The organism is Nocardia sp. NPDC049737 (assembly GCF_040674755.1).
Taxonomy (GTDB): Bacteria; Actinomycetota; Actinomycetes; order Mycobacteriales; family Mycobacteriaceae; genus Nocardia.
Genome location: NZ_JBFANH010000002.1, coordinates 170,366 through 213,211, shown reverse-complemented (window position 1 = coordinate 213,211; position 42,846 = coordinate 170,366). Strand labels below are relative to the sequence as shown.

The following is a 42,846-nucleotide window of genomic DNA, read 5'->3' as shown; positions in this document are numbered from 1 at the left end:
CTCGCTGACACTCGCTCCGGCGAGCCGGTTCACTGCGCTTCCTCCTGGTGCAAATAGACGCCGTCACGGCCGTCGTGTTCGGTGAGCAATACGGATATGTCCTCGCTGCGGGAGGTCGGCACGTTCTTGCCGACGAAATCCGCGCGGATCGGGAGTTCGCGATGGCCGCGGTCGATGAGCACCGCGAGTTGGACCGCGCGCGGACGGCCCAGATCGCGCAGACCGTCGAGGGCCGAGCGCACGGTGCGACCGGAGAAGAGCACGTCGTCGACCAAGACCACGAGTGCGTCCTCGATGCCGCCCTCGGGCACCGAGGTGCGCTCGAGTGGGCGGTGTGGGCGGCTGCGTAGATCGTCGCGATAGAGGGTGATGTCGAGCGAGCCGAGGGCCGGGCGGACGCCGGAGAATTCCTCGATCTTGTCGGTGAGTCGCGCGGCCAGCGTGGTGCCGCGGGTGGGAATACCGATCAGCACCACGCGCGGTGCGTCCGGCTCGCCCGCATCCAGGGCGGTTTTTTCGATGATCTGATGCGCGATGCGCGCGATGGTCCGGCCGACGTCGGAGGGAGACAGCAACTCGCGTCCCGCGCTCACCCACTCCGGGGTGTGTCGCTGCGACGTTTCGGCAGCGCCGGACTTGGCGGCCCGTTCCTCGGGCACAGCCATGCCGACCTCCTTCCCCGCCTCACCGGACGGTCCGTTAAAGGATGTCTTTACGGCATGCAGCCTAGCAGCGCCTTTTGCACTGTTTTAACCAGGCATATCCCGCTGTGAGCAGGGCCACGCGCGGTTCGGACACTCCGGACATTCCGGGAGATTCACGCTTCGCGGACCGCGATGACGACTCCGATGTCCGGATCGTTCAAAGCGACGGGGCGGTCCATGGCGGCGACCATATCGTCCCAGCTACGGAATTCGGTATGCCAGCCGTGTTCGTCCAGCCAGGTTCTGGCGTCGGCGCCGAGGCCGGTGCGTGGACGATCCGCGCCCTCGTCACCGCGGACCAGGCGTTTGAGTTCGGCGTACGGTCGAGCATTTTCGTCGACGGCGAAGCGGCTGACACCGAAACGGCTTCCCGGAGCGGATAATTCGGTCAATGTGGTGACCACGTGCAAAGCGTATTCGTGAGTCAGGTAGCCCAGGACGCCCTCGTCCACCCAGTGCGTGGGCAGATCCGGCCGAAATCCGTGCTCTGCGAGCAGCTTTGCCCAGTCGTCGCGCAGATCGATGGCCAGCACCTCGCGGTCACAGCGAGGTTGCGCATGTGCCGCGGCAAGCACCGGTTCCTTGAACGCGAACAGCTCCGGCAGATCGATCTCGAACACTCGAACATCGGCGGGTAGCGCCATGCGGAATGCCCTGGTGTCCAAGCCCGCACCGATCAGCACGATCTGGCGTATCCCCTGTTCCACCGCCTCGGCGACCCGGTCGTCGACGAGCCGGACGCCGGCCGTGCGGCCTTCGAAGAACATATCGGCGACCTCTTCCAGCCGCGCCCAGCGCTCGATTCCTCCGTCGACCTCGCGGTAGGCGTCGCGTGCCGCGTCGACGAACAGCTGCGCGAACGGGTCGTCGTACAGGCGGTCCGTGCGCACGGCTTCCTTCGCGCGGATGACCGCGACACCGATCGCGGTCAATGCGACACCTGCCATGGGCGCCTTCGGATGCGTTTCTGTCATTACTGCCTCCCCAATAGATAACTTGTCGCCCGGCTAGCAATTCGGGCTCAGCGCAGACGCTAGGCTTCCGCTAGCCGGTCGTCAAGCAAAAAGAGAAGGACGCCATGGACGGACGTCGCAGCGATACGCGTGAGCGGATTCGTACTGTCGCAATGGAATTGTTCTCCGAACGCGGCTACGAGAAGACCTCCCTGCGCGAGATCGCCGACCGCCTCGGTGTCACCAAGGCCGCGTTGTACTACCACTTCCGAACCAAAGAAGACATCGTCGCCAGCCTCTCCGACGACTTACGCCGCGGCATCGACGACATCGTGACCTGGGCCGAGAGCGCACCGCCCGGCCCGGACCGGGCCAACGAAATCCTCACCCGCTACGGCGCACTCCTGCACGGCATCGGCCGCAGCATGGTCCGCTTCTGGCACGAGAACCAGCCCGCCTTCCGCCAGCTCGACTTCGGCTCGAGCATGCGTTACCAGTTCCGCGTGCTCGCCGACCTGATGGCCGAACCGGACAACCCGCCGCTCGCTGTCTTCCGCGCACGTGAAGCCCTGCTTGCGATCAGCTGGAGCACCGCCATGATGGGCGATCTTCCGCTCACCGACGACGAGTGCTACGCCGCCGCCGTCGACATCGCGCGGGACATCCTCACCAAGAATTGATGACCGTTTTTCGCTAGCACATATGTTCGATGACGCGTAGATTCGGCGGCATGTCGACACCGCTGCAGGGATCGTTGCTCGCCGGGTTCGGGGACGTCGAGGTGGGCGGGCTCGATGGTGTGCAGCGGACGGACTTGCCCCATGGCGCCTGGGTGGATCTGCTGCCCGGGTGGATGTCGGGGGCGGACTTGCTGTTCGAACGGTTGGCGGACGGGGTGCCATGGCACGCGGAGCGGCGGTCGATGTACGACCGGGTGGTGGATGTGCCGCGACTGCTGTGTTTCTACGAGGAGGATGCACAGTTGCCGGATCCGGCACTGGACGAGGCACGGGAGGCGCTGACCGCACATTATCGCGAGGAACTCGGCGAACCGTTCCGCACAGCCGGGTTGTGCTACTACCGCGACGGACGCGACAGTGTGGCCTGGCACGGCGATACCATCGGGCGCGGGGCGACCCATGACACCATGGTCGCCATTGTTTCGATCGGTGCGCCGGGTGCGCTGCTGCTGCGACCGCACGGGGGCGGTGCGAGTCTTCGATTTCAGGTCGGACACGGGGATCTACTGGTCATGGGCGGCTCATGTCAGCGCACCTGGGAACACGCCGTACCGAAGACGCGCAGGCCGACAGGGCCGCGAATCAGCATTCAATTTCGGCCGCGGGGCGTGCGTTGATTCCGTGAGCTTGTTGACCTCAACCATGGTTGAGATAAGAAGCTGATTTCCATGAGCCCAACGACAATTCAACCGGTGGTCGCGGATACCACCGTTGACCACGCCGAAGACATTGCGGCTATCGAGCGCATCATCGCCAATGTCGAAACCGCATACAACACCAACGATGCCGAACTGATGACCGCCGACTTCACCGCGAATGCGGCGGTGGTCAACGCGGTCGGTGCGCTCATAGCCGGGAAAGACGCACTGCTGGAGGCGAATCGGCAGGGGCTGGCGGGATTCCTGAAGGACCAGTATGTCCGCTACGAGGTCGCCGACATCGTATTCCTGCGCCCCGATATCGCGATCGCGCACAAGCTCGCCCGGGCGACGACGGCCGAGGCCGAGCTGATCGATATCGATCACGCGATGATCGCGCTGTACGTCTTGGTCAAAGAGAACGGTCGGTGGTGGACCGCGGCGCGACAGAACACACCGATCCCGCAGGCGAAGTAGCCGTCAGTTCAGGGGCGCGGCGGGCCGTTCCTCGCGCGTCGGGAAACGACGGCGGCGAACGCTCGCACCGTGCGACCAGATGGCCTGCTGGACCTCCTGCTTCGAGGCATGACCGTCGAATCGCACGAGCACTTCGGCGCGGGCCTGACGTGCGATATTCACCTTCCTGCGGTACTGCCGGAAGATCTGCACCTCGCCATTGCGATCCTCGTCCAGGTACTCGTAGTCCATGCCGTAGTAGGCGTAGGTCCCGAGTGTCGCGAGCGAGGTTGCCCAGGATCGCAGCTGATCGCGAGCACCGAAAATCGTGACCATGCCGCCGATGCGGTCGATCCGTTCCCAGCCGGTCGGTACATCGGCGAAATTCCAGTCGCGCTCCCCCGGCCCCTTCGCCCGCCACCGCTGCAGCTCGTCCACCGCGGCATCCAGACCGAACGTCTGCCAGCGCACCGTGCCGTGTGAACCCTCGCGGAACGGCAGCCGCCGACGCAAGGCGACGACGGCGGCGCGGGTGAAGACGGTCAGGTCCGCGGGCACCAGCACGATCGGATCGGAGGGCGCGGCGTCGAACGGATTGGGATCCAGATGGGCCGGATCGATGACGACGATCGTGCCCGGCCGCCGCTGATAGGCCAGGCCCCACAGCAGTCGAGCCAGCATCCGCGCACCCCGCCAATCGGAGAGCACATGCCAGGTGTCGTGGAAATGGTTGGTGGCGAAGCGGAAATCGCTGCCGGGGCGCAGGCTCAGCACCGTATGCACCCGCCCGTCGAGCACCATGGTGCGTCGATGCAGTTTCGCCATATTGTCGGTGGCCGAACCGGGGCGCGGCCGTTTGATCTGCGCGGCCACATTCACCTCCAGTTCCGCCTCGCGTGCATTCCAGGAGACCACGGTCGCCACCGCGCGGCAACGGATTATTTTCGCGCAGTTGAACAGTTGTCCAGAGCACAGCGGAGAGCGGCCGGCCCCGATACATTGGCCATATGAGCGAGCGCAGCGAGCGATTCATCTGCCAGCGCGCGTTGCGCATGCCGGAGCCGAGCGCCAGCGAGTCGAAGGCATGAGCAATCCCGGCGCGGGGGTTTTGGCCGTGATGCCGCTGCATACGATCAGCGAGGTCTACGGCGAAAGCGGACTGCGCGAACGACTACTGCTGGAAATAGCCGAACTATCCGACACCGAACGGCTCAACGAGGCATTGGATCTGGCCACCGAATTGCACCGCGACGATCGTTACGGCCGCGAACCGTATCTGAGTCATCTACTGCGCGTTGCCATTCGGATCATCAGCCACTATGAAGTGCGGGACCCGGACGTCGTCGCGGCCGGGCTGTTGCACGATTCGGTCGAGGATCACCCGATCGACCTTGCCGGCGCGCGTCCCGGTTCGCCGACCGAGGCCGCCCTCGCCGAACTCTCGGCCCGGTTCGGCGCCCGAGTCGCCGAACTCGTCGCCGCCGTAACCAATCCGGAACCGGATCCGGATAGCGATCGGCATGCGCAATATCGCGAACACGTGGCGGCCAATCTCGATCACGCGCCGTGGGCCCGCATCGTCAAACTGTCCGACTTCACCGATAACGGCGTTGGCATCCTCTACGCCGACGGTCCCGCGATGCGCAAACTCGCCACCAAGTATCGCCCGCTCACCGATATCTACCGCGACCTCGTCACCCGCGCCGATACTCCGCTCGCCGAGCACGTCAAACGGCATATCCTGCACCAGCTCGACAGCGCCGACGAACGTTTCGACGCCATTCTCGCCAGGGACTAAGGCGCGCGCAGCACCGATTCGACGAGTTCGCGAACCGCCGCGAGCAGCCGTTCAGTCTCCCCCGCACGTGCGAGCGCCGGCACCTGTTCGCCACCCAATGCGCCGAGCAGCAGCCTGCCGACCACCTCGGCATCCAGGTCCGGGCGGGCCTCGCGCAGTAGCGCGGTGATATGGGTGTCCCAGAATTCGTGGATTTCGGCGGCGCGCGGGTGCGGCGGGCCCTGCAGGTAGGCGACCGTCACCTCGATGTTGTCGGTCATCATGCGCACGAAGGCATCGAAGAAGGCCAGCAGTCGCTCCCCGGCCGGTGCTCCGGGGCCCAGCGGCGGCGGACCGCCACGGACGGCATCCATCACGGCGAACGTGCTCTCGGCGATCATCTCGTGCAGTAACCCGGCGCGATTGCCGAAGCGATGGAAGATCGTGCCCTTGCCGACACCGGCGGCCGCCGCGACCCGGTCCATGGTGAGCGCGTCGGCGCCGTGTTCGGCGAGCAGCGCGGCAGTCGCGGTCAGGATCGCCTGCCGGTTACGCGCGGCATCCGCCCGTTCCCTCGGGCGTTCGTCGGTCATTCCACCACCTCGTTGACAACTTGACCGCCGGTCCATATTGTTCGAGACATCTGGACCGACAGTCAAGTTATGGAGTTATTTATGAAGGCAATCGTAATGACGAGGGTCGGCGGACCCGAGGTCCTGGTCCCCCAGGATGTCGCCGTACCGCATCCGGGCCCCGGCGAACTGGTGATCCGTGCCGAGGCGATTCCGGTGCTGTTCCCGGAGACCAAGCTGCGTTCGGGTGAGTTCCCGATGGCGGTGGAACCACCGGCGGTCTTCGGTTTTCAGGCCGCCGGAGTGGTCGTCGAGATCGGGGACGGAGTCGACGCGGCTTTGCTGGGCCGACGGGTCACGGTGGCAACCCTGGGCTTCGGCGCTTACGCCGAATTCGTCTGCGCACCAGCGGCTTCCGCGACCCCGATCCCGGATGGGCTCTCATCCGCCGACGCGGCCGCCGTCCTGATGGACGGATCGGTGGCACTGCCCCTGCTCGCGACCGCGGCGCTCACCGGCGGCGAAACGGTCCTGATCGAAGCCGCCGCAACAGGAATCGGCAGCGCGCTGACTCAACTCGCCAAGGAATTCGGTGCCGCGCGCGTCATCGCGACCGCTGGCGGTCCCGAAAAGGTAGCGCGGGCACTGGCATTGGGCGCGGATCAAGCCATCGACCACAACGCGCCGGACTGGCCGAACCGACTGCGCGAAACCCTCGACGGCACCACCCTGGACGTCGTCTTCGATTCCATCGGCGGCACCACTGCCCGAGATCTACTGGCGGCCATGACTCCGGTACGCGGCCGAATCCTCAGCTACGGCTGGCTCTCCGGAGCCCCAGCCCAGATCTCCACAACGGACCTACTCCCGCTCGGCCTCACACTCACCGCCTGCGCCGGACCAGCCTGGCTCGCAGAGGTGTCCCGCTCCGGCGCCGCCGTCCTCAATCGAGCTACTACCGGAACCCTCACTCCCCAAGTCGATTCCGTGCTTTCTCTCGACGAGGCCGCCAAAGCCCACCAACTCATCGAGCAGCGCTCCCCCATCGGCAAGATCGTTTTGCGTCCCTGACGAACCACAGCCGTCACAGAAAGTCACGCCCTTCCTCGGGATTCCCTTGCGCACTCATCAGAGGTGCGATTCCAAGGGGGGATCTCGTGCGGCGTATACACGGTCGGGCGGGATTGAAATGAACTGTGGCCGTTGATGTTTCCCGTGGAGCATTCGGTGCGTCGACTGCATTGTTGCACCGAGTGCATCCACCGGGTCAGGCGCGGCGGGCGAAAGTGGGGGCGTGTTCGGGGAGTATTCCTCGGGCGATCAGGAATGGGGGGACGGTGCGCAAGACGGGGATCCGGCGCAGGATGCGTAGCGGCAAGGGAGTCGTTGCCGCGTTGGCGATATTGATTCGGCCGGATAGGGCGGGGCGGATTACGGCGGTGTGCAGGATGCGTTGTAGGCCCTGGGTGACGGCGGTTGGGAGGGTGCGGCGACGCTGCACTCTCGCCAGGTCATGGGTGCTCAGGGTGCCCGAAGTCAGGGGTGGGGCAAGGATTCTCGCGGTGGCGACGGCATCCTGGATCGCGAGGTTGATTCCGACCCCACCGGCGGGTGACATGGCGTGGGCGGCGTCGCCGATGCAGAGCAGGCCGTCGGTGTACCACTTGGTCAGGCGATCCAATTTCACGTCGAGCAGTTTCACCTCGTCCCAGTCGCGCAACGCATCCTCCCGGTCACGCAGCCACGGTGCGGAATCGGCCATGCTGCGCACAATTTCGGCGACCGGACCGCGGCGGGCTGTCGCATCGCCACCCTTCGCGATGAGGGTCGCGACCTGCCAGTAGTCGCCGCGGTCGAACATGACCGCAGCGCGGTTGGCGCTGAGCAGTCCGATCAAACCGGCGGGGTCGATATCGGTGCGCGGCAGGCGGAACCACCACACATCCATCGGTGTCGGCCAACTGCGTGAGCCGAGACCGACTTCGGCCCGCAGCACCGAATCGCGGCCATCGCAGGCAACGGTCAGATCGGCGCGAATCTCGCCCGTTTCGCCGTTACTGGTGCGGTAGGCGACACCGGCGACCCGACCGTTCTCCCGAATCACCGCTGTCGCTTCGGTATTCATGCGCAACCGGAAGCTCGGCTCCCGGTCGGCCGCTCCGGCCAACAGGTCGAGCAGATCCCACTGCGGCACCATCGCGATGTATTTGTGCGGACCGGGCAGATGTTCCAGGGTGAACACCGTCTGTACCGACCCGCGGATCGGCAGCTGGATCTGCCGCAGTTTACGCGCGGGCAGTTTCGCGAATTCCTCGCCGAGGCCTAATTCGTCGAGCAGGTCGAGGGTCGTGGGATGTACTGTGTCGCCGCGGAAGTCGCGCAGGAAATCCTTATGTTTCTCCAGAACGGTGACATCGATACCGGCGCGTGCCAGCAGCAGCCCGAGCACCATGCCGGCCGGTCCAGCACCAACCACCAGACACGTCGTAGGTTCCATTGCCCGACCTCCCTCCGTGCGCACGCGCCGGACGGACATTCCGCGGGCGCGGATGTAGCGTTTCCCTTGGCCGACTTCAATGGTAGGCCGCAGCCGAGCCCAAGGCCCACAACCGCGGCAGCGATCAGATCAGCGACGCAGCACAAAAAAGTACGGCTCGGCCGTCCCGCGCATATCCATCACCCCGAGCAACGTTTCGGTATCCACCCGACGGAAGTGATCGATGATCGGCAGATCGTCGTAAACCATCGCGGCACTCACCGCACCGCGATATTCGATATCGCGCAAACGCGCTGCTGGCCTGCGAGTTCGGATTGCCGGACCGAGGACCGGCAGCAGCTTCCGTACCGTCTGCACGCCCGCGAGCGGCACCTTTCCGGCCAGACCGAGCGGCACCCGGCGCGGATCGACCGCGAAGATACTTCCCGATTCATCGGCGAACAACAGTGGATGTACCGACTCCGGATCATCGAACTGCTTGCCGTACCAACCCGAGGCCGCCAACACCCCCGCGAGCGGATGCCCGGTACCGAATTCCTCGCCCCGCCAGCGGCCGACGGTCACCTCCGCGACCCTGGCCGCGGGCAAGCTATCGAACAGCTCCCACGCCTGATCCACCGTGCACCCACCAACGAGCAGGTGCGCCAGATCGGATTGCGCGCTCTTATTCTCGACCACCAGCGGTCTCCTTACGGACAGCAACGTTGCGAGGACAAGGCTATCAATCTCTCATCGTCGACCGGCTCAGAAGGGTGCATCGGCCGCCAGCTGTCCCACTTCCGGCAGGTAGGGGTCGAGTTCGCCGGATTCGAATCGCGACATGCCGATGACATGCCAGAACTGCCCGGCAATATTGCCCTCGAATTTGTATCGACCGTCGGGAGCGAGCGCCGCCCATCCTTCGGGTAGACCGAGCAGGATCGCGCGGATCGACGGCGCGTCGTCCTCCGGCCGCGACCACAGCAGAATGTTGCCGTCATCGCCGCCGCTGGCCAGCAGCTTGCCGGACGGGTCGAAGCTCAGCGACCAGACTCGGCGCTTATGCCCTTCGAGGGTATGCAGATGACGTCCGGATGCCATGTCCCACAACCGAACAACCAGATCATCGCCCCCGGTCGCCAATGTACCCGTGCGCGGGTCGACCGAGGCGGTCCAGAGCCTGCCGGTATGCCTGGTCAGCGTATGCAACGCTACGCCGGATTCGATATCCCAGATGCGGGCGGTGGTATCCCAGGACACGCTGGCGAGGCGGTCCTCATGGAAGGCGACCGCGTACACCCGATCGCGATGTCCGGACAGTGCCCGCAGGAATCGTCCGGAGCGCACATCCCACAGCCGAACGACGGAATCGTCGCAGCCGGTGGCCATCAGCGCACCGTCGGCGCTGAATGCGATCGAGCGCACCCGCCCGCGATGTTCGGCGCAGACGGCGTGCAGTGCGCCGGTGGTGCGCACCCAGATGATCACCGTGTCGTCGTCGTTAGCGGTGGCCACATAGTCGCCGGTCGGGTCGAAGGCGGCGGCCCAGATCGGTGCGGATTCGACATTGATGTGGCGTTCGTACAGATCGGCGTCGAGGTTGAACAGGCTGAGCCGCCCGTCGTTGACGACGAGACCGAGCTGATGGCGGCCGAGTTTGCTGAATATCGCCGATTCGAAGGTGAGCAAGCGGTCGTCGCTGCCGATCAGTCGGCGAACCAACCGCCCGGTCACCGGATCCCACAGGCGAACCACGCCGTCGTTACCCACGCCCGAAAGCAGGGTGCCGTCCGCATTGAAGCTGACCGTACGGACCTGGCGGCCATGGCCGGTCAATGTGTTTTTGCAGGTACCGGTCACGGGATCCCACAGCCGAGTGGTGAATTGGTCGTCGGTAATGGCCAATTGGGAACCGTCTGGGCGAAAGGCGAACGGCCAAATCGAGCCGGTATGCGCGGTGAGCCGGTGCCGCAGTTCCCCGGTCTCGCTCTCGCGCAGACAGACAAGTCCGGCGCTGTCGCCCGAGGCGAGCAGATCACCCGCCGGATCGAAGGCAAGCCAATAGATGGCCGCGGTATGTTCGGCGAGCGACTGCCGTGGCACGCCGGTGTCCACATCCCACAGACGCAGTCCGCCATCGGTATCCGCGCTCGCCACGATAGGGAGGCGAGGATGGAAAGTCACTGTATAGACCCGCCCGGTGTGGCCCGATAGATCGCGAATCTTCCGGCAGCTCAACGGGTCCCACAGCGCCAGCGTGCCATCGACGCCACCGACTGCGAGAAGTTCACCGGTCGGATTGAACGCCACCCGAAACACAGATCCGGGCGCACCGCTGAATTCGCCACTCTCCCGGCCACTTTCGATATCCCACAGCCGCACGGTGCCATCCCGATACGAGGCGGCGACCAGCGGTCCGCGAATATCCAAGCTATAGATGAGTTCCCGAATCCCACCTCCGGCACGGCATTCGTGGCGGAGTTCACCGCTCGGCAACGCCCATAGCCGCAGCACACCGTCCGCGTCACCGGTGGCCAGCAAATCACCCGCCGGACTCAGCACCACCGGCCACGGCCAGTTCTGGTGCCCCAACAGGATTCGGCGCAGTTCGCCGGTGACGGCATCCCAGATGCCCACGGTGCCGTCGCCGGATCCGGTCACCAGCACCGTATCCGTGAACGCCACCGCGAACGTCCGGGCTCGGTGGGTCTGCAAGGTGCGCAGCGGTCTTCCGGTTTCGGCATCACAGATGAGCACGCCACCGTCATCACTGCCGATGGCGAGCGTGCCGCCGTCCGGGTTGTAGGCGACCGGCTGCGGCAGTCGGCCGTGCCTGGCATGGAAGCCGTGCCGGACTCCGATTGCGGCAGGAGCGAATTCGGTCTGTGCCGCAACTCCCGGCACCCACGCCGCACCACGCAGATCGGTGCCGGCCGGGGTGCCGGTAACCTCGATGAGTGCCGCGCGGGACCAGCGGCTACCGCTGGCCCGCGATCCGGTCAGATCGGTGCGCACCAGGCGAGCGCGGGTGAGATCGGCCTCGCCCAGATCCGCGCCGACCAGGCTGGCCTCATCGAGACGCGCGCCGACCAACCGCGCACCGTGCAGTACGGCGCGGTCGAGGTTCGTGCCGACCAGCCGGGCGCCGCTGAGATCGGCTCCGGTGAGATCGACATCGCGTAGATCCCGATATGACAGATCCTCACCCGCCAGGCTGGCACCGCGCAGATCCGCGGTCGGTGCGGTGCGCAGCCGCGTCGCCGCCCGAATCGCATTGGTGCGCGACACTTCATCGGCCGCCTGGTCGGCGAGCGCACCCTCGGCCCAGGTGCGCAGCGCCCGGTTATCGGCGAGATCACAGAGGAAGTCGATCGACAGTTGGGATAGCGGCGACTGGGTCAGTTGGGCCGGCGCGGGGGTACCGACCTCGAATTGTTCGGCAATGTGGTTGGCCACCAACCACTCCATTACCGAGGAATGGATGAAGCCGAACAGGTTGTCCTCGGTGCGCACCAGCAGGCTGCCGGAGCCGATGGCATGCGCCGACTGCTGCACCGACATCCGGCTCGAGCCGGTCAGCTCGACCAAATCCGCTGCTACCTCGGTCAATTCGGACAGCCGCAGATATGGCTCGCCGGTTTCCCAGACGCGCAGCGCGAATGCCGTCACACCGAGCCACAATTCGTGCAGACGCAGCCCTGGCAGCGCACCGGCCACGCCCGCGGTCCGGTCGGCCTCGTAAGTGAGCCAGGACTCCAGGATCTCCCGGTACAGCCCGGCCGGACCCACCGCCTGCTTCGCGCCCGCCGCAGCCCGAAGCCGCCGCTCGTCCAGATCGGCGATGAAGCCGAGCATCCTGGGATTCTGTGCCAGTCCGAGCAGATCCTCGATACCGGTGATCAACCCCATTCTGGCGTCGGCGCGACGGATATCACCGCCGTAGCGGTTGGTCAGGAAGGCGTGGATCTGCGCCGGGGCGAAATCCTCGATGCTCACAATGCGCCGATCCTGCAGCAGACCGACGCGTTCGCCGAGGGCGGTAAGCACCTGGGCGCGGGATTCGAAGTGCTGGGTGCGGCTGGCCACGATGATCTTCGCCTTGCCGACGGTGGCCTGCAGCAGGGTTTCGAGATGGTCGGCGGCGAAGTCGTAGCTGATCCGGGTGACGAGTTCGTCGAAGCCGTCGAACAGCAACACCACCCGTCCCTCGCGCAGCATGTAGTGCAGCGCCTTCAGATCGATCCGGTCCTCGCCGTGATTGGCCAGATGTGCGGCGACCAGACCGTCCACCGAATGGGTTTTGTCCAAGGCGCGCAGATCGATCAGAATCGGGATCAGCGCCGGCATGGTTTCGGTAATGCGGCGGGCCAACTCGCGCAGCGCGAAGGTCTTCCCGCGCCCGAAATCACCGAGTATGAGGATGAATCGGCCGTGGTCGGCCGCGATCACCTTCATCAGTTCGCCGACCAGATCCTCACGGATCTGCTGGTCACCGTGTTCGAGGATCCGGAAGCGCTGTGGCACATACAGATCGGGCGGATAGGTGCGATCGGCGCGCAAACGCGCCGCCTGCTGCGTGAGATAGTCGTCCAGATCGAGCAGACCCTGGAATTCGGTGAAGCTGCGCACTCGCAGACCGTGGCTGGCCGCCTCCTCGCGCAGCGACCGCGGTGGCGCCGCACCGCGATACACGAGTTCGGAACCGTATTCCGGATCGTGGCCGAGGAAGTCCTCCACCACCTGCCTGGTCATATCACCGACATGCACACCGACGCGCCACTGGGCGATGACCTCGTCGTCCTCGCTGGTGATCAGCAGATGCGGCGGCTCCACCTCGACTCGCCGGACTTTCGCACCGGGATAACGGGTTTCGCACACCTCGGCGACGCGCTCGAGCAGCCGCCCGTGCGGATCGACCGCGGGAGTTTCAGCGGGCGGTTCCGGAAGCTCCGGTTCGTCCGGTCCGAGGAGTTCGGGTTGTTTGGCTGTCGGCAGTGCCGCGGCCACCTTCAGCCAATCGAATTCGAGTTGCGCGGTGGATTCACCGCGTCCGGAGAACCTGGCCAGCCCCGCGGCGGTGAGCTGGATGATCTCGTCGCGCCCCGGAGCGGCAGCGGGCAGGACGGGCAGTGTGTTGTCGAGCCGATCCAGATGCGGCCCACCGGGTCCCGGACCGTGTAGCAGCAGATTCAACCGGCCGCCGAGCAGTCGGGACAGCGTATCCGCATCGCGCAGCAGATCCGGATCATGGGCGGGCGTGCCCGCGCCGGGCAGCGGATCGTGCCGGACGACGCCGAGGCGCAACCACCCGTTCTCCTCGAACAGGCGCAGCCGCTCGGCGAACCAGGACGCCTGCGGTTCACCGATCCGGCCGTAATCGTCCTCGGGCAGATGGGTGGCGGCCATCGTCGAGTTCAATCCGGCAACCACCACCCGCAATTCGGGAATCGGAAACAGCGTCCACGGCTGACCGATATCGAAGACGAGGTGATCCAGGCCCTGATACAGCGCACCGAACATCCGTGCGTACTGCTCGAGCTTCGGGAAATACGGCGGCTGCGGTTTGCGATCGCGCGCCTCGCAGTTCAGGAAGTACGCGTGACATGCCGGTTTGGAGACATCGTGATTGCCGGGCACCACGATCAGCCGCTCCGGACCGAGGCCGAGCAGCGTACGCAATCCGCTCAGGAAGGTCAGCGCTTCGTCGACCTCGCGCGGACGGCCGGATTCGGTCATATCGCCGGACACCACGATCAGATCCGGTTTGGCCACACCTTGATTCACCAGATGGGTGACATTGGCGTGGATGCGCGCCTGTAATTCGGCAGCGGTGCTCGGCTCGTCCGGTGCGAGCAGCCCGCGACCGAAGCGCGGCCCCGCGACATGCAGCACGGAGACGCTGGTACGTGCCTCGTCATGGTCGGTGGCACCCGGAAAGGCGGGGGCCGCAACCGGTGTGCGGCGCGGCAACATGGGTTCGGGTGTGTCCGTGATGGTTTCGACGGCGAAGCGGTCCGGCCCATCGTGCGGGAACCCTGGTTCCGAAGTTGGCTTCGCCCGCCCCGCGAGCAGATGCCCGACCCGCTCCAGCAGGATTCGACGCGCCTGCTCCGCGGTGGACACGCGCACCAGATCGAGATAGGTGATGGTGGCGAGCAGACCCTCCAGCGTGCATTCAGCAATGCGCACCGGCATCAACTTGCCCGGATCGGTGCGGTAGGCCGCCTGCCATTCCATGGTGCCGTAATAGGAACCGAGATAGTTCTGCGACAGCACCACCAGCACCACCGCCGAATCGCGCACGCCGCGATCCATGAAATCGATGAAGTTGGTGCCGGGCACAAAATCCCAGGCCTGGATGAGAGTGCTGTATCCCGCGGTCTCCAACTGCCAGGCCAGCCAGGTGGCCCATCGCTCGTCGGTCGGTGAATAGCTGATGAAGAAGTCCCGCCGCCCGCCCGAAGTCACAGCATCAGTATGCCCCGATGGGTCGACACGCCAAACGGAAGAAGATCATTACCAGGCATACCGAATGCGGAAGTGCCCCAGCGGATATGCTGCATGATGGGGCATGTGTCCGAGCAACAGGTCGATTCCGCCGCGGAGAACTCACCGTCGAGTGCCCTGGTGTCCGCACCGTCGAGACGGGCACTGAGCACGCTGGATTGGGTCCGGCTCGGACTGTTCGCGGCCGGACTGCTGTGCGTGGCGACCGGATTGCTGCCACGCGCCGAGGCCGCCGACAATATGCGCCGGATCGGTCCGCTGCTGCTGTTCCTGTGCAGTGTGATAATTCTCGCGGAACTGACGCGGCAGGCGAAGGTGTTCGATGTGATCGCGCACCGGCTGGCCATTCTCGGGCGGGGCTACTATCCGGCGTTGTTCCTGCTCTGTGTGCTTTTCGCGTCGGCGACAACGATTCTGCTCAATCTCGATACCACTGCCGTCTTGTTGACCCCGGTCATGCTCGCGCTGGCGATACCGGCCCGCATTCCACCGCTGCCGTTGGCGATGACCACGCTCTGGCTGGCCAATACGGCGAGTCTGCTGCTGCCGGTCTCGAATCTCACCAATCTGCTCGCCGCCGACCGGGTCGCGCTGCGCGCCACGGATTTCGCGGCGCGAATGTGGGCGCCGCAGCTGGTGTCGATCACGGCGACCATGGTGTGCCTTTGGGTCTGGTACTGGCGGCGCGGACGACGTGAAGCCGACCGGTACGTACCGCCGGAACCGATTCGTCCGGCGGATGCCAGGGAGCGCACGCTGCTCTATACAACAGCAGGCGCATGTCTGCTGTTCATTCTGGCGATCCCGTTCGTCGGTGACCGGATCGGTATCGCCGCCACCCTGGCCGCCACCATCGCGGTGGTCGCCTTCGCGATCTTCGACCGTTCGGCGCTGCGACTATCGCTGATCCCGTGGCAATTGCTGGTTTTCGTAGTCGGGTTGTTCCTGGTGGTGCCGACGTTGAGCAGGTTCGGGCTGGCTGATGTCATGCAAGCCCTGATCGGGCACGACTCCGGAGCAGTCGGGGCCTACCGTGCGGCGGCCGCCGGTGCCGGATTGTCCAATGTGGCCAATAATCTTCCCGCTTACACCGCCGGTGAGGCGGTGGTGTCCGAGGAGAATCGAAATCAGTTGCTGGCCTTGCTCATCGGCACCAACGTCGGGCCGATCGTGACGCCATGGGCGTCGCTGGCAACGCTGCTGTGCCTGGAGTTCTGTCGCACCCATGGTGTTCGGGTGCCGATGCCGCGGTTCGTGCTCACCGGACTCGGGCTCGCGGTTGTCGCTACGACCGCTGCCGTGGCTGCGCTGTTGGCGACGGGATAGCTCAGCCCGGCAGCCCCGTCACACTGACCTCGGCGGCGGCCTTCACCAGCAAGGCCAACTCCGGCAGCATCTCGGCACTGGCTGCAATGAAGTTCACTTCACCGCCGGGGAGGTCGAGGTGGTCATTGAGCGGAGCGCCGTCGAAATCGGTGATGTGGATACCGGACTCGCGGGCCAGCAGGGTGCCTGCGGGCAGATCGACCAACCCCGCTCGGTAACCGACGAATCCGTCGATATCGCCGCGACTCAGCATGACCCAGCACAACAGCGGCGACCACAGTTGGATCAGGCGACGGGAACCGGATTCCAGGGCCAGGCGCAGGGCGCGTGCCGTGGTGTCGCTGCGGGTCACCGGATAACCCTGCAACCAGGCCAGGGTCGGGGCGGATTCGGAGGTACGGTGCGGCGGTCGCCAGAGTGGGCCGTCCGGACCCGTCGCGCCGGATCCGCGCACGGCGGACCAGGCGCGGTCGGCCAATGGTTCATGGACAATGCCGAGCATCGGAATTCCGTTGTGGCACAGGGCGATACCGATTGTGCATACGGGCAGGCCGATGGCGATATTATTGGTTCCGTCGAGCGGGTCGACGACCCAGCACCAGGAATCGTCGACTCCCTGCAGCCCGGATTCCTCGGCGAGGATGCGATGGTGTGGGAATGCCCGGCGGATATGGCCGACGATGATATGTTCCGCACGCAGGTCCAGATCGGTGACCAGATCACCGCTGGCGTCCTTGGTGCGGACCGTGAGTGATCCGGCCAGACCCTCCCGAATCGCTCGACCCGCCTCGATCGCCGCCCCTCTGGCAACCTCGGCAGCGGTCATCAGGACGGTCTCCAGCCGGTCGAAGGGGCTGATCGGATCCGGATCGCCCAGCGCCGGACCATCCGGTGGCAATACCAGGTTCGCTACGTCGCCTGCTCGCATCGGTCCTCCAGTTGTTCCGGCAGGGTGGGCTCCTGCAGGTGGTCCAGCACCGTTTGCGCGGCACGGCGGGTTTCGATCGGGCTGCAACCGGTTCGGTGCACCCAGTGGTCGACGGTGGCGAAGGTGCCGAGGGATCGGTCCGGTCGGCCGCGGCGAACCTCGCCGAGCACCACGGTGGCCGCCTCACCGCGCACATCGGAGAGGTGAAATACCCCGTGCGGCAGGGTGTATACCTCGCCTGCACGGAAATGTTCACTGGATCGGGTGCGATAGCGGACCAGACACTCCGTCGCACGCACTACATCACCGTCGGCGCCACTATTGATTTCGAAGATACGATGGGTCGCCCGGTCCGCAGAGCTTTCCACTTCGAGTATCTCGTTGCCGACCTCGCCGTACAAGACGACGCTGAGCAGATCCCAGCTGTGCGCGTGCATCGCCGAGGTCGTCGGATGCGACCGCAGCCCATCGGTCCAGACGTGCACGCAGACGCCGAGGCCACCGCCACGCCACGCGGGAAAACACAAGAACCCCAACGGATGCCGGACCGCGCCGACCTCGGCGCGACCGTCGAGCACCGCAGTCATGAGATCGCGCGCCCAGCCTCGGACCGCGGGCCCCGCCGCATCGGAGCCGATCAACTTGCGTAGTCGCGCGTAGTCGTTCATTCAGTACGGATTCCTCGGCTGCAGTGCGCGTCGCACGATATCGGCGACATCGCGATCGGTATAGGACGCCGGTAGCGCGAGACCGAGCAGATCGAATAGCGCGCGGGTCTGATCGACCGACGGCTCGTCGGCGAGCGCGAGTTCCTCGCTGCGACTCAGCGGCACCTGTCTGGCCTGCTTGAAACTGGCCACGAGCTCCCGGTTGAAGTCCCGGTAGTAGGGCTTGTCCCGTTCGAACATCAGGGCCGGAGTATTCGGATTGTCCTGCGTGACAATGACACAACTCGACGAGAGGTCCCAGCGGAAGGTTGTCATCACCATCGAGAGCCCGACATCGATGGTCAGGAAGGTGAACCGCTGCCGGTACCAGCAGGCCGCGAGCACCGTCGCGAAGGACTCCTTACGGGTCCGCTCGGTGGTCCACAATTCGCCGGTGCGGTCGGCCTCGGGTACCAGCGAGGAGCGGAACTGCGCATAGGTCTTGCACAACGGTTCATTGGTCGGATCCAGCACCTCCACCTGGATCCGCAGCGGACGCTGTTCGCGGCGTGCGTTCTCCACACACTCCCGCAGCGTCACCGCACGCAGATAGGTTCCGGTGCCGCCCTTGAAAAGCCACTGTTCGGTACCGCGCCGGGCAAGTGTATGCGCGTGCCCGATCTCGGGACCGTAGAGCAACTGCACCGAGGTCGTATCGCGAATGGCCTTGGCCGACAAGTGCCGATCGCGCAGCAGCGTAGTGGCCAGCAGGCCGAGCACCAGCAGAATGACCGCGTTGATCAGATCCGAATCGAACAGGCCGATATCGATCAGCGATATCACGCCGAAAATCACCGCGAGCACCAACGCGACGAGACCGTCGATATTGTTGCGCAGCCAGATCAGAACCCGTCCCATACGTTTTCGGCCTCCCCAAGGGTTTCCCCCCAGGATAGGTGCACCCGGCTACGACGGCGTATCGATTGGCGAGTCCATTGCAACCGTGACCGGCCATGTGGTACCGGTCACATCGGCTTGACCTCGAGTGCGGTTGAGGAATCAGGATCGGACAGGTGTCACGGTTCGGATGCGACATCTCGCTGCGAATCCGGCACACCCGAGTCCGCGGGCCGTCGGAGTGGACGGCTCGTGGTTCGCTCCCGCTGGGCCCGTACACCCACCAGCGGGAGCGCGGGCGGGTGCCGAAACGCGAACAGCCGCACACCTTTTGAGGTGTACGGCTGTTTCCGTTGTCGATCAGGCGGAGACGGCGATCTCCCACTCGTACACGGTCAGCTCCGAGGAACCTGTGGTGTGCACCGGGTCGGTGAGCGCGATTTCCCTTGCGGCTTCGAGACTTTCGGCATGGATCACGTACGCACCACCGGTGCCGTCGGTGAACCGCCCGCTCTCCACCAACTGCCCGCGCTCGAGCAACTCGTTGAGGAACCGCCTATGCGGTTCGATCACGGCCGGGTCGAACGACGGCTTACGCATCGCCATGACCAGGTACTTGTTGATCACTCCTGTGACTCCGGACGCGGCGCCCTGGTCGCAGCGGCGGCCGCGCGCACCTGCGGGGCGACCAGCACGACCTGGCCGAGCACACCGTTGACGAATCCGGGCGAATCGTCGGTGGACAGCTCCTTGGCCAACTCGACCGCCTCGTCGACGGCGACCACCGGCGGAACATCGTTGGCGTGGAACAACTCCCACACCGCGATCCGCAGGATGGCCCGGTCGACGGCGGGCAGCCGGGACAGCTCCCAATCCTTGAGGTAGGACTCGATGGTGCCGTCCACCCGATCCAGATCGTCGGCGACGCCCTCGACCACGGTGCGGGTATAGGGGTGCACCGGGGCGACCGCCTGATCCTGGGTCGCCAGCTCGGCCCGCTCGGTGAGCAGGTCGGCCGCGTCCACATCGCGGGCCTCCGCCTCGAAGAGCAGATCGACCGCCCGGCGGCGGGCCTTGTGGCGCGCGCCGAGCTTCTTGAACGTGGACTTCTTGTCTACGGGCTGTTCCGCCACAACAGTCATTATCCCTGTTCGCCGCGACCGGCGATCAGGCGTTCACGCGGCCGAGGTAGCTGCCGTCGCGCGAATCGATGCGCAGCTTGTCGCCGGTATTGATGAACAGCGGGACCTGCACCTCGGCACCGGTCTCGAGGGTGGCGGGCTTGGTGCCGCCGGTGGAGCGGTCGCCCTGCAGGCCGATATCGGTGTGCTGCACCTCGAGCTCGACGGTGACCGGCAGCTCGACGTAGAGCGGCGCGCCCTCGTGCGTGGCGACCTGCGCCACCATATTCTCCAGCAGGAACCGCGCGCCCGGGCCGATGGTCTCCTCGGAGATGGAGATCTGGTCGAAGGTCTCGCCGTCCATGAAGACGTAATCCGAGCCGTCGTGGTACAGGTAGGTCATATCGCGACGGTCGACGGTAGCGGTCTCCACCTTGACGCCCGCGTTGAAGGTCTTGTCGACAACCTTGCCGGACAGCACGTTCTTCAGCTTGGTCCGCACGAAGGCAGGGCCCTTACCCGGCTTGACGTGCTGGAATTCGACGATCTGCTGGAGCTGACCGTCGATCTTCAGCACGAGGCCGTTCTTGAAGTCGCTGGTGTCCGCCACTGTTCTCGGATCTCCTAGTTCTGGATATGCGGTCTCGGTGACCGGCGTCATTCGACGACGGTCAGGTCTTTGCTGGTGTTGGTGAGCAGATCCGGGCCCCCCTCGCGCACCACGAGCGTGTCCTCGATCCGGACGCCGCCGCGGCCGGGGAAGTACACACCTGGTTCGACGGTCACCGCCACGCCAGACAGAAGTGTACCGGTTCCGGTTTTGGCGATTCCCGGCGCTTCGTGGATCTGCAGTCCGACACCATGTCCGAGACCGTGCACGAACAACTTCCCGTGCCCGGCCTCCTCGATCACCGCACGCGCCGCCGCATCCACATCGGCGACCTGTGCGCCGGGCTTCAGCGCCTCGCGTCCTGCCCGCTGCGCCGCCTCGACCAGCGCGTACACCTCCCGATGCCAGTCGGACGCGGCGCCGAGTACGAAAGTGCGGGTCATATCGGAGTGGTAGCCGCCGACCACAGCGCCGAAGTCGATCTTGACGAAATCGCCGGTGGCCAGGATCGCCCCGGTTGGCCGGTGATGCGGGATGGCGGAGTTCGCGCCGGTCGCCACGATGGTCTCGAAGGCGACCGCATCGGCGCCGTGTTCGAACATCGCCCATTCCAGATCCCTGGCGACCTGACGTTCGGTACGACCGGGGCGCAGGCCGCCGCGTTCCAGCAGCGTCGCCAGCCCAGCGTCACCCGCGGCGCAGGCGGCACGCAACTGTTCGATCTCGTAAGCGTCCTTGACCATGCGTAGCTGTTCGACCAGCCCCGGAGTGGCGACGAATTCCAAACCGGTCTTCTGCTCGATCAATCCGCGATGCTGGTCGACGGTGACGATATGGCTCTCGTAACCGACCCGGCCGAGCTGCCACTCCCCCGCGAGCTCCACGATGCGTCGGGCGGTGGCCCTGGCGATTTCGGCGCGCAGGTCGGGCACCTGCTCGACGACCTGGCTCAGATAACGCCCATCGGTGCCGATCACGGTGCGTTCTTCGGAATTACGGATATCCCAGGAGGTCACCAGCAGTGCGGCGTTGGACCCGGTGAAGCCGGTCAGGTACCTGATGTTCACCAGATCGGTGACCAACAGCGCGTCGACCTCGTTCTCCACCAGCAGACTGCGCAGTGCGCTACGGCGCCCCGCGTAGTCGGGCCCAGGGCCCACGTGATCAGCAGACATGTCTCAAAACTACCGCCGACACGCCGTAGATCCCGCATAAAACACCGGTCTAGCGGTATTCGAGCGAGGCGATCGATGTTCACATATTGATCGGTTATCCCCAATCCGGAATCGGGGGCTGCTTCCGCGACCGGGACGGGCGAGGCTGAATGCCATGTCCCCCATCGTTTTTGCCCTGCTGGCGGCCTGGTGCTCGGCGCTAACCGCCTTCGATATCCAGCAGCGTCGACTGCCCAATGCGCTCACCGCGTCCGGTGCGGTGATCATCTTCGGATATGCGCTGTTCGCAACACAATTCACAGCCGCGGTGGTCGGTTCGGTCCTATTGACGACGCCATATTTATTGGTGCACTTGATCTCACCGCCCACACTCGGGGCCGGTGATGTGAAACTGGCCGTCGGACTGGGCGCGGTCGCTGCCCTCGGCGGTGCGCAGGTTTGGGTGCGGGCGGCGCTCATCGCACCGATTCTGACCGCGGCATTCGGGCTCGCCGTGTTGGCCCACGGGCGGATTCGATCCGGCGCTGACCGCGCCGGACCGCATCCGCTACCCCATGGGCCGGCCATGTGTCTCGCGACGGTGCTGAGCCTGGCGGCGGCGTATGGCTAGTCGATGTCGTGGCGCGGCCGTGCCGGTGATCACGGCGGGCCACGTGCCGGAGCACCCGCGCCGACATGGGAAGATGGACAGCGTGTTGCGCTGGATAACTGCCGGAGAATCCCATGGTCCCGCTCTTGTCACCATCCTCGAGGGGATGGTGGCCGGTGTCGAAGTGACATCCGACGAGATCTCCGCACAGTTGGCGCGCCGTCGGCTCGGGTACGGGCGCGGCGCCCGGATGAAGTTCGAGGCCGATAAGGTCACCATCATCGGCGGGGTGCGGCACGGGCGCACCATGGGTGGTCCGGTGGCCATCGAGATCGCGAACTCCGAATGGCCGAAGTGGACGACGGTCATGTCCGCGGACCCGGTGGATGAGGGCGAACTCGCCGATCTGGCCCGCAATGCACCGCTGACCCGGCCGCGACCCGGCCATGCCGACTACTCGGGCATGCTCAAGTACAACTTCGACGACGCCCGCAATGTATTGGAGCGCGCCAGCGCCCGCGAGACCGCCGCGCGGGTGGCGGCGGGCACGGTCGCCAGGAACTTCCTGCGCCAGGCCTTCGGCGTCGAGGTCATCTCGCACGTCGTCTCGATCGGCACCGCCGCCAACACCACCGGCATCGTGCCGACCGCCGCCGACCTGGCCGCGATCGATGAGAGTCCGGTGCGCGCGTTCGACAAGGACGCCGAGGCCGCGATGATCGCCGAGATCGAGGCCGCGAAGAAGGATGGTGACACCCTTGGCGGTGTGGTCGAGGTGGTCGTGGACGGGCTACCGGTCGGATTGGGTTCGTTCATCAGCGGCGCGGATCGGCTTGATTCGCGACTCGCGGGTGCACTCATGGGGATTCAGGCGATCAAGGGCGTCGAGGTCGGCGACGGTTTCGAAACCGCGCGCCGTCGCGGCAGCCAGGCACATGACGAGATGAAGCCGGGACCGGACGGCGTGCTGCGCTCGACCAACCGAGCCGGTGGTCTCGAGGGCGGTATGACCAATGGCGAGCCGCTGCGCGTGCGCGCCGCGATGAAGCCGATCTCGACGGTGCCGCGCGCGCTGTCCACGGTCGATATGACCACCGGCGAGGAGGCCGTCGCCATCCACCAGCGCTCGGATGTCTGCGCCGTGCCCGCCGCGGGTGTGGTCGCCGAGACCATGGTCGCGCTGGTTGTCGCGCAGGCCGCGCTGGAGAAGTTCGGCGGAGATTCGCTGGTCGAGACCGTCGATAACATCACCAGCTACGTCAAGCGCATCGGCACCCGACCACACGTTCCGCAATGATCGTGCAGTCCGATCCGCGCGCACCGCGCGTGGTGCTGGTCGGACCGCCGGGGGCGGGGAAGTCGACGATCGGCCGCAAGCTCGCCAGGGAACTCGGTGTCGAGCTCTACGACACCGATGCCGGAATCGAGCGCGAGACCGGACGCACCATCCCGGAGATCTTCGCCGAGGACGGCGAACCGGAATTCCGCCGGATCGAGGAGCAGGTGGTGCGCCGCGCCATCCTCGCCGAACGCGGTGTCGTCTCACTCGGCGGTGGGGCCGTGCTGTCCAACGACACCAGGGCGCTGCTGCGCAATCGCACCGTGGTGTATCTGGAAATCAGTGTGGCCGAAGGACTTCGGCGCACCGGCGCGAGTACCCAGCGACCACTGCTCAACGGTGCGGATCCGGGTGCGAAATATCGGGAGCTGATGCGCAAGCGCAGACCGCTGTACCGGGAAGTCGCGACGGTGCGGGTGCGCACCGACGGTCGCAGTCCGGGCCGGGTGGTGCGGATGATCATGGCGAAGTTGGGCATGGAATCGGTGCTGCCACAAGAATCGGAGCCCGATTCGAGCGAAACCGCGTCGACGGGCACAGCACCGAAACCGCAGGGCAGCAATAGATCTCGCGCCCGCCGAGCCGCCAGGGCCCGTGCGGCCGCCCGTCGCCGGGCAGCAGCAGCACAGACGGATGGCACCGACTCCGCGGCAACCGAGCGGATCAAGCCCACCGGCAAGATCACCGCGGGCAACCGGATCACGACCGATACCGCCACAGTCGACCGCCCGAAGCCAACCGGCAAAATCACCAATGGCCGCGCCGGTTCCGAAGGATCCGGCGACCCGGCAACACCTGGAAGCCGGTCCCGCCGCACCCGGGCCCGGCGCGCCCGCGCGCGAGCGCTCAAACAAACAGCACGCACAGAATCGGAGCCGAGTACGCATGAGTGAGCGAAGCGAGCGACCGGTCAGCCCCGCTGACCATCCGACAAGCCCGACCGAGCCCAGTCGCATCGAGGTCCGCACCGCCGATCCGTATCCGGTGATCATCGGCCGCGGCCTACTCGGTGAGCTCGTCGAGTCGGTCGTCGGCGCAACCACCGGCGTGCGCACCGTCGCGATCTTCCATCAGCCGCCCCTTGCCGAAACCGCCGAGGTGGTGCGCAAGGCCTTGGCCGACAACGGTATCGACGCGCACCGCGTCGAAATCCCGGATGCCGAGGCCGGTAAGGATCTGGCCGTGGCCGGGTTCTGCTGGGAGGTGCTCGGCCGCATCGGCCTGACCCGCAATGACGTCGTGGTATCCCTCGGTGGCGGGGCGGCGACCGATCTGGCCGGCTTCGTCGCCGCCACCTGGATGCGCGGGGTGCATATCGTGCATGTGCCGACCACGCTGCTGGCCATGGTCGACGCGGCCGTCGGCGGTAAGACCGGTATCAATACCGAGGCGGGCAAGAATCTCGTCGGCAGCTTCCACGAACCGGCCGCGGTGCTGGTCGATCTGGCGACCCTGGAAACGGTGCCGCGCAATGAGATCGTCGCCGGTATGGCCGAGATCATCAAGGCCGGTTTCATCGCCGACCCGGTGATCCTGGACTTGGTGGAGCGCGATCCGGAGGCCGCACTCGACCCGACCGGCGACGTGCTGCCCGAACTGATCCGCCGCGCCATTCAGGTGAAGGCCGATGTTGTCGCAGCCGATCTCAAGGAAGCCAGCCTGCGCGAGATCCTCAACTACGGCCACACTCTCGGTCACGCCATCGAGCGCCGCGAGCGCTACCGCTGGCGGCACGGTGCGGCTGTCTCGGTCGGTCTGGTCTTCGCCGCCGAACTCGGCCGCCTCGCCGGACGCCTCGACGATGCCACCGCCGACCGTCACCGCAGCGTCCTGGCCAGCGTCGGCCTGCCGACCAGCTACGACGCCGACGCCCTCCCCCAACTCCTCGACGCCATGCAGACCGATAAGAAGACCCGCTCCGGCGTTCTGCGCTTCGTGGTCCTCGACGGCCTCGCCAAACCCGGCCGCCTCGAAGGCCCCGACCCCACCCTGCTGGCCGCCGCCTACTCGGCCATCGCCAGGGAGGACAGCGACAGTAGTGGCGCGATCCTGCTGTAGTCGCGAACATTGCAGCGGCGCATCCGAGTCGGGTGCGCCGCCTCGCATCACGATCTCGGCACATCTGCCGACGACATCCCGACCGGCTGCACGGGCGCTGAGCAACCCGTCCTCGTCGAACATGGGCTCGGTGAACAGACCGGCCGAACCCGCCCGTCCCCGGGACGCGAACAGGATTGCGGCCCATCCGGAAAACGAAGGCGACCCTCCGGCCGTATCAGCCGATGAGGGTCGCCTCCAGTCGAATACGTGAGCGGCTACGCGGGAGTCGCCGCGGCGCCAGGTGCCTGAGGTGTAGGCCGATCAGCGGACTTGTTGATCTGGCGATCGGCAATGATGCGGCCGATGCCGATGCCGATAAGACCTGGAATGAAGACCAGCAGGACGATGAAGGACGCGCCCGCCGTCATTTCGAACAACAGGCCGTTATCGCCGAGATCGAACCGGGGCAGCCAGTCGAGCAGCCACGAGACCGCGCCGCTACCCAGACCTGCGGCGACCGCGGTTTTCAGCCAAAGGATGGTCAGGTCGGAGCCGTGCTCCGAATCCGGATGGACCTCACGATCCTTGCGGCCATCCAACACACCCCAGAACACCACCGCGACAAGCAGCACCACCAGGCACAGCGGTCGCATCCAACTGCCCTGGGTCGGCCAGTACACCATCGCGAATCCCAGCGCGGCACGCAGGAAAACGACCAGCGCACCGAGCCCAATGGCCCGCAACACCCAACCATTCATGGTCAACACCATAGCCTCGAGTCGGCCGGATCCAAATGAGAACCGGTTACAGATTTATTGCCGCGGCCATTTCCGCGTGCGGAGCCGGGCGGCCGGTGAACTGTTCGACCTGCCCATAGGCCTGGTTCAGCAGCATCTCCAGCCCGCCGACCACAGTGTGCTCGGCCCGCGCGACCGCAACGGCCAGCGGCGTCGGCCACGGATCGTAGATCGCGTCGAGCACCACGGGGGCCGCGGCCACCGCTTCGGCGACGACCGCAGCCGCCTCGGCCGGGATCGTGCTCACCACAGCACCGGCATCCGCGCACGCCGCACGCAATGCGTCTTTGTCGAAGCCGATCACGGCGGTAGTCATACCGAGCCGCTCGGCAAGATCCACGGCGTTGCGTGCCCTTCCGGCATCGCGGGCGACGACGGTCACCGTCTTCGCACCGAGTTCGGATAACGCGAGCAGCGCCGGACGTGCGGTCCCGCCCGCACCGAGTACGACGCCCTCGGTCAACTCGCCGACGCCAGCACCGCGCAACGCGCCGAGCACCCCGTCGACATCGGTGCAGTCGGCACACCAACCCTCCGAGCCGATCCTAACCAACGTATTCGCCGAGCCCACCAGTACCGCACGCTCCGTGCGTTCGCTCGCATATGCCAGCGCGACCTCTTTACCCGGCATGGTCACCGAAAGCCCGACCCATTCCGGCCCGAGCCCATCGACCAGACCGGGCAACTCCTCGGCCGAACATTCGATGCGCTCATAGGTCCAGTCGAGCCCGAGGGCACGGTAGGCCGCCAGATGCAGCTGCGGCGACCGCGAATGCGCGATCGGCTTACCGAGCACGGCCGCCTTGCGCGTTGTCGGCATCGCCTCACCGCCCACTGTCGAGAATTCCGCTCTGCCTGGCCTTTTCGATATTGCGCAGATGTTCGCTGTAGCTCTCGGTGAACAAAGTGGTCCCCTGTTTGTCGACGGTCACGAAGTACAACCACGTCCCCGGCTCCGGATTCTCCACGGCGCGCATCGCATTCAACGAGGGCGCGGAGATCGGAGTCGCGGGCAGTCCCGGCATGGCGTAGGTGTTCCACGGCGTGCGCTTGCCGCGGTCGGCGTCGGTGGTCGCGACTTCGGTGCGGTCCAGCGCGTAGTTCACCGTCGAGTCGAACTGCAGTGGCTGGTTGGCCTCGAGCCGGTTCACGATCACCCGCGCCACTTTGCCCATATCCTGCGGCAGCGCTTCGCGTTCCACCAGCGAGGCGGCGATCAAGGTCTGGTACGGATTCAGCTTCGTCTCCGCGCCCGACTGCAACAGACCGGTCGACTCGTAGCTGCGCGAACTCGCACCCACCAGCTGCTTCAGGATCTGCTCCGGCGTACCGCTGGGATCGAAATCCCAGGTGCCCGCGGCGATCAGCCCCTCCAGCTGCCTGCTGCGGTCGGGCACGTCACGCACCCGCTGCTCCGCCCAGCTCGGCACGCCGAGGGCGGTCAGATCCGCGCCCGCACCGGCGGCATCGAGCTGGTCGTAGGTGATGCACTTCTGATTCGTACCGGTGCCGACACAGCTGGCGTCGGCGATCTTGCGGTAGATGCCGTCCTTGCGCGAGCCGGTATTCACATCCTGCTGGTCGTGCAACTGCCGTCCCTCGGAGACGACCAGATTGCCGACCCGGGAACTCTTGCCGAGTAGCGCCGTCACCGCCTGCGTGGACGGGCTGTGACTCGGGATCGCGTAGTAGCCGGGCTGCACCGAATTCATATTCGAATTGCGCACGGCCGCCTGGAAGAAGGCTTCGCTGCTCGCGACGACGCCCTTCTTCTGCATCTCGTCCGCGATCTGGTTCGAGGTGTCGCCGGAATGCACCTGCACTACTACCAGCGGTCCCACTGGACCCGCGAAATCCTCGGGCGCGCCGAACATCTTGACCACTTTCATCCCCGCGAATACCGCGGCCCCGGCGAACAGCGCCACGAACAGCGCACCGATCAGCCACAGATTCCGGCGGCGCTTCTTGCGCTCGGCCGCCTTGCGCGAGGCAGCCCGGGACCGTCGGCCGCGCGAGGGCGCGCTGCGCTGACGCTCGGAGCGGGACTCCGCACGCTCCTCCTCTCCCCGACTCCCGCCGCGCTCGGACCTGCCGCGGCCGGAGCGCGCGGACGCGGCACCCGAGCGCCCGCCACCCAACCCGTCACCGCGGGACCGCCGCGGCGGCGCACCCTCGGCCCGCTGTGGACGGCCGCGCCGGGGTTCGTCGCCGCGCTCGGCTCGCTGCGGGGCCGCGCGCCGCGAACGCTCGGCCGCGAGTGCCTCGTCGTGATCTTCGTCGTCGGTGTAGCGCGGAATGACCGTGGTGTCGTCGTCGTAGTCCTCCCATGCCTGGTCGTTTCGCCGGTAACGCCGTTCAGCCTCGCGCTGACGGAAACGTTCCTCGGCTCGCGTCCATCGATCCGTCATGCACCGTCTCCGGACTCAGACGCCGCTTCGGCCGACTTCAACACCGCACTCCGTTCGTCCAACCATCCTTGCAGGATCGCTACGGCGGCCGCCTGATCGATCACCTGCCGCTGGCCACGCGCGCGAACTCCACTGTCCCGCAATGCACGTGCAGCTGACACCGTAGTCAAACGTTCGTCGGAAAGTCGGATAGGCACGGGTGCTATGACTGCGCGCAAACGCTCCGCGAATAGCATCGCCGCATCGGCGGCAGTGCCTTTTTCCCCGCGCAATGTCCGTGGCAGACCGACGATGACCTCGACGGCCTCGTACTCCCGCACAATTTCGGCAATTCTGGAAATGTCGCTTGCCGGTCCAGGCGCGCGCTTATTCGGCTTCGCGCGCGCCACCGTTTCCACGGGCGTGGCGAGCATGCCGTCCGGGTCGCTGGAGGCGACCCCGATTCGGACACTGCCGACATCGATACCGATCCGCCTGCCGCGGCCGGGATCGGTGTCGGGCGAGGGACGATGACTCTCCGAGTCGCCCATCACCCGGCCAGTTCGGCCACCCGAGCACGGACCGAGGCCAGACCCACTTCGATACCCGAGGGGTCCGAACCCGCACCCTGCGCCATCTCCGGCTTGCCGCCACCGCGACCGGAAATGCTCGGGCCGAAGCTGGCGACCAGATCTCCGGCCTTGAAGCCGAGATCCTGCGCGCTCTTATTGACCGTCACAACGAAGGGCACCTTGCCATCGGCATTGCCGAGCAGCACCACGACTGCCGGCTCGGTGCCGAACCGGCCACGGATATCGGTGGCGAGGGTGCGCAGGTCACCGGCGGTGACGCCTTCGGGTGCGGCGGCGGCCACCAGCAGCACGCTGCCGACCCGCTCGGCCTCCGCGACGAACTTCGCCGCCGATGCGAGCACCGCGGCGATCTTGGTGCGCTCGAGCTCCTTCTCGGCCACCTTCAGCCGCTCCACGAGCTGCTCGACGCGCGCGGGCACCTCCTCCGAAGGCACCTTCAGCGAGGACGCGACACCGGCCAGCAGCGCACGCTCCTTCGCCAGATACTTATAGGAGTCCAGGCCGACGAAGGCCTCAACGCGTCGCTTGCCGGAACCGATCGCCGATTCGCCGAGCACGGTGATCGGGCCGATCTGCGAGGAATGCTGGACGTGCGTACCACCGCACAGCTCCATCGAGAACGGTCCGCCGATCTCCACCACGCGCACCTCGTCGCCGTAGTTCTCGCCGAACAGCGCGAGCGCGCCCATTTGCTTGGCCTTGGGCAGATCGGTGACGAAGGTGTTCACCGGGAAGTCCGAGCCGACCGCGTCATTGGAGACGGCCTCGATATCGGCCTTCTGCTGTTCGGAGAGCTGGCCCTGCCAGTTGAAGTCGAATCGCAGATAGCCGGGCTTGTTCAGCGAACCGGCCTGCACGGCGTTCGGACCGAGCACCTGCCGCAGCGCGGCATGCACCATATGCGTGCCGGAATGGCCCTGGGTGGCACCCTGGCGCCAGGCCGGATCGGCCTGGGCGAGTACGACATCACCCTCGGTGATCTGGCCCTGTTCCACCGTGGTCTTGTGCACCCACAGCTTCTTGGCGATCTTCTGCACATCGTTGACGCGCAGCTTGAGGCCCTGCGCCGTAATGGTGCCGCGATCGGCGATCTGACCACCGGACTCCGCGTAGAGCGGACTGCGGTCCAGAATGACCTCGACGTCCTGGCCGATGGTGGCGGTCGGCACCCGCACGCCGTCGGCGATCAGGGCGAGGACGTGCGCTTCGGAGGTCAGCTCATCGAAGCCGGTGAATTCCGTTGCGCCGCGGTCGACCAACTCCTTGTAGATGGACAGGTCGGCATGTCCGTGTTTGCGCGCCTGGGCATCCTCCTTGGCCATCTTGCGCTGTTCGGCCATGAGCGAGCGGAAGCCCTCCTCGTCGACCGACAGTCCGGCCTCGGCCGCCATCTCCAGGGTCAGCTCGATCGGGAAGCCGTAGGTGTCGTGCAGTTTGAAGGCGTCCGAACCCGGAATTGTCTTGCCGCCCTTGGCCGCAACCTCGTCCACGGCGTCGGCGAACAGCCGCGAGCCGGTGTTCAGAGTCTTGAGGAACGCCGTCTCCTCGCCCACCGCGACGTTCTCGATCCGCGCGAAGTCGGTGGCCAGTTCCGGATACGACGGCGACATCAGCTCACTGACGACCTTCATGAATTCGCCGATCACCGGCTTGTCCGCACCGAGCAGCCGGGCCGAGCGCACGATCCGGCGCAGCAGGCGGCGCAGCACGTAGCCACGGCCCTCATTGCCCGGGTTGACGCCGTCGGCGATCAGCATGGCCGAGGTGCGGGCATGGTCGGCGATGACGCGGAAGCGCCGGTCGTCCTCGTGTTCGACACCATAGGACCGGCCGGTCAACTCCTCGGCCTTATCGATGATCGGGCGCAGCAGGTCGGTCTCGTAGACGTTGTCGACGCCCTGCAGCAGCAGCGCGATGCGCTCGACGCCCATACCGGTATCAATGTTTTTCTTCGGCAGCGATCCGACCGGCGGGTAGCCGAGCTTGGGGCTCTGCTCACCGCGGATGTCCTGCATGAAGACCAGATTCCAGATCTCCAGGTAGCGGTCCTCGTCGGCGACCGGACCGCCGTCCTTGCCGTATTCGGGGCCGCGGTCGTAGTAGATCTCCGAACACGGGCCGCCCGGACCGGGCACGCCCATATCCCAGTAGTTGTCCTTGCCGTCGCGGAATTGGATCCGCTCCTTCGGGATGCCCGCGACCCGGTGCCAGATCTCGGCGGCCTCCGGATCGGATTCGTAGGCCGTCACCCAGATCCGCTCGGGATCGAAACCGTAGCCGCCGTCCTCCTGCGACTTGGTGATCAACTCCCAAGCGAGGGTGATGGCGTCCTGCTTGAAGTAGTCACCGAAGGAGAAGTTGCCCGCCATCTGGAAGAAGGTGTTGTGCCGGGTGGTGACGCCGACCTCTTCGATATCGCCGGTGCGGACGCATTTCTGCACACTGGTCGCGCGCGGGAACGGCGGCGCCTCCTGGCCCAAGAAATACGGCTTGAACTGAACCATGCCCGCGTTGACGAACAACAGGGTCGGGTCGGCCAGGATCAGCGAGGCACTGGGCACCTCGGTGTGTCCGGCACGGACAAAATGGTCCAGGAATCGCCGTCGGATCTCGTGGGTCTGCACAGATATCCAGCCTACCGGTGTCCCGCATCCCCTTTTTCAGCGCCCGGGGTGGTCCACGTCCGCTGGCACGGCCGACCCGAAACCGTCTGAGCGTTTATCGTCCTCGGACGATTCTGCGCAACTTCTCGACACGACGTTGGATATCACGTTCGACGCCGTGGTCGGTGGGCGTGTAGTAGTCGCGGCCGACGATTTCGTCGGGCGGATACTGCTGAGCCAGCACGCCATCCGGGTCGTCGTGCGGGTATTTGTAGCCCTGGGCGTTGCCGAGGGCGGCGGCTCCCGCGTAGTGGCCGTCGCGCAGATGGGCGGGGACCGCACCCGCCTTGCCCCCCGAAATATCGGCGAGGGCGGCGCCGAGCGCGGCAGGTACGGCACCGGATTTGGGGGCCGTGGCCAGGTGAATTGTCGCGTGTGTCAGGGTGAGTTGGGCCTCGGGCATGCCGATCAGCTGCACCACTTGCGCGGCCGCGACCGCGGTTTGCAGCGCCATCGGATCGGCCAGGCCGATGTCCTCGCTCGCCGAAATCACCAGGCGGCGGGCGATGAAGCGGGGATCCTCGCCCGCACTGAGCATGCGGGCCAGATAGTGCAGTGCCGCATCGACATCCGAGCCGCGGATGGATTTGATGAAGGCGCTCACCACGTCGTAGTGCTGGTCACCCGCGCGGTCGTAGCGGACGGCGGCCTTGTCCACGCTGGCCTCGACCAGATCCACATCGACGGTACCGTCCAAGGAGGACTCCGCCGATGCCTCCAGCGCGGTGAGCGCCCGGCGCGCGTCACCGCCCGCGATCCGCACGATGTGCTCGAGCGCGGCCTCGGTCACCGTGTACGCGCCGTCGTAACCGCGCGGGTCCGTGAGGGCACGGTCGAGTACCAGCCGGATATCGGCCGCGGTGAGCGATTGCAATTGCAGCACCAACGAACGCGACAGCAGCGGCGAGACCACCGAGAACGATGGATTCTCTGTCGTCGCGCCGACCAGCAGCACGATCCGGTTCTCGACCGCGGCCAACAATGCGTCCTGCTGGGTCTTGGAGAAGCGATGCACCTCGTCGATGAACAACACGGTCTGCTCGCCCGCGGTGAGACGGCGGCGGGCCACATCGATGACCGCGCGCACCTCCTTCACACCGGCCGACAAGGCCGACAGCGCCTCGAAGCGACGACCGGTGGCCTGCGAAATCAGCGAGGCCAGCGTCGTCTTGCCGGTTCCCGGCGGCCCGTACAGCAGCACCGACGCCGCGCCCGAACCCTCGATCAACCGCCGCAGCGGTGAGCCGGGTCCGAGCAGATGCTGTTGGCCGACCACCTCGTCCAATGTCGCGGGCCGCATCCGCACCGCCAGCGGCGCACCGGCATCGCGGCGTACCACACTGTCGATGGAGTGTCCGGTCGGCACCTCGTCGCCGGGCACGTCGAATAAGCCTTCGCTCACACCGAGCACGTTACCGAGGGGGACCGACAGCTCCGGGGCGTGTACCGGTTTGCCTGGGCGGTGCAAGCTCGTCGGCAATTCGGTGATGATCGCGCCGCTGGTATTCCTGCGGCTGGAACCGGCGACCACCGAGCCATTACGACCATGGGTGTGCCGCTCGGGTCCGCATCGGCGCGACTCGCGAGACTCCACGCGATTCCAGGAGCAGAATTTTTCTCGCGACAGGTTTGTCGATTTCCGCCGAGCTCGCTCGTCGGAACGAATACGACGGCCCGATCGGCGGGCCGGCCGAACCCGAAGGAGCGAGATCATGAGCCAGTACCTGGTGCTGATTTACGAGGACGAAAGCGCGTACGCGGGCGCATCGGAGCAGGTCATGGGCGAGGTCTACCAGGCGCACGTGACCTTCCAGGAGATCGCGGGCGACGCGGTGCAAGGCGGTAACGCACTCCAACCGACCGCCACCGCCACCTCCATCCGGCAGAACGACAACGGCGATTTCACCGTGACCGATGCCCCATTCGCCGAGGCCAAGGAGGCGCTGGGCGGCTACTACCTGATCGAGGCCGCGGATCTGGACGCCGCGATCGCAGTGGCAAAGCAAGTACCCGCCCGGTTCGGCGGTGTCGAGGTGCGTCCGATCATGACCTTCGACTAGACCTGTGCCGATCGACACCGATACGGTCGCCGCTGTCGACCAGGCGCACCGTCGCGAATGGGCCTTCGTGCTCGCCGCGACGGTGCGGCTGGTCCGCGACTTCGACCTCGCCGAGGAATGCGTGCAGGACGCTTATGCGCGTGCGCTCACCGAATGGGCCGCGCACGGCGTTCCGGCGAAACCCGGCGCCTGGTTGACCACCGTTGCCCGCCGCCGCGGCCTCGACCTGCTGCGCCGCGACTCCACCTTGCGGCGCACACTGCCCATGCTGATCACCGACCAGGCCGAGGACACCGCCGATCTCGCACTCGCGGGACTGGATTCGGCATCCGCCATCCCCGACGACCGGTTGCGCCTGATCAGCACCTGCTGTCACCCGGCTTTGGGCCGCGAGGCCCAGGTGGCACTGACCCTTCGACTGGTCTGCGGTGTCACCACCGCCGAGGTCGCCCGCGCCTTCCTCACCAGCGAATCGACCATGGCGGCCCGCATTACGCGCGCCAAGAAGAAGATCGCGGTGGCACGCATTCCGTATCGGGTGCCATCGGTGCGCGAACTCCCCGACCGCCTCGACGCCATCTGCGCGGTCATCCATCTGCTGTTCACCACCGGTCACACCGCGCCCTCGGGTGACGCGCTGGTGCGCCCCGATCTGATCGAACGGGCGCTCCAACTTGCGCGGATGATGCACGCGCTGGTCCCGGACGACCCTTCCGTCACCGGCCTGCTGGCCCTGATCCTGCTCACCGACGCACGACGCGAGGCCCGCGTGGATACCGAAGGCCGACTGTGCACCCTCGAACACCAAGACCGCTCCCGCTGGGATCGTGAGGCCATCACCGAGGGCATCGCCTTGGTGAAAACCGCTCTGCCACATACGGATCGATACACTCTGCAGGCCGCCATCGCCGCCGTGCACGATGAGGCACCGTCCTGGCCGGAAACCGACTGGCGTGAGATCACCGGCCTGTACGCACTGCTACTGCGAATTTGGCCGTCGCCGGTGGTGCGCCTCAATCATGCGGTGGCGGTTGGCCTTTCCGGCAACCCGACCCGAGCCCTCGACCTGCTCGACGAACTCGCCACCGAACCATCCCTCGCCACCTACGGCTACCTCGAAGCCTCTCGCGCGGCCTTGCTGACCCAGCTGGGTCGCACCACCGAAGCAGCCCGAGCCTACGAATCCGCGCTACTCCTGACCGAAAACACCATAGAACGAGCCCACCTCGAATCGCGCCTATCCGAGCTCACCGCCGAGTAGCAGCGCGAGGTCTCCTGACCTATTCCGACCAGCGCTCTTCGAGCATCGCCGACACATCCTCGGCGAAATCACCCACTACGTCGTCCCCGGTGCAGCGCGCGTCTTCCGCCAAGGCGGCCCAGCGGTTGATCAGGGCTTCCGAGCGCGGAACGGACAGGCCGTGTTCGCGGGCGGCGGCGATGCGGGTGTGGTCGGCGGGCAGGAACCAGTAGGTGGTGAGCCAGACCCAGATGAGGCGAGCTTCCAGGATGCGTTCGGCGAGCACAGCGTCGTCGGCCAGTGCGGGCCAGACACCGACGACCTGGGCGCGCCACGCATCGACCATTTGCTTGGCACGATCGCGGGACAGTTCGAAGTCGCAGAGGCAGCCGGGGAAGGACACCAGCGCGTAGGCGATATCGAGGGTGGCGTCGCGGTAGCCGCCCCATTCGTAGTCGAGGAAGCGCGCGCCCTCTTCATTCAGGATCACATTGTCGGGGCACAGGTCCGAGGGGCTGAATGCCCGGAAGCGCCCCGCGGAGAAAAGACGATTGCCTCGAACGATCCGCTCGGCGATCTCACCAGGGACCTCGATACCGAGTTCGCGCTGCAGCATGCCGGGCACCTCGGAGATGGCGGCCTCGGCCTGTTGCGCGATGCCATCGACCCGGTGCACCACATCCACCCGCCGCAGCAGCGCGACGAAATCCGCTTCGCGCCCGACGGTCGCCGCATGCATCCGACCCAGTGCCTGCGCGAAGGCCATGAGCGCGTTGCGCGTCGCCGGCTCCACACCGGATTGCAACACCTGCGTCATCCGGGAGTTCTCCCCGAGATCACTCAGGACGAGCAGCCGGTCCGGGAGGCTGTGCGCGATCAGATATGCGCCGGGCCGCTGATCCCGGCTGAGCGCGGTGGTGAACTGATACGACACGGCCTCGCGCAGAAATGCGGAGTCGATGCTGGCGACGCCGGGCGCTAGACCACCCGTCGTGCGGTCCGCCGCGGATCCGCGAACCTGCTTGACGATGAGCGTCCGGGGCAGGGAGTAGGCGTTCTCTGAAACACGCACGCGTAGGACCGTCGTCCTACCACTACCGCTGAGTTCCATCGGATCGCTCAGCTTTACCGGAGCACCCATTCGCTTTGTGAGCAACTGCTGTGCTGCGGACACGACTTCGGCGGCGCGTTCGGCCAATAGTGCGGTCATCGCTAATCAAGCTACTCGCACCGGGTCACTTCTAGCGAGCGGTTACACAACCTTTCCGCGTCGTTCGGCGTGTCTGCGTCAAGGTTGCGGAACAGGCGCTGCTTGCTTGACACCATTGCGGCTGTCCGGTTTTCTCATCGTCAACTGCCGTGCGCCACACCGCAAACCAGTTGCGTCGAAAGGTCTGCAGACAATGTCCGACTCACCGTCGCCCAAGCCGAACGAACCAACTGGCTCGCCCGAACCGAGCGGCGGCGCACCCGACGAGCGCAGTGGCGAACAATTCGCCGCGCGTCCGGGTCAGCACGAAAGTGCCGATCCACAACCGACACAAACGAGCAGCGAACACAGCAGGCACGAGATGGCCGGGCCCGCTGGCTACCCACAGTTCGAGGGTCCCGGCGCGGCACAGTACGGCAGTGAACCGCTGGAGCCACCACCACCGCCGGTCGGCGCGCCGGGACAACCGGGACAACCCAGCTACGGTCCGCCGGGAACCGGTCCCGGCACGGCACATCCCGCAACGATGTCCCCGCCCGGAGCTGCCGCAACGCCTGCGGGGGCCGCCCCACCTGGCGCAATGCAACCCAGCTTCGAACCGGCTGGCGCAGCAGCGCCCAGCTTGGCGAAGCCCGGCGCAATGCCGCCCGGTGCCGTACCTCCCGGCGCAATGCCGCCCGGTGCCGTACCTCCCGGCGCAATGCCGCCTGGCGCAACACAACCCGGCGCCATGCCGCCGGCTGGCACGACGCCTCCCACCGGTGCTATGCCGCCCGGCTCCGAGCCCGGCGCGCCGACCTACGGCTATCAATCCGCCCCCGGAACACCCACCACCCTCGACGTCGGCAATGCCCTGAGCTACGGCTGGGAGAAGTTCCGCGCGAATTTCGGCCCCTGGCTGGCTGTTACCGCGGTCGGCGTGATCATCTATTTCGCCTTCGTACTCATCGTCCAGGTCGTGCAACCGAATTCGCTGTTCAGTCTGTTGCTGACCTTCCTCGTGGTCATGGTCGCGATCTGGCTGCTGCAGGCAGCTATGATCCGCGGCGCGCTCTATGAAACCGATGGCAACAAACCGACTTTCGCGTCCTACTTCCAATTCGTGAATGCGGGAAATGTCCTCTTGACAGCCCTGCTCGCCTTCGTGCTCACCTGGATCGGGGCCGCGCTGTGCTTCGTACCCGGTCTGATCGCCGGATTCCTGTGCATTTTTTCGCTGCACTTCGTCGTCGATCAGGAACAGAATCCATTCGACGCGATCAAGTCCAGCGCGACGCTGGTCATCGCCAATATCGGGCAGGTGCTGCTACTCGCCCTCGCGGTGCTGGTCATCACTTTTGTCGCCACTTTGCTGTGCGGCTTCGGGCTTCTGGTGGCCGGGCCGGTGTGCACGATCGCGGTGACCTACGCCTACCGAGCGCTCACCGGCGGCACCGTGTCCGTGACCTAGCATTCGGTGCGCCGCGCGCGTCGGCTCTCAGCACACCGGAACCCGGCCACCGCAACAGAATTGGCGGTCACTTCGCGGACAGCGACCGCATCCACCACCACTGCTTGAACCGTGCGATCGGGCCGCCCTCGCTACCCGCGCGCGGGCGCAGTGCCAGCACGAGCACCCCGGCCGTGACGATGCCGGCCAGGTTCACCGCGAGCTGCCCGGCCGACATGAACGCGATGTGCCACTGCCCCAAAGTTGCCGCGATCACCGCGAATCCGGCCGCGGGAACGGTCGTCACCGAGATGAACACCCCGACCAGTGCCGCCGATTTCGATGTCACCACCGCCAGCATGCCCGCAGCACCCGCGAGCAGTGCGACCACCAATGAGAACGGCCCGACCTCATAGATGAAGTCGACATTCTGGATGGCTTCCACTCCGGTCAACGTGATCCAGCCGAACTGCTCCCACAGCAATGTCGCCAACATCGTGATGAGCATCGCCACCGGAAATGCCACCAGCAGCGCGACCGCCGACTTGCGGGCGAGCCGGAAATCGCGTCGCCACAACCCCGCCGAAAAGGCTGCCAGCGGCCCGAATTCGGGCCCGACCACCATCGCACCGACAATCGTCACCGGCGAGTCGGTGGCCACGCCGACGGCCGCGAGCAGGCAGGCAATGGTGAGAAAGGCAACGAAACTCAGGGTCAGCGAGGACTCCTCATGAGTCTGCGCGAGCAGTTCCTCCCACACCACCGCATCGGTCGGATCGCCAGGCGCCGCCTCGATCGCCCGCTCGCCGGCATCGGAGATCACCGTCTCGACCGGTCCGAGCGTGATGCCGCCGGTGTGTTTGATGCCGAGCGTGGTCAGATCCGCGAGTACATCGTTGGCGGCCTCACGCGCGACATCGGCCTGGATCAGATCACCGACGGGTTCGACGGCGACTCCCCGCGCCAGCGTCACATGGGTGACGCCCGGGTCGGCACTCAGCACCGCCATCACCTTGTCGGTGAGTTCGGGCGGGCTGATCATGCGCAAGTGCAGCAACGGGACCCCTCATGGTCAGCGTCGATGCGGCAAGCATCGACGATACTGACCAAAAAGTACCGTTCGGGCGACCGCCTCGCTATCCAACAACCCGACCCGCACCGTACTCATCATGCCGACCAGTGAACGGTCGAGAGAAGGTCCGAGCGTGTCCGCTTCGAATGTCCGGCCTACTCGGCGGCGCCCTTCGCCTCGCCGTCCTTCTTCTTCTCGGGCTTGAAGTCCAGCCCCGCCTCCTTGCGCTGCTGTGCGGTGATCGGCGCGGGCGCATCGGTCAGCGGGTCCACACCGCCACCGGTCTTCGGGAAGGCGATGACCTCACGGATCGAATCCACTCCGGCCAGCAGCGCGGTGATCCGGTCCCAGCCGAAGGCGATGCCGCCGTGCGGCGGCGCGCCGTAGGAGAACGCGTCGAGCAGGAAGCCGAACTTCTCCTGCGCCTCGTCGTGCCCGATGCCCATCACATTGAACACGCGTTCCTGCACATCGCGGCGATGGATTCGGATGCTGCCGCCGCCGATCTCGTTGCCGTTGCAGACGATGTCGTAGGCGTAGGCCAGGGCCGAACCCGGGTCGGTATCGAAGGTGTCCAGTGACTCCGGCTTGGGCGAGGTGAACGCGTGATGCACGGCGGTCCATGCCGAATGACCAAGTGCCACATCACCACTCGCGGTCGCCTCGGCGGCGGGCTCGAACATCGGCGCATCCACGATCCACACGAAGGCCCACGCGTTCTCATCGATCAGACCGCATTTGCGCGCGATCTCGCCACGCGCCGCACCGAGCAGCGCGCGCTGCGCCTTGGCCGGACCCGCGGCGAAGAACACACAGTCACCAGGTACCGCGCCGACATGCTTCGCCAAGCCCTCGCGTTCGGATTCGCTGAGGTTCTTGGCAACCGGTCCGCCGAGCGTGCCGTCCTCCTGTACCAGCACATAGGCCAGACCCTTAGCTCCGCGCTGCTTGGCCCACTCCTGCCAGGCGTCGAGCTGACGCCGCGGCTGACTCGCGCCACCCGGCATCACGACCGCGCCCACATACTCCGCCTGGAAAACCCGGAACGGGGTCTCCTTGAAATATTCGGTGCATTCGGTGATCTCGACGCCGAAGCGCAGGTCCGGCTTATCGCTACCGAAGCGGCGCATCGCCTCCGCGTAGGTCATATGCGGAATCGGGAACGGAATGTCGTAGCCGACCAGCTTCCACAACTCCTCCAGGATCTCCTCGGCCACCAGGATCACGTCCTCCTGGCGCACAAAGCTCATCTCGAGGTCGAGCTGGGTGAACTCGGGCTGGCGGTCGGCGCGGAAGTCCTCGTCGCGGTAGCAGCGCGCGATCTGGTAGTACCGCTCGATACCGGCGACCATCAGCAGCTGCTTGAACAGCTGCGGGCTCTGCGGCAGCGCATAGAAGTTGCCCGGCTGCAGGCGCGCGGGCACCAGGAAGTCGCGGGCGCCCTCGGGCGTGGAGCGGGTCATCGTCGGGGTCTCGACCTCGACGAATTCATGACGGGCCAGCACCGCGCGGGCGGCAGCGTTGACCCTCGAGCGCAGCCGGATGGCCCTACCTGGCGCCTCGCGGCGCAGGTCGAGGTAGCGGTACTTGAGGCGGGCCTCGTCACCGGGCTGCTCGTCGAGCTGGAACGGCAGCGGAGCACTCTCGTTGAGTACCTCGAGTTCGGTGACGTTGACCTCGATGGAACCGGTCGGCAGCTCCGGGTTCTCGTTGCCGCCGGGCCGCTGCTCGACCACACCGGTCACCTGCACGCAGAATTCGGCACGCAACTTGTGCGCCTGCGCGGCGGGCTCGCCCTCGCGGAATACCGCCTGCGCTATACCCGAGGCATCGCGCAGATCGATGAAGATCACGCCACCATGGTCACGACGCCGGGCCACCCATCCGGTAAGGGTGACGGTCTGACCGGCGTGCTCGCTTCGCAGCGAACCAGCCAAGTGGGTGCGCAGCACGGGATTCCTTTCGACGGATGTGACACCGGCAGGGCGATCCGGTGCGGTTGCCATCGTAGTGAGACACATATCCCGAGAGGAAACCGATATCGCCGCCCCGCGTGCGAAGCTGTAGACATCAGGTCGTCGGTCCGCAGGTTTGGGCCGAAACCGGGCAGTACCGCACACGTTCCCACCAGGGTACGAGTCTTACGAGCGCCGTTCGCGGCCCGTCTCGCATCCGAGTGGCCGAAGCGTAGCGCCGCAGGCGCGAGTCTCGGCCGCTCGGATGCGAGACAGCGGGGGGCCGCGAACACGCGGCGCCGCAGGCGCCGCAAATCCAACACAGAAAGCGAAGCAGATGACCTTCAACGAAGGCCTCCAGATCGACCCGGATCGGGCTTCTTCCGGCGGTGGCCCCGGGATGGGTGGCAAGCTCGCCCTCGGCGGTGGTGCCGGTGGTCTCATCCTGCTGGTACTCGGCCTGCTGCTCGGCGGAGATCCCGGTTCGCTGCTCGGACAGTTGAACGGCAGCGAGAACAGCACGGTGCAGCCCGGCACCGCGGGCACGCCCGAGCACTGCAAGACCGGCGCGGACGCCAATAAGTACGTCGACTGCCGGGTGGTGCTCACCGCACAGAGCCTCGACGCGGTGTGGGCGGCGCAGCTGCCCCAGCAGACCGGCAAGAAATATTCGAAGCCGAAACTGGTGCTGTTCACCGGCTCGGTCTCGACCGGATGCGGCAATGCGACCAGTGCGGTCGGCCCGTTCTACTGCCCCGCCGACCGGACCGCCTACTTCGACACCGCCTTCTTTCAGGAACTGGTCGACCGCTTCGGTTCCAGCGGCGGGCCGCTCGCCCAGGAGTACGTGGTGGCACATGAGGTCGGCCACCACATCCAGAATCTGCTCGGCGATATCGGTCGGGCCCAACAGGATCCGCGCGGCCCGGAATCCGGCGCGGTGCGCACCGAACTCCAGGCCGACTGCTACGCGGGCATCTGGGCCCACTTCGCCGATAAGCAGCCCGCCCCCGGAACCAACCAGCCCTTCCTGAAAGCCCTGTCCGACAACGATATCCGTGACGCGCTCTCCGCCGCGTCCGCCGTCGGTGACGACCGAATTCAGCGGGCCGCTCGGGGCCGCGTCAACCCTGAGGCCTGGACCCACGGCTCCTCCGACCAACGCCAGAAATGGTTCCTCACCGGCTACAAGACCGGACAGCTCCAAGCATGCGACACGTACTCGGCCGCCGATCTGAACAACCCGTCGGCATTGCGCTGATCGCCATCGAATGATCAATAATCGACGCCAGTTGGACTGTGGCACAGCGTAGATAGGGATTTTCATGCGGAGAACAAAGTCGGCACTGCTGCTTCTCGTCGTGGCACTCGCGGGTAGCTGGGGTCTCGCCTCGGCCCAACCGGCCGCCGACACACCACAACAGCCCGCCACGGCGCTGCTGACACTCACCACCATCCCGAGCGGTTGGTCCGAGCGGGTCGACCTGCGTCCGCTGCTGCAGATCTACGCCGACGGCCGCGCGGTCGAACAGCCCGACGCGGCATCCACCACCCGCGCCGCCGACACCCCACCGCAGCGGCTCACCGGCACCATCCCGAGCGACGTCCTGAATACCGCACTGGCGGAAACGAAATCACTCGCCGCCCTCGACCTCGGCATGCCCAGCGCCACCGACCAAGGCACCCAGATCATCGATCTCATGCAGACGCCGCCCGACCAAGACGTCCACCTGCTCATGTACGCCCCCGACGCGACCGAGAACCTCACGCCCGACCAACAAGCCAACCGCAAACGCTTCACCGACCTCTACCGCAAACTTCTCGACGCTTTCACCCGAGACCACTGAACCGGGTCTCGATCTCCGAAGCGATGTAGCCACGAGGAACGTTGTGCGCCTTCGGTATCCACCCGGGCCGAGTAGCGCAACCTACGCACGACCAGAAC

General features: G+C 66.1%; 37 protein-coding genes and 1 pseudogene. 15 read left to right on the top strand and 23 right to left on the bottom strand.

The features are described from left to right. Positions 1-29: 29 nt before the first annotated feature. Positions 30-665 (bottom strand): bifunctional pyr operon transcriptional regulator/uracil phosphoribosyltransferase PyrR, encoded by a 636-nt coding sequence (gene pyrR, locus AB0J47_RS03910; RefSeq protein WP_040692178.1) that lies wholly within the window; start codon positions 663-665, stop codon positions 30-32. Positions 666-817: 152 nt separating this feature from the next. Further along, positions 818-1,678 (bottom strand): SAM-dependent methyltransferase, encoded by an 861-nt coding sequence (locus AB0J47_RS03905; RefSeq protein WP_364340196.1) that lies wholly within the window; start codon positions 1,676-1,678, stop codon positions 818-820. Between the two features lie 104 nt (positions 1,679-1,782). Between AB0J47_RS03905 and AB0J47_RS03900 the strand changes: the two genes are divergently transcribed. From AB0J47_RS03900 to AB0J47_RS03890, 3 genes are read left to right on the top strand one after another with little or no spacing between them, the layout of a single operon-like run. Then, positions 1,783-2,337 carry a helix-turn-helix domain-containing protein gene (locus AB0J47_RS03900; RefSeq protein ID WP_364340194.1) on the top strand — a complete coding sequence of 185 codons (555 nt, stop codon included), beginning with the start codon at positions 1,783-1,785 and terminating at the stop codon, positions 2,335-2,337. 50 nt (positions 2,338-2,387) lie between these two features. Continuing rightward, entirely contained in the window at positions 2,388-3,014 is a 627-nt protein-coding gene (locus AB0J47_RS03895; protein WP_364340192.1) for an alpha-ketoglutarate-dependent dioxygenase AlkB, read from the top strand. A gap of 51 nt (positions 3,015-3,065) precedes the next feature. Further along, on the top strand, positions 3,066-3,512 hold the full coding sequence (locus AB0J47_RS03890) for an SgcJ/EcaC family oxidoreductase (RefSeq protein ID WP_364340190.1): 447 nt from the start codon (positions 3,066-3,068) through the stop codon (positions 3,510-3,512). Positions 3,513-3,515: 3 nt separating this feature from the next. Here AB0J47_RS03890 and AB0J47_RS03885 read toward each other — a convergent pair whose 3' ends face one another. Next, entirely contained in the window at positions 3,516-4,415 is a 900-nt protein-coding gene (locus tag AB0J47_RS03885; protein ID WP_364340188.1) for a hypothetical protein, read from the bottom strand. A 160-nt stretch (positions 4,416-4,575) separates the two neighbouring features. On the opposite strand from AB0J47_RS03885, the gene AB0J47_RS03880 reads away from it, so the two are divergent. Then, a complete protein-coding gene (locus AB0J47_RS03880) occupies positions 4,576-5,289 on the top strand; it encodes an HD domain-containing protein (protein WP_364340186.1) in 714 nt (237 codons plus the stop codon). Here AB0J47_RS03880 and AB0J47_RS03875 read toward each other — a convergent pair. Continuing rightward, positions 5,286-5,861, bottom strand: a complete 576-nt coding sequence (locus tag AB0J47_RS03875; RefSeq protein ID WP_364340184.1) for a helix-turn-helix domain-containing protein — start codon at positions 5,859-5,861, stop codon at positions 5,286-5,288. The two genes, AB0J47_RS03880 and AB0J47_RS03875, sit on opposite strands and share 4 nt — an antisense overlap. An 81-nt stretch (positions 5,862-5,942) precedes the next feature. Here AB0J47_RS03875 and AB0J47_RS03870 point away from each other — a divergent pair, with 81 nt between their 5' ends. Then, the gene (locus tag AB0J47_RS03870; protein ID WP_364340182.1) at positions 5,943-6,911 is read left to right on the top strand and encodes a zinc-binding dehydrogenase; all 969 of its coding nucleotides are present in this window, start codon (positions 5,943-5,945) and stop codon (positions 6,909-6,911) included. Between the two features lie 196 nt (positions 6,912-7,107). On the opposite strand, the gene AB0J47_RS03865 is transcribed toward AB0J47_RS03870, so the two are convergent. The 3 genes from AB0J47_RS03865 to AB0J47_RS03855 form a co-directional block, all read right to left on the bottom strand. Further along, a complete protein-coding gene (locus AB0J47_RS03865) occupies positions 7,108-8,337 on the bottom strand; it encodes an FAD-dependent oxidoreductase (protein ID WP_364340180.1) in 1,230 nt (409 codons plus the stop codon). A 129-nt stretch (positions 8,338-8,466) separates the two neighbouring features. Continuing rightward, positions 8,467-8,937, bottom strand: a complete 471-nt coding sequence (locus tag AB0J47_RS03860; protein ID WP_364340714.1) for a DUF4334 domain-containing protein — start codon at positions 8,935-8,937, stop codon at positions 8,467-8,469. A gap of 144 nt (positions 8,938-9,081) precedes the next feature. After that, positions 9,082-14,784 carry a TIR domain-containing protein gene (locus AB0J47_RS03855; RefSeq protein ID WP_364340178.1) on the bottom strand — a complete coding sequence of 1,901 codons (5,703 nt, stop codon included), beginning with the start codon at positions 14,782-14,784 and terminating at the stop codon, positions 9,082-9,084. A gap of 96 nt (positions 14,785-14,880) precedes the next feature. Here AB0J47_RS03855 and AB0J47_RS03850 point away from each other — a divergent pair, with 96 nt between their 5' ends. Continuing rightward, on the top strand, positions 14,881-16,149 hold the full coding sequence (locus tag AB0J47_RS03850) for an SLC13 family permease (RefSeq protein ID WP_364340712.1): 1,269 nt from the start codon (positions 14,881-14,883) through the stop codon (positions 16,147-16,149). Between the two features lies 1 nt (position 16,150). Here AB0J47_RS03850 and AB0J47_RS03845 read toward each other — a convergent pair whose 3' ends face one another. From AB0J47_RS03845 to AB0J47_RS03815, 7 genes are all read right to left on the bottom strand, one after another. Then, positions 16,151-17,077 (bottom strand): inositol monophosphatase, encoded by a 927-nt coding sequence (locus tag AB0J47_RS03845; RefSeq protein WP_364340176.1) that lies wholly within the window; start codon positions 17,075-17,077, stop codon positions 16,151-16,153. After that, complete coding sequence (locus AB0J47_RS03840) at positions 17,059-17,745, bottom strand: hypothetical protein (protein WP_364340174.1); 687 nt, start codon at positions 17,743-17,745, stop codon at positions 17,059-17,061. The genes AB0J47_RS03845 and AB0J47_RS03840 overlap by 19 nt, the downstream gene beginning before the upstream one ends. Next, positions 17,746-18,642, bottom strand: a complete 897-nt coding sequence (locus AB0J47_RS03835) for a hypothetical protein (RefSeq protein ID WP_364340172.1) — start codon at positions 18,640-18,642, stop codon at positions 17,746-17,748. It abuts the gene before it with no gap. 339 nt (positions 18,643-18,981) lie between these two features. Beyond that, positions 18,982-19,248 (bottom strand): YciI family protein, encoded by a 267-nt coding sequence (locus tag AB0J47_RS03830; RefSeq protein ID WP_364340170.1) that lies wholly within the window; start codon positions 19,246-19,248, stop codon positions 18,982-18,984. Then, positions 19,245-19,754 (bottom strand): transcription antitermination factor NusB, encoded by a 510-nt coding sequence (gene nusB, locus AB0J47_RS03825; protein WP_364340168.1) that lies wholly within the window; start codon positions 19,752-19,754, stop codon positions 19,245-19,247. The genes AB0J47_RS03830 and nusB overlap by 4 nt, the downstream gene beginning before the upstream one ends. A 34-nt stretch (positions 19,755-19,788) precedes the next feature. Next, positions 19,789-20,352, bottom strand: a complete 564-nt coding sequence (gene efp, locus AB0J47_RS03820; RefSeq protein WP_364340710.1) for an elongation factor P — start codon at positions 20,350-20,352, stop codon at positions 19,789-19,791. A 47-nt stretch (positions 20,353-20,399) separates the two neighbouring features. After that, positions 20,400-21,527, bottom strand: a complete 1,128-nt coding sequence (locus AB0J47_RS03815) for a Xaa-Pro peptidase family protein (protein WP_364340166.1) — start codon at positions 21,525-21,527, stop codon at positions 20,400-20,402. A gap of 154 nt (positions 21,528-21,681) precedes the next feature. Between AB0J47_RS03815 and AB0J47_RS03810 the strand changes: the two genes are divergently transcribed. The 4 genes and pseudogenes from AB0J47_RS03810 (at position 21,682) to aroB (ending at position 25,513) form a co-directional block, all read left to right on the top strand. Continuing rightward, entirely contained in the window at positions 21,682-22,137 is a 456-nt protein-coding gene (locus tag AB0J47_RS03810) for an A24 family peptidase (RefSeq protein WP_364340164.1), read from the top strand. A gap of 82 nt (positions 22,138-22,219) precedes the next feature. After that, the gene (aroC, locus tag AB0J47_RS03805; protein WP_364340708.1) at positions 22,220-23,413 is read left to right on the top strand and encodes a chorismate synthase; all 1,194 of its coding nucleotides are present in this window, start codon (positions 22,220-22,222) and stop codon (positions 23,411-23,413) included. Beyond that, positions 23,410-23,928: pseudogene (locus AB0J47_RS03800) on the top strand (shikimate kinase); the annotation flags it as partial. The gene aroC and the pseudogene AB0J47_RS03800, both read left to right, overlap by 4 nt. Before the next feature lie 412 nt (positions 23,929-24,340). Continuing rightward, positions 24,341-25,513 (top strand): 3-dehydroquinate synthase, encoded by a 1,173-nt coding sequence (gene aroB / locus AB0J47_RS03795; protein WP_364340162.1) that lies wholly within the window; start codon positions 24,341-24,343, stop codon positions 25,511-25,513. A 257-nt stretch (positions 25,514-25,770) separates the two neighbouring features. Here aroB and AB0J47_RS03790 read toward each other — a convergent pair whose 3' ends face one another. The 6 genes from AB0J47_RS03790 to AB0J47_RS03765 all read right to left on the bottom strand — a co-directional run bounded on the left by AB0J47_RS03790 (position 25,771) and on the right by AB0J47_RS03765 (position 33,367). Further along, positions 25,771-26,253, bottom strand: coding sequence for a B-4DMT family transporter (locus AB0J47_RS03790; protein WP_364340160.1), 483 nt, complete (start codon positions 26,251-26,253; stop codon positions 25,771-25,773). A gap of 46 nt (positions 26,254-26,299) precedes the next feature. Then, positions 26,300-27,112, bottom strand: a complete 813-nt coding sequence (locus AB0J47_RS03785) for a shikimate dehydrogenase (protein ID WP_364340158.1) — start codon at positions 27,110-27,112, stop codon at positions 26,300-26,302. Positions 27,113-27,116: 4 nt separating this feature from the next. Beyond that, the gene (locus AB0J47_RS03780) at positions 27,117-28,700 is read right to left on the bottom strand and encodes an endolytic transglycosylase MltG (protein WP_364340156.1); all 1,584 of its coding nucleotides are present in this window, start codon (positions 28,698-28,700) and stop codon (positions 27,117-27,119) included. Next, on the bottom strand, positions 28,697-29,230 hold the full coding sequence (ruvX, locus tag AB0J47_RS03775) for a Holliday junction resolvase RuvX (RefSeq protein ID WP_364340706.1): 534 nt from the start codon (positions 29,228-29,230) through the stop codon (positions 28,697-28,699). The genes AB0J47_RS03780 and ruvX overlap by 4 nt, the downstream gene beginning before the upstream one ends. After that, entirely contained in the window at positions 29,230-31,896 is a 2,667-nt protein-coding gene (gene alaS, locus AB0J47_RS03770; protein ID WP_364340154.1) for an alanine--tRNA ligase, read from the bottom strand. Before alaS ends, ruvX begins: the two co-directional genes overlap by 1 nt. A gap of 94 nt (positions 31,897-31,990) precedes the next feature. Continuing rightward, complete coding sequence (locus AB0J47_RS03765; RefSeq protein ID WP_364340704.1) at positions 31,991-33,367, bottom strand: replication-associated recombination protein A; 1,377 nt, start codon at positions 33,365-33,367, stop codon at positions 31,991-31,993. 280 nt (positions 33,368-33,647) lie between these two features. Here AB0J47_RS03765 and AB0J47_RS03760 point away from each other — a divergent pair, with 280 nt between their 5' ends. Next, positions 33,648-33,995 carry a YciI family protein gene (locus tag AB0J47_RS03760; protein ID WP_364340152.1) on the top strand — a complete coding sequence of 116 codons (348 nt, stop codon included), beginning with the start codon at positions 33,648-33,650 and terminating at the stop codon, positions 33,993-33,995. Positions 33,996-33,999: 4 nt separating this feature from the next. Beyond that, positions 34,000-35,256: a sigma-70 family RNA polymerase sigma factor gene (locus AB0J47_RS03755; RefSeq protein ID WP_364340150.1), complete on the top strand. Its 1,257-nt coding sequence runs from the start codon at positions 34,000-34,002 to the stop codon at positions 35,254-35,256. 19 nt (positions 35,257-35,275) lie between these two features. Here the strand turns inward: AB0J47_RS03755 and AB0J47_RS03750 are convergent, their stop codons facing one another. Continuing rightward, entirely contained in the window at positions 35,276-36,445 is a 1,170-nt protein-coding gene (locus AB0J47_RS03750; RefSeq protein WP_364340148.1) for a kinase, read from the bottom strand. Between the two features lie 766 nt (positions 36,446-37,211). Between AB0J47_RS03750 and AB0J47_RS03745 the strand changes: the two genes are divergently transcribed. Further along, positions 37,212-37,895 (top strand): hypothetical protein, encoded by a 684-nt coding sequence (locus AB0J47_RS03745; RefSeq protein ID WP_364340146.1) that lies wholly within the window; start codon positions 37,212-37,214, stop codon positions 37,893-37,895. Between the two features lie 67 nt (positions 37,896-37,962). Here the strand turns inward: AB0J47_RS03745 and AB0J47_RS03740 are convergent, their stop codons facing one another. Both AB0J47_RS03740 and aspS read right to left on the bottom strand, forming a co-directional pair. After that, complete coding sequence (locus tag AB0J47_RS03740; RefSeq protein ID WP_364340144.1) at positions 37,963-38,931, bottom strand: DUF389 domain-containing protein; 969 nt, start codon at positions 38,929-38,931, stop codon at positions 37,963-37,965. Positions 38,932-39,101: 170 nt separating this feature from the next. Next, entirely contained in the window at positions 39,102-40,898 is a 1,797-nt protein-coding gene (gene aspS, locus AB0J47_RS03735; RefSeq protein ID WP_364340142.1) for an aspartate--tRNA ligase, read from the bottom strand. Between the two features lie 340 nt (positions 40,899-41,238). Between aspS and AB0J47_RS03730 the strand changes: the two genes are divergently transcribed. Together AB0J47_RS03730 and AB0J47_RS03725 are read left to right on the top strand one after the other, a co-directional pair. Further along, positions 41,239-42,162: a neutral zinc metallopeptidase gene (locus AB0J47_RS03730; RefSeq protein WP_364340140.1), complete on the top strand. Its 924-nt coding sequence runs from the start codon at positions 41,239-41,241 to the stop codon at positions 42,160-42,162. A gap of 64 nt (positions 42,163-42,226) precedes the next feature. Continuing rightward, positions 42,227-42,748 (top strand): hypothetical protein, encoded by a 522-nt coding sequence (locus AB0J47_RS03725; RefSeq protein WP_364340138.1) that lies wholly within the window; start codon positions 42,227-42,229, stop codon positions 42,746-42,748. The last annotated feature ends 98 nt before the right edge of the window (positions 42,749-42,846 follow it).

What these genes read in the sequence shown, in the direction of transcription:
- pyrR (WP_040692178.1), bottom strand. Translation starts at nt 665, where the DNA reads ATGGCTGTGCCCGAGGAACGGGCCGCCAAGTCCGGCGCTGCCGAAACG.
- AB0J47_RS03905 (WP_364340196.1), bottom strand. Translation starts at nt 1,678, where the DNA reads ATGACAGAAACGCATCCGAAGGCGCCCATGGCAGGTGTCGCATTGACC.
- AB0J47_RS03900 (WP_364340194.1), top strand. Translation starts at nt 1,783, where the DNA reads ATGGACGGACGTCGCAGCGATACGCGTGAGCGGATTCGTACTGTCGCA.
- AB0J47_RS03895 (WP_364340192.1), top strand. Translation starts at nt 2,388, where the DNA reads ATGTCGACACCGCTGCAGGGATCGTTGCTCGCCGGGTTCGGGGACGTC.
- AB0J47_RS03890 (WP_364340190.1), top strand. Translation starts at nt 3,066, where the DNA reads ATGAGCCCAACGACAATTCAACCGGTGGTCGCGGATACCACCGTTGAC.
- AB0J47_RS03880 (WP_364340186.1), top strand. Translation starts at nt 4,576, where the DNA reads ATGAGCAATCCCGGCGCGGGGGTTTTGGCCGTGATGCCGCTGCATACG.
- AB0J47_RS03875 (WP_364340184.1), bottom strand. Translation starts at nt 5,861, where the DNA reads ATGACCGACGAACGCCCGAGGGAACGGGCGGATGCCGCGCGTAACCGG.
- AB0J47_RS03870 (WP_364340182.1), top strand. Translation starts at nt 5,943, where the DNA reads ATGAAGGCAATCGTAATGACGAGGGTCGGCGGACCCGAGGTCCTGGTC.
- AB0J47_RS03865 (WP_364340180.1), bottom strand. Translation starts at nt 8,337, where the DNA reads ATGGAACCTACGACGTGTCTGGTGGTTGGTGCTGGACCGGCCGGCATG.
- AB0J47_RS03850 (WP_364340712.1), top strand. Translation starts at nt 14,881, where the DNA reads ATGGGGCATGTGTCCGAGCAACAGGTCGATTCCGCCGCGGAGAACTCA.
- AB0J47_RS03845 (WP_364340176.1), bottom strand. Translation starts at nt 17,077, where the DNA reads ATGCGAGCAGGCGACGTAGCGAACCTGGTATTGCCACCGGATGGTCCG.
- AB0J47_RS03840 (WP_364340174.1), bottom strand. Translation starts at nt 17,745, where the DNA reads ATGAACGACTACGCGCGACTACGCAAGTTGATCGGCTCCGATGCGGCG.
- AB0J47_RS03835 (WP_364340172.1), bottom strand. Translation starts at nt 18,642, where the DNA reads ATGGGACGGGTTCTGATCTGGCTGCGCAACAATATCGACGGTCTCGTC.
- AB0J47_RS03815 (WP_364340166.1), bottom strand. Translation starts at nt 21,527, where the DNA reads ATGTCTGCTGATCACGTGGGCCCTGGGCCCGACTACGCGGGGCGCCGT.
- AB0J47_RS03810 (WP_364340164.1), top strand. Translation starts at nt 21,682, where the DNA reads ATGTCCCCCATCGTTTTTGCCCTGCTGGCGGCCTGGTGCTCGGCGCTA.
- aroB (WP_364340162.1), top strand. Translation starts at nt 24,341, where the DNA reads ATGAGTGAGCGAAGCGAGCGACCGGTCAGCCCCGCTGACCATCCGACA.
- AB0J47_RS03790 (WP_364340160.1), bottom strand. Translation starts at nt 26,253, where the DNA reads ATGAATGGTTGGGTGTTGCGGGCCATTGGGCTCGGTGCGCTGGTCGTT.
- AB0J47_RS03785 (WP_364340158.1), bottom strand. Translation starts at nt 27,112, where the DNA reads ATGCCGACAACGCGCAAGGCGGCCGTGCTCGGTAAGCCGATCGCGCAT.
- AB0J47_RS03780 (WP_364340156.1), bottom strand. Translation starts at nt 28,700, where the DNA reads ATGACGGATCGATGGACGCGAGCCGAGGAACGTTTCCGTCAGCGCGAG.
- ruvX (WP_364340706.1), bottom strand. Translation starts at nt 29,230, where the DNA reads ATGGGCGACTCGGAGAGTCATCGTCCCTCGCCCGACACCGATCCCGGC.
- AB0J47_RS03760 (WP_364340152.1), top strand. Translation starts at nt 33,648, where the DNA reads ATGAGCCAGTACCTGGTGCTGATTTACGAGGACGAAAGCGCGTACGCG.
- AB0J47_RS03750 (WP_364340148.1), bottom strand. Translation starts at nt 36,445, where the DNA reads ATGACCGCACTATTGGCCGAACGCGCCGCCGAAGTCGTGTCCGCAGCA.
- AB0J47_RS03745 (WP_364340146.1), top strand. Translation starts at nt 37,212, where the DNA reads ATGCCGCCCGGCTCCGAGCCCGGCGCGCCGACCTACGGCTATCAATCC.
- AB0J47_RS03730 (WP_364340140.1), top strand. Translation starts at nt 41,239, where the DNA reads ATGACCTTCAACGAAGGCCTCCAGATCGACCCGGATCGGGCTTCTTCC.
- AB0J47_RS03725 (WP_364340138.1), top strand. Translation starts at nt 42,227, where the DNA reads ATGCGGAGAACAAAGTCGGCACTGCTGCTTCTCGTCGTGGCACTCGCG.